We start from the raw sequence: 57671 nt of genomic DNA, 5'->3' as shown, positions 1-57671 counted from the left end.
CGGTCGACGAACGACCGGCCGCGTCCAGCGCGGCACTCAGGTAGGCGGGGGCGTCGGGCCGCACGAGCAGCGACGGGCGCAGCGCGGTCAGCTCCGCCATCGCCTCGTCGTCGCGACCGCCGGCCCGGAACAGGGCCCGGGCCCGCAGCGCCCGCGCGAACCCGGCGCGAGCGTCGTCCCCGGACGGGTACGCCGCCAGGGCCCGCTCCGCGTACCGCAGGGCGGCCTCGGGTCTCGCCCGGATCTCGGCGATCTCGGCGGCCAGGGTCAGGGCGTCGCCGGCGTCGTCCGGATCCTCCAGCCGGCCCTGCTCCGCCGCCTCGGCGAGGTCGGCGGCGACACCGAGCGGGTCGGCCGTCCCGAGCGCCGAGCGGCGTCGTTCGGCGAGGTCAGCCTTGGTGAGTACGTCTCTCGTCGGCACGTCCTCACGGTACGTCGGGGTGCTCGGAGTATGCGGGCAGATCACCCGTTACGCCGCTTGCGGAGCTACGACCACGCGCCGGCCGCCGCGGCCCGAGCGGCGTAGCTGTCGAAGTCGAGGGGGTCACGTCCGAGAACCCGACGCACCCCGTCGGTCGGCTCGGCGAGATGTCCCGCCCGCATCCCGGCGAACAGGGCGTTCAGCGCCGTGGCGGTCTCCGCCGGGTAACCCTCGGCGAGCAGCTCGGCCTGGTACTGCTCCGCCGTGAGTTCCACGTAGCGCATCGAACGCCCGGACGCCGCGGCGATCGTCGCCACCGCTTCGGCGAAGGTGAGCGCGCTCGGACCGGACAGGTCGTACACCTGTTCGTGGTGCCCGGGTGACGTCAGCAGCGTCGCGGCCACGTCGGCGATGTCCTGGGCGTCGACGAACGGCTCCGGGGTCTCACCGATCGGCAGGGCCAGCCGACCGTCGAGCAGTGGTTGGCGAAACAGGTCCTCGCTGAAGTTCTGGTTGAAGTTGTTCGGCCGGATGATCGTCCACTGGATGCCGGACTTCCGCACCGCCTCCTCCGCGGCGACCATGCCCGGGGAGAAGTCACCGACCCGGTCGATCCCACGCCCGGACAGCGCCACGAAGCGGCCGACCCCCGAGTCGACCGCCTGCGCCACGAAGCCGGCGGCCAGCGCGGGGTCCTCCGGGGCCAGCAGGTAGACCGCCGAGGCCCCCGCCAGGGCCGGTCCCCAGGTGGCCTGCCGCGACCAGTCGAACCGCACCTCACCGGAGCGGGAGGCGGCCCGGACCTGCTGACCCGCCGCTCGCAGCGTCCGCACCAGCCGACGACCGGTCTTACCGGTCCCGGCCAGCACGAGGATCGAACCCGCGTCTGTCGTCATGACCACAAGTCAACGCGGCCGGTCGCGCACGGTACATGTGCCGTCGTACGCCGCGCATGTCCGATCGTCCGGGCCCCGTCGTCGGCGATCTATCGTCGATGTCATGGACCCGTTCGACAGTCTGCTGCGGGGCGTGCACGCCGAGGGTGCGGCCTTCGGCCGGTCGGTGCTGACCCCGCCGGGGGCGCTGCGGTTCACCGACGGCGCGCCACTGACGCTCTGTGTCCCCATGCGCGGCGAGGGGTGGATCTCCCACCCCGACAGCGACAAGCCCCGCCTGGTCCGGGTCGGGGAGGCCGCGACCGTACGCGGCCCGGCCCCGTTCGTCTTCTCCGCCGAGCCACGGTCGAGCTTCGCGCCCGGGGAACTCCGCGACGTTCGGCGTGGCCACACCGGCACGCCCGGCACGGATCGCACCGACCGCCTGGTGCTGCTGGTCGGGGTGTACCACGTCCGGGGTCTGGTGCCCCAACGACTGCTGGGCGCGCTGCCGCCGGTGCTTGTCGTCCCGGACGAGCAGGACTGCGCCCCGCTACGCGACTACCTGGACGCGCAGCTCGACGCGGCTCGGCCCGGCCGGCAGGTCGTGCTGGACCGTCTCCTGGACTGGTTGTTGGTGTGCACGCTGCGGGACTGGTTCGACCAGCCGGAGGCCGAGGCTCCCGGCTGGTACCGGGCGTTGAGCGACGACACGGTCGGTCCGGCACTGCGCGCCATGCACGACGCGCCGGGCCGGCCGTGGAGCCTGGCCAGCCTCGCCGCGCAGGCGGGAGTCTCCCGGTCCACACTGGCCACCCGGTTCACCGCGTTGGTTGGCGAACCGCCGCTGACCTACCTGACCGACTGGCGCATGACCCTGGCGGCCGACATGCTTGCCGAATCCACGGCGACGGTCGCCGCCGTGGCGCGGCACCTCGGGTACGCGGACGCCTTCGGCTTCAGCGCTGCCTTCAAACGTGTGCACGGGATGAGCCCGAGCGCGGCGCGGAGCCGGTCGTCGAACGGTCGCAAAACCAACTAACTACTGTCATCTGCCGTCAACCCGCCGTCGGTACCGTCCGGTCGCCAGTTTCTCGACCAGATCGCACAAAAGGCGGAATTATGGGCACGGTGGATCGACGTACCTTCCTCAAGGCGATGGGCGTTCCCGCGATCGGCGCGGCGCTCCCGCTGGACCTCAGCAAGGCGCTCGCCATCCCGGCGAACAACCGGACCGGCTCGATCAAGGACGTCGAGCACGTCATCATCCTGATGCAGGAGAACCGCTCCTTCGACCACTACTTCGGCACCATGCGCGGCGTACGCGGCTTCGGTGACCCCCATCCGGCGACACTGCCGTCCGGCAAGGACGTGTGGCACCAGCCCAACGGCGACGACGAGCTGCTGCCGTTCCGCCCCGAGGTGCAGGATCTCGGCCAGACCTTCCTGCCGGACCCGCCGCACGGCTGGAACGACGGCCACGCCGCCTGGAACGACGGCCGGTTCGACGGGTGGGTGCCGAACAAGGGCGTCCCGGCGATGACCTACCACACCCGCCAGGACCTGCCCTACCACTACGCGCTCGCCGACGCGTTCACCGTCTGCGACAGCTACCACTGCTCGCTGATGGGCCCGACCGACCCGAACCGCTATCACATGTGGAGCGGCTGGGTCGGCAACGACGGCAGGGGCGGCGGCCCGGTCATCACCAACGCGGAGGCCGGCTACGACTGGTCGACCTACCCGGAACGGCTGGAGCGCAACGGCATCTCCTGGAAGATCTACCAGGACGTCGGCACCGGCCTCACCGCCGCCGGCTCCTGGGGGTGGACGAACGACCCGTACATCGGCAACTACGGCGACAACTCGCTGCTCTACTTCCACACGTACCAGAACGCGCAGCCCGGAACACCGCTCGCCGAGAAGGCGAAGACCGGCACGGAGATCAGGACCCAGGGCCGCGACCCGGAGGCGCTGCTCGCCGACTTCCGCGCCGACGTCGAGGCGGGACGCCTGCCGGAGGTCTCCTGGATCACCGCGCCCGAGGCGTACACCGAGCACCCGAACTGGGGGCCGGCGTTCGGCGCCTGGTACATCTCCCAGGTCGTCGACATCCTCGCCGCGAACCCCGAGGTGTGGAGCAAGATGGCGCTCTTCATCACGTACGACGAGGAGGGCGGCTTCTTCGACCACGTGGTCCCGCCGACGCCCCCGCAGACCCGCGAACACGGGCAGTCGACGGTGCCGACCACAAACGAGATCTTCCCCGGCGACGCCGACCACCCGGCCGGGCCGTACGGCCTCGGTATCCGGGTACCCATGGTCATCGTCTCGCCGTGGACGCGCGGCGGCTACGTGAACTCGCAGGTCTTCGACCACACCTCACTGATCAAGTTCCTGGAGGCGCGGTTCGGGCACGGCCGCCCGGATCTGATCGAGCAGAACATCACCCCGTGGCGGCGCGCCGTCGTCGGCGACCTGACCACGGCCTTCGACTTCCGGCACCCGAACCGCTCGCGTGAGGTCAGGTTGCCCGACACCGACGACTTCAAGCCCGAGGAGCTGATCCGGCACCCCGACGAGGTGCTGGTCCCGCCGGCCGACCAGCGGCTACCGAAGCAGGAGCACGGGGTACGCCCGGCGCGCGCGATCCCGTACACCCTGCACGCCGACGCCCGGGTCGACGCCCGTGCGCTCCGGATCGACTTCCGCAACGCGGGCGGGGTCGCCGCGGTCTTCCAGGTCCGCCAGGCCGGCAGCCCGGACGCCCCGCGCAGCTACACCGTCGAGCCGGGCAAGCACCTCACGGACACCTGGCCCGCCACCTCCGGGTACGACCTGTCGGTGCACGGGCCGAACGGGTTCTTCCGGCGGTTCACCGACGGTCGCTCCCATCTCGACGTCACCCCCGAGTACCACGAGCGCGACGACAAGCTCACCCTCACGCTCACGAACCGGGGGTCGAAGCGGGTCGAGGTGACCGTCCGGGACGGGTACCACGCCCGTCCGGTGACGCTGTCGCTGCGCCCCGGCGCGACCGAGCGCGCCACGTGGGCGCTCGCCCGCACCCACGGCTGGTACGACCTGACGGTCCACGTCGCCGGTGACGCCGACTTCGCGTACCGCTGCGCGGGTCATGTGGAGAACGGCAAGGACAGCATCAGCGACCCGGCCCTCGGCGGGCTCGTCTAGGGCGTTCGTCGGCCGGCGTGGGATGACGCTCGCGCCCGCCGGCGGCGGACGTGGTGGTGGCGTTATGACTCAGTGGTAAATCCATACCCCACAGTCATAACGCTCATCACGGCATCCGCCCGCCCGGACGGTCCGTTCCCGGTGTGGCCACGGCGCGGGTGATGCGGTTACCGAGCCGCCGCAGGTGGTCGACCAGCTCCGCTGGCTCGTGGACGATGAAGTCGCACCCGAGCAGCGTGAGTCGGAAGGCGAGCCAGTCGACGGTATCCTCCGGGCTGCGCCAACGGCACGACGTGTCATCGAGCGGCTCCAGCTCTCCGGCATGGTCGCCCAGCCGGGCGACCGCCCGCTCGGCCGGCAACGCGAGCGTCGCCACCGCCCGGAACACCGGTGCCAGGCTGTGCAGTTGGTTGGTCACGAACGCCGACGCGTCGTCGGTGGGCAGCTCGCGGGGCGGCACCCGTACCCCGGTGGTGGTGGTGTGTCCGATGCGGTCGACGCGGAACGTGCGCCAGTCCTCGCGCTCGTTGTCGTAGGAGACGACGTACCAACGACGGCCCACCACGACGAGCCGGTGCGGTTCGACGAGCCGCTGACTCACGCCGCCGTCGCCGTCGCGGTAGTCGAAGCGGACCCGCTCATGGGCCGAGGCCGCCGCCGCGAGGACGACGAGCTGCGCCGGATCGACGAGCGACACCGCCGCCGCGGTCGACGACACGGTGGCCGCGGTGAGGGCGCCGACGTGGCGCCGCAGCCGCGGCGGCAGCACCTGCTGCAGCTTGGCGAGCGCCCGCACCGACGCCTCGGCGATGCCGGTGACCGGTTGCCGGGCCGCGGTGTGCAGACCGACCGCGATGGCCACCGCCTCCTCGTCGTCGAGCAGCAGCGGAGGCATCGCCTTACCCGCGACCAGCCGGTAGCCGCCCAGCGCGCCCAGGCTGGCCTGGACCGGGTAGCCGAGTTCCCGCAGCCTGTCGATGTCGCGGCGCACGGTCCGCGGGGTCACCGCGAGACGCTCGGCGAGTTCGCTGCCGGGCCATTCGCGGGGCGTCTGCAGGAGGGAGAGCAGTCGGAACAAGCGGGCTGGCGTGTCGCGCATGCTCCCATGATGGGTACCGATCTAGGACAATTGCCAGCCTAGATCGGGTCTACCGTCGTCCATCCAGGTGCGCGGACGCCGCACCGGAATGAGGAGACGGACCGATGAGGGTTGTGCCCGACGGCTACCACACCGTGACCCCCTGGATCATCTCGCCGGGGAGGACGGGCGCGCTGATCGATTTCATCGTCGGCGTCTTCGACGCCACCGAACTGGCCCGCATGGAGGTGGACGGGGTGATCGGCCACGCCGAGGTCCGTATCGGGGACTCGGTCGTGATGATGTTCGACAAGCCCCAGTGGCCGGCCACGCCCGCCTTCCTGCGTCTCTACGTCACCGACGACGCCGAGGTGCTCCGCCGAGCCGTCGAACGCGGCGCGAGCGTCGTCACCGAGCCGACCGAACTCTTCTGGGGCGACCGGGTCAGCCGATTCCGCGACCCGCTCGGCAACCTGTGGTGGATCCACCAGCGCGTGGCGGAGCCCACCGAGGAGGAGATGGGCCGACGGCTCGACGACCCGGAGTTCACCAAGGCAATGGAGTACGTCCAGGCTGCCGACTTCTCTCCCCACCGCTGACCATCAGCGGATCGGGTTCGTCAGAACTCCTCGTACACCGCCGGGTCCTGGTCCGCGAGTCGCCCGTCCGGGCGTCCCAGCGCGGTGATGGTCTCGACCTCGCCGTCGGTGAGCGTGATGCCGAAGACGTCCAGGTTCTCGACCTGCCGCTGCGGGGAGGCTGCCTTGGGCAGCGGGATCACCTGACGGGCCACGTGCCAGGCGAGGATCGTCTGCGCCGGGCTGGCGCCGTGCGCGTCCGCGATCTCCCCGATGACCTGGTGCTTCTGAAGGTCGTTGCCGTGGCCGAGCGGGCTCCAGCCCTGCACGAGGATGCCGTGCTCGCGGTGGTAGTCGAGCGCCTCCTGCTGCGGGAAGTACGGGTGCACCTCGATCTGGTTGACCACCGGGGGCACCCCGGTCTCGGCCACCAGCCGGTCGATGTGCTCCGGCAGGAAGTTAGAGAGACCGATGTGCCGGACCAGGCCGCGCTCACGCGCCTCGATCAGCGCCCGCCACGCCTGCACGTACCTGTCGACACTGGGGTTCGGCCAGTGGATCAGGTAGAGGTCGACCCGGTCGAGGCCGGTGCGGAAGACGCTCTCCTCGATGGTGGTCAACGCCTCGTCGTAGCTGTGGTGCCGCCCCGGCAGCTTCGAGGTGACGATCAGCTCGTCCCGCACGTCACCGGCCGACCGGGCGGCCCGACCGACGGCGCCCTCGTTCTCGTAGTTGACCGCCGAGTCGATCAACCGGTAGCCCGCCCGGATCGCCCGACCGATCGCGTCGACACCCGCCGAGCCGTTCAGCCGGTACGTGCCGAGCCCGATCGCCGGCAGGGTGGTGCCGTCGGCTGCCGCAAGATGGGGAATCGTCATGATTGGGACCCTACCCGCACACACTTCTCGGCCCGGTCGGAGTCAGCCAGCCGACGCGCCGAGCGGGTTCAGCCGGCGCGGCACGCACTGATTCTCCAGGGCCTCCGCGCTGAGTGACGGGAACTGCGCGGCGCACCAGGTCGCGACACCCTCCTTCGACGAATCCGGCACGAGCGCGAACGTGACCCAGAGGGGTTGGCCACCGAGTAGCTGCTGTCGTCCGTAGTCCGTGCTGAGCAGCAGGACCAGCCGGGCCTCGCCGGTGAACATCTGCCGCAGGCGGTTGTGCTCGGCCAGGATGTCCTGTGCGTAGAAGGTGTGTGAGCCGTTCTCCGCGACCTGGTTCGGATCCACGATGCCCACGGTCTTCGACGCGAGCTGTGCCGCGTACCGGCCTTCCAGCGACACAGTGGGCAGGTCCTGACCGTTCAGCTCGTGCAGTGCCGACAGGGCCTCGTCCTCCGGATCCAGGATCGTCGTGGCGGAGGGGATCGGCTCCTCCGAAGGGTCGTGACCACCCGGATCCCCGTCGACGGGAGTTTCGCGGGGTTCCGTCGGGACCGCACCGACGGAAGACGATCCTGGCTGGGCGCCACCGTCCTGCCCCACCGCCACCGCGACGGCCACCACGAGCACCGCCACAAGTGCGATCCCCGCCCACATGGTGAGGGTCCGCATCGAGGTCCCGCTCGTGTTCGCGGGCATCACCTCGGGGCCGAGCAGCTCGCCTCGCCACGGCGGTTCGGCCGCTCTCGCGGCGGGCGCCTCGGCGGCGATGTCAACCGGGCGCCCAGCGGAGGCGTCGCCGACGTCGCGGGCGCGAGCGGAGGACGAGTCGCCGGTCGCCGGAAGCTGATGAGCCGACGTCCGCGGAGCAGCCGCCGGTGGATGCGGAGGCACCTCGTCGGCCAGGTCTCCGACGAGGTCACGGACGTTCCAGATCGCCCCACGGTCGGGCTGGTTGTCGCTGCTCATCTCATCCTCCGAGTTACGCGTCGCCAGGAACGATCACTCGACGGCGGGCGCCAGGACCGGCCGCGCCGGGAGTTCCGGCCGCGCCGGCGGGCACCGCCCGATCGCGGCCCCAGGCCCGGATCTCCGCGATCTCCTCCGGGTGCGTGCGGCTGAGCGGATTGGTGTTGACGAAGGTGTCGACGACGAAGTCCGCCCGGACGGTGCCCTTGCCCTCCAGCAGCATCACTTCGTACCCGACCTCGACGAGTGCGGACTCGATGTCGGAGCCGGCGAATCCGTCGGAGAGGGCCACCAACCTCTCCAGCAGGTCCGGGGGTACCTCCTCGTGGACGTACCGACGGTGATAGAGCTGGATGATCTCCGCCCGATCCGTGTCGTCGGGGAGGTCGACGAAGAAGAGCTCGTCGAATCGCCCCTTGCGCAGCAACTCCGGCGGTAGCGACCGGATGTCGTTCGAGGTGGCCACGACGAACACACGGGAGGGCGACTCCTGCAGCCAGAACAGGAACTGCCCCACCAGGCGGCGGCCGACACCTGTCGAGTCGTTCTGCCCGGCCAGCCCCTTCTCGATCTCGTCGATCCAGAGGACGCAGGGGGCCGTGCGGTCGGCCAGGTCAAGCGCCTCGCGCAGCCGAGCCTCGGACTGCCCCACGTACATGCCGAGGATGGCGGCGAAGTCGAGGCGGTAGAGAGGTAACCGCCACTGGGACGCCACCGCCTTGGCGGACAGCGACTTCCCACATCCGGGTACGCCGACCAGGAGCACACCCCTGGGGGGACGCAGCCCGGCGCCACGCAGATCGGAGAGCATGAGTTGGTGACGGCGGTCCAACCAGGTGCGCAGGGAGCTCAGTCCACCGATCTTGTGATCGTTCTGGCCGAGCGGGACGCGTTCGAGGCCCGCGAGGTCGGAGAAGTGCTTGTCCTTGATCTCGGCGAGGCGGTCCACGTCCTCCCGCCGTAGCCGCCCCGCGGCGGCCATGGTCGCCAGGATGTTGATGGCGGTACCTTCCGGCACTCCGACGAGGAACTCGGCCGCGCGCCGGGCTTCCGCCTCGGCCCAGTCGATGGTGACGGCGCCCTGCTGTTCCTTGAGGAACTCGACGACGATGCCGTACATCTCGGCGGCGTTGGGCGGATCGAGCGAGATGCTCATTCCGAGGCGTTGCAGACCGCTCCAGATCGGCGTGTCCGTGATCAGCACGATGCTGCCGGACTGGGTGTCCGCGAGGCGGGCCAGTTCCGCGATGTGCCGGGTGACGGGAGAGTCCCCGCTGAGGTCGTCCGGTTCGACGAACACGATCGTGGCCTGCGCCCGCCGGGTCACCTGAGCCGCGGCGAACTCCATGGCGGCGACAAGCGACCGGTCCTCCTGGACCGGGCTGTTGGTCCGCAGGTCCCGCAGGCCGGTGGCCCGGGTGTAGATCCAGAAGGGAAAGCTTGCTCTGCGCGGGGCCGCGGCGGCTTCCCGCAGGAGGCGGGTCGCGCGCGACTGCTCGGCGCTGCGGATGCCGATGAGCGGGACCCGGGCGGCGATGTAACTGTCGAGATCCCGGCGGGCCTCGTCGTAATGGGACACGCTACTCCTCGGGACGCAGAGGCGGGGGATCGATGAGGATCTGCCGGCGTGGTGGCCGGGACGGGTCGCACGACCAGGCGTCGGTTCGCCGTGGAGCCGTTGCGGTGTGCACGGTGATCGGGTTGTCGCGAAGGGTGCGGAGCCGGGCCTGGACGATCCGGTCGTCCACGCCGGCACGGCGGGCCGATTCGATGTTGTCCAGTAGTGCCTGCTGGGCAGCGCTGATCGCCTCGTTCACCGCGTCGAGGAGTTGGCGCGACAGCTGTGGTGGCAGACCTGGATGAGCCGCGACCGCCCGAATGACGGCGAGGCCCTGCCGGGACTGCGTCAGCGCACGTGCCACCTCGAACTCGTCCCTGGCGTCGGCCATGGCACGAAGGAGCCCGTCGGCCCAGGCGCGCAGACGGGACGCCAACACCTCCGTCATCCGTCGGATCAGCCGAGCCCAGCTGTCGGCCGGGTAATCCTGTTCGGCGAGGAGCGGAAGCTCTCGCGCATCGTCTGCCTGGCCGGCTCGCCACCGGTCCAGGAACGTTACCCAGGCCTGGTAGCCGCTGCCGGTGACTGCCACGCGTCAGTCCTGCCGGGGCCGGCGGACGACCACACCCGGCGGCATCGGCTCCCAGTCGGGAAGCGTTTCGACGATCTGTCGGGCGCGACTCGTCGTTCGGTGCCTCGCCGGGTTCGGCTGACGCGCCCACGGGACGCCCTGCGCCCCGGCCTCCTCTGGCGCGTCGGACGCGGGATCGGTCGTTGGATCCTGAGCTGTCATGTCATGCCTCCTCAAGGCGGCCGACCACGCGCCGCTCGTACGGGCTGCTCGGGGCGCCGACCGTGGCGAGATCGGCGATGAGGGTCTTCACGTCCGCCTCCTTGGCGTCCGCCGCGCTGAACCGACTCGTCCAGTCGCTCAGCTCCGCACCGGCGGCTCGCAGCTCCACCAGCGACCTCTTCGTGGCCTGCGCCACGCGCTCGCGGGCCTTCCGCTGCTCCTCGGCCGCGTCGTCGGCCTGCGACTTGAGCACCATGCCCCAGATCACGCCAGCTCCGAGCGTCACGAGAATGCCCAGCCACAGAGCGCCGACGACGGACACGACCAGCAGGACGAGGAGGAGCACCACCGCCGGCGCGACGACACGCTTGTGCCACTCGAACGTGAGGCCACTCAGGAACCGCTCGGCGTGTCGGTTCCAGTGCGCGCTCAGGGACTGCTCCAGGACCTTCACCGGCTGATCGAAGGAGCCGGTCCACCGCGGTAGCCGCAGCCCGGGCAGGCCGAGGTTGTCGGTGAGGTCGAAGGTCACCGAGACCACGCCGGGCAGCGCGACGCGGTAGTCGCGGGTGAACGCCGCGTGGGACGTACCCATCCAGTCATGGCAGAAGGCCACCGCCAGTCGCTGGGTCTGCGTCGACACGCCGATCTCGTCCGGATTGAGGGCCGACTCCGTCTGGATGGTGAGGTAGTCCCGTGTGTCGTTCAGCGCGGTGGACTCACGCTCAACCGCCCGCGCCTCGGTAAGGCTGCCGCGGGCCGCGACGATCGCCTCGTTGACCACGAGTTCCCGGCGTAGCGGCAGTTCCTCGAAGTCGTACTCCTCGACCAACTGATCGAGGATGTCGTCGATGGCATCCTCGATGCCGCTGCTCGGCGGCACGTCCGCGTTCATCAACTCGCGGTAGCGGTCGACGATCGACTGGTGGGCCTCGGCGCAGGCCAGGGCACGGTGCAACTCGGGCCATTCCGGCGAGGCGTGGGCCAGACGTGGGAAGTCGTTCGCGACCGCGTCGGGCTGGACGTGTGTCTCCATCTCCCGTCGCCAGCGGTTGACCTGGGCGAGCGTGACGGCCTCGTCGTCCAGCAGGAGGCGGTGCCAGCCGTCGACCCGGCCTCGGACGACCTCCAGGCCACCGGGGCCGAAGGCGCCCTGGGCGACCGCCTCCAGAACGACCGCGAACTCGCGGTTGAGTGCCGCCGGGTCCTGCGCCTCGAGGTAGTGCTCGAGCCATCGCACGGCGCTGGATCGTCGTCCCTGCCGTCGAAGCACCAACGTCAGAAACAGCGACGTGTGGCCCGGCGACCGGCGGTACGCCTCCTCCACCGCTCGGACGCACCGGTCCGGGTCGTCTCCCGACCACGCCGCGAGCGCCACCAGCACCGGGGCGAGCCAGTACCGCGGGGTTTGCACCATCAGCTGTTCACCGATGGCGCGGACCGTCTCCTCGCGCACCAGCCCGAGGTCGAACGCCTGCAGCATGCCCACCGCTGTGCGACGAACCACGTCGTGGTGACCGAACTGGTGCTCCAGTTCGCCCTTGAGCTTGAGAATCTTCAGGTTGGCGTCGCTGACACGTGCGTCTCGTTTGGCCTGCTCCACGAACTCCGCGAAATCCGCCCGTAGCTGGAGCAGATCGCTCCGGGCGGCCTCCTGTTTCTGCCCGAGGACGCCGACCCGGGTGTCGACCTGGCCGATGGCCTGCCCCAGGGAGGCGACCAGCTCGTGGGTGCGGTGCATCTGCCGGTGCAGGCTGCTCAGATCAGTCATTGTCTCCGGTCCACGTGACGAGTAGGGGAGGGACCGAGGATCGGTCAGTGGCGACGTTCTCTTCCCGGCCGATCCCGTGCACGGTACTGGGATGTGCGGCATGGAGAAGGCATGAATAGGGAGAGGTTCGTGGTGCTCAATGTGACGTTATGAATGTTTGCCGCGGTGCAGCGGTCGTCGCGTCGACCAAAGGTGTCAAAGGCTCGACCGAACGGATATCGAAAGCGGGGTCGGTCCAGCACCGATCATGCGACCCGGACGAACGTTCGGCTACGAAATCCGGTCGGGAGGCTCGTGGGCCATCCGCCGCAGGGCGGCCGGATCCAGAATCGCAATGCGGCGATAACCGGAGCGGATCAGGTCCGCCTTCCGCAGCGCTCGCAACGCCTTGTGGACGGTAGCCTCCGCCGCGCCGACCATTGTCGCCAACTCCGGCTGACTCAACGGCACGTCGATGACCACGCTGCCGTCGTCAGCCTGCCGCCCGTGCGTTCGGGTGATCTCGGCCAGGACCCGGGCCACCCGCATCTCCACCGGGTAGGCGACGAAGTCGGCGCGGCGCTGGTTGGCCCAGCGCAGTCGCTCGGCCACGGTCGTGGTGACCAGCCGGGCGGCCTCGGGATGCCGATTGAGGACGTGGCGGAAGGCCTCGGCGGTGACCAGGCACCCGGTCACCACGCCGCAGGCGGTGACGCTGGCCATGCGGGGCAGATCGGCGAGGGCCGCCGACTCTCCGACGATGTCGCCCGCGCCGCGAATGGCGACCAACGCCTCCACGCCCTCCACGTTGTTCGTCACCTTCACGAAACCACTGATCAGGAAAATCACGTACGTGTCGGTGCCACCCTCGAGGAGCAGGAGGTCGCCCGGCTCGTAGCGGCAGGCGTGGCCGCGGCCGAGTAGCTCCTCGCGGATGGCGCTCGGCAGTCGGGCGAGGAATCCTCGCGCGGGTGGCGGGTCCGAGCGTCGTACGACACCGTCCACCGCCACCTCGCCTGGCCCGCCGACACCCCCGATGATCCGCCAAGTCTGGGGCACCGGGCCGCGGCCTGCAACGGCTCGATGGTGGACGGTCGCCTCGCCGACCAACGATCGTGGTGGGGCTGTTGACGTTCGTGCTCCCACTGGCTCCCCCTCGCGTACGCCGACGCGTCCGACTCTCGCACCTGCGGCGCCGCGCGATCCCGGATTAGTACGGGATTTCCGCCCGCGACCCGGGGGATTATGAAGATGTGTACGAAAGGGCGAGGGATCGCCCACCCGACCGAATGCTTCGCCTGTCGGCTGGCTGACACAGGTGTTCGGCCGCGCAGTCGGTCGGTAATGATCGGGCTCCTCGCCAATTGGTATGGACGTGCTCGGTCGTAACGGGCGCGGAACGGTGGCCGGGATATCGGTCGTATCGCCGGCGTGACAGGCGTGGCATGGACGACTCGGTCCGTCGCTACTGATCCGATCTCGCCGGATAGTGATCGACCAACTGAGCTGGAGGACAGATGAACGGGGACGACTGGGCGTTGCCCGAGGACGAGCCGCTGCGGGCGTCCGACGTTCTGGCTCGCTCGTTACTGCGACCGAGCCAGAACCGGGATCCCGACGAACCGGATTCGCCGTTCGGGCCGGCGGGGGTCACCTGCGGTCGTCCGCTGCTCTTTCCGGTGGCGGGGGAGGATCTGCCGAAGCCGCTGCGGCTGCGGGCCGAGGTGTCCGGACGTCGATACTTCGGCCTGTTGGCCGCGTTCGACCTGGACGAGTTGGCGGACGGCCGGCGCTACACGTCGGTCCGCTTCGAGATCGCCTTCGACACCGAGGACGCGGTCGCTGTGCGGCTGGACAGCGACGGCGGGGCGCTCGGGCTGACCTACGGTCAGGGCCCGCCGCGCCCGGTCACCGTCGCGGCTGACCGTGCGGTCCTGGCTGGTGTCGCCCGGCCGGGCTGGTTGGCGCGGATGGCCCCGCGAGCCGGTCGCCCCCGGGCCTGGTCCTTCGGCATGCACCGGAACCGATTCGGCTGGACCTATGCCGACCCGTCCGGGCGGATGTTCCTTCCGCTGACGTACGGCATGCACGCGCTCGTCGAGGTGCCGGCGTCGGTGGCGGTCCTGTCCGGGCGCATCGGACTGCGTGTCGAGACACTGGGGACCTGGCGCGACCGGTCCATCCGACGGCAGGCGACCCTCCAGGACGCCGTGGTGTTTCACGAGGCCCTACCGGGGCACGTCGAAGCGAGCACCGCCGCCGTGCGCCTCTGCATGGCAGCCGATGTGGCGAGCTACAGCCAGCGACCGAACCATCTGGCCGAGCGCACCCAGTCCTGGCTCGTGCAAGCGCTCGCCGACGCGCGTCGTGCCGCCGGTCTCGACGAATCGGCGGTGGCGGTGCAGGCCCAGGGCGACGGGCAGTTCGCCGTCCTGCCCGTCGGCATCGACGAGTCCACGGTGATCCCGCGGTTGGTGGGTGGCCTGGCCGACGCCCTGCGCCGAACGAACATCGGTCTCGGTCCGGCGGAGCGGGTGCGGCTGCGCGTCGCCCTGCACCGGGGGTTGATGAAGCCGGCCGACAGTGGCTGGGTCGGTGCCGCGGCGATCGCTGTGCACCGGATCCTCGACAGCCCCCCACTGCGCGCGGCGCTGCGGGACAACCCTGGCGTCGACTACGTCCTCGGTCTCCCCGACGTGCTGTACCGGGACGTCATCCGACACTCCGCGTTGCCGCCGTTGCCCGACGCGTTCACCGAGGTCACCGTCGACCTGCCCGAGAAGCAGTTCGTCGAGCACAGTTGGCTGCACGTTCCGACGGGGAACGAGACATGACCAGGCGGGTCTTCGCGCTGTTGGTCGGGATCGATCGCTATCTGGCCGCCTCACCGCTGCAGGGGTGCGGCAACGACGTGCGGGTGGTGGAGGAGTTCCTGCGCGTCCGTGTCCGGGGCCACGGGCGACCGGACCTCCGCGTCCTGAAGAACGAGCAGGCCACCCGGGACGCGGTCATCGCCGGGCTGCGCGACCACCTGGGCCAGGCGGGGCCCGGCGACACCGCGCTGTTCTGGTTCAGCGGCCACGGGTCGCGGGCGAAGGTCCCCGACGGGCTGTGGCACCTGGAGCCGAGCGGGACGATGCAGACGCTGATCTGCCACGACAGCCGCCACGGCGACGTGGCAGATCTCTGGGACAAGGAACTGTCCCTGTTGCTCAGCGCTATCGCCGTGACCGGGTGTCACGTGGTCGTCGTGGCCGACAGTTGTCACTCGTTCGGTGTCACCCGCGACACGATTCGGGCCGTGCCGCCGCTGACGACCGCCCCGAAGATCGATTCGCTGCTGCCGGAGCTACGCCGCCTCGCGGCCCTGCCTCCGGTCGAGCATGTGGAGCTGGCCGCGTGCGCGTCGGGTGAGTCGGCCGTCGAGACGTGGGCCGACGGAGAAGAGCACGGCTTGTTCAGTTGGTCCCTGGTGAGCGCCATGCGACGGCTCGGCCCGTCGGCGACCTACCGCGAGTTGTTGACGGCCGCGCGGTGCGACGTGGAACGGCATGCCTACCAGCAGGTCCCACAGTTGGAGCCGGTCACTCCCGGCATCGCGGACCAGCCGTTTCTGGGCGGTCGGATCAGCCCGTCGGCGACCGGCATGCGGATGCGGCGAGTCCGGGGCGACTGGGAGATCGATGCCGGCTCCTGCCACGGGCTGTCGATAGGTCCCGACAACGACGACGTCCGGGTGGCCGTACCCGGTCCGGAGTTGCGTGAGGCGCGCGTGGTGCGGGTCCACCCGGAGCGCAGCGTCGTCCGACCGCTCGGCTGGGAGCCCGACGAGGATCTCCAGTATCCGGTCGTCGTCAGCCGGGTGCCCACCCCGGCGGTCACAGTCGTTGTCGAGGGCGAACACGCGTCAACGGGGGATCAGGTGCTGGCGGCGCTGGCGACGATGGGACCGGGTGGCGGCCCGTCTCCTCATCTGCGCACGGTGAGCAGTCCCGAGAGGCAGACGCCGGAGCTGGTCATCGACGTCCTCAAGCCGGGCCGTGTGCGGATCCGCGACGGGGAGGGCGCCGCGCTCTGCGACGAGATGACCGACATTCAGCGTGACGGTGGCCGTCGGGTCGCGGCGGCGCTCGAGCACCTGGCCCGAGTTCGTCGGGTCAAAGCTCTGGTGAATCCGTTCTCCGCGCTTGTCGACGCGGTGTCCGTGGAGCTTGTCGACGCGTTCGCGGGCGAGCTCACCGCACCCTTGGACAGACCTGCGCTGCGTCCGAGCGAGGACGGCGCCGTGCACCTGCGGTACCGGCAGGAGCACGGGCGCTGGGTACCGCCGACGATCTTCGTGCGCCTCCGCAACGACAGTGACCGCCCCCTGTACTACGTACTGTTGAACATCACGGAGAAACACCGCGTCCACGCCGGGCTCTTCCCCGGCGCCCAGGTCGCGCCCGGGCGCGTCGGCGCGGCGCTGTACGGGCGGCCCGTCGAGCTGCGGCTCCCGGTCGGCACGCCGGTCGAAGAGGGCGCCACCACCCAGGACTGGCTGGTGTTGCTTGCCGCGGAGAAGGAGTTCAGCTCGTCGCCGTTCGAGTTGCCCGCGGTCGACGAGGCCTGGCCCGGCCGGACGCGGGCGCCGCTCGCCGTGTCCGGCCTGCTGGGTCGACTGGGTCTGGCCGCCGTGCACCGCGACGCCGGGGGCACCGCGGACAGCGCCTGCGACTGGGTCACCCTCGCGGTGCCGGTGGTGACGCGGGTGCCGGCGGCGCGGGACGAGAAGGTGAGCGCGAGCGGGTGACCACCGTGGACAGCACGAACAGTGTGCCCCTCGACGAGTGGGTCGCCCACCTGATCGCGCTCATCGCGGACCCGCCGCCAGACCTGGACCTCGCCGAGCTGACCGGGATGCTCGGGCAGGCGTACCTGGAATGGTACGAGGCGGAACCGGACGAGGGTCTCCTCACCGTCGCGATCGCGCACCTCGACCGGGCGATCGACGGCGCACCACACCACGATCAGGCGGTGCTCTGGCACGCGGGGCTTGGTCTGGCCCATGCCGAACGGGCACGCCTCGGTGCGGGTTCGACCGACCACGACCAGGCCATCGGTCATCTGACCGCCGCCTATCAGGGCTGGCCGGCGGATGATCCCGAGCGTGACCTCGTGGCCGTGGACCTGCTCGAGGCGACCTGGGACCGGTTCCTGGGGCGGTGCCTGGACGACAGGCGACCTCCCCAGGCCGCCGCGGCGGACGCGGACGAGGTGGTGGCCGCGATCGAGGCCATTCGCGTGAGTTCCACGGCCACCGACCTCGCCGCGTACGTGCAGATGTTTCGCGGGATGGCGCTCCTGGCCCGCTACGACTGCGGCGGCGAGCGGGAGCAGGATCTGGAGCACGGCATCGACGTCCTCTCGGCCGCCCTCGCGCAGCTGCCAGCGGACATCACTGCGGGGTACGCCACCGCCTCTGCCGACCTGGCGGCGGCCCATCTGGACATGGCCGGACTGCGGGAGGACCCCGGCAGTGTGGAGCTGGCCGCCACCGTGGCAGACCGTGGCATCGACGCCAGCGGACCCGGGCAGCCTGGCTGGCTCAGCCTGCACCGCTGCCGGGCCACGGCGTGCGAGGTCCTGTGGGACCTCGGCGAGGATCCGGGCGACCTCGGCAAGGCGATCGGGAGCTGGCGAACTGTTGCCGAGGATGACGCTGACCCGACCGTGGCGGTCACCCTCGCCGAGCTGCTGCGCGGCGGTGCGGAACACGCCAGCGACCCGAGCGGTCTCGCGGAGGCCGTCACCCTGTTGGAGCAGGCCCTACCCTCGATCGGGCAGCAGGCGCCCGGGTGGCGGCAGCTCGCCGAGACCCACCGGCTGAACTGGCAGCTCACCCGCGGCCGGGCCAGCCTCGACGCCGCCGCCCGCGCTGTCGAACACGCCCTCGCCGCCGCGGACACCGACGACGACGTCCTGGCGGCGCACACCACGCGTCTGGTCCTCGCCACAGAAGCGCTCGAGTACGACGCCGCCCAGGAGGCAGCCGCAGCGCAGACAAGCCTCGACCACCTGGTAGCCGCGCTTGACGAAGCAGACCAGGTGCTGGACAACCGCGGGTCCGCGACGACCCGCGCACGTGTCCATCTCGCCACGGTGCTGGTCTACGCGGACTTCGCTCGCTTCAGCGAGGCAGAAGACGCGCTCGACCTGCCGAGACTGCGCCACCTGATCACGCTGGGTCGAGCGCTTGGCGCCGACGCTCCGCCGCGCCTCGCGGGGTTTCTCGACATGGCGGAGGGGATAGTGGAGCAGGCCGCCAACGCCAGCTCCGCGACGGGGGACTCGAACACGGCCGTGGAGGCGTTGCTGCGGGCTGGGCGGGACGAGAGCTTCAGCAAGGTCAGCGGCGACCGGATACCGGCGCTGCTCTCCTTCGCCCTGCAAACTCGTGCGTCCCGGTTGGGAGATCTGCGCGGGTCTCGTGCCGCCGGCAACCTGACGACGGACGGGGTCGCTGACGGTCGGCCGCAGGACCCGTTCACCGCTGAGTGGCGGGTGTGGGCAGCCGCCATGGTGGCGTTCCAGCGGGCGCGGCAGGGTGATGTCGTCGGTCTGCGGAGGGCGATCGCACACGCCGGGGCGCTGGCACGTCGACTCGGATCCTCGTTCGAGAACGACACGTCGTATCGACTGGCCATGCGCGTCCTTGACGACATGGTGACGGTAGGAACAGGAAGGGGAGAGGTGCGGCCACGCTCACCCGTGCCACTGCCGGCCAGGCAGCTGACGCATCGGGAACTGGGTGTGACGGTACTTGTCGGCGCAACCCAGGTAGCCGCGGCGCTACGACGTGGGGACCTGCCGCTGCTGCGCAGGTGGGCCGACCACCTCGCCGCCCTGGCGCACCGGTTGGAGCCCGGACACACCGCTCGTTTCGTGAGTCTGGCCGTCGCTGCCCAGGCCGAACTCGGCGCGGCGAGCAGGCTTGGCGACCGGGCGGCCGCAGCCCGCGCCGTCCCACACTTCGAAGCGGCGACGGCCGAGTCCGGCGGCCCGGCGAACGCGCTCTGGACCGATCTGACCCGCGACCACGCCGAGGCGCTGCGCAGGTCCGGCGACCCGGATCGGGCCCGAACCCGGCGCCTTGGACTCGCCGCGCTGCACGGCCACGCCCGGCGGGTCCTGTTGCAGGCCGGCACCGATCACGCGATGGACATCGCCCGAGTGGCCGCCGCCGACGCCACGACAGTTGTCCGGTGGTGCCTGCAGGACCGGGCCGACGACGACCTGATCACCGCCCTGGACGCCGGACGGGGGCTCGTCCTGCACGCCGCCACCGCGTCCCGCACGATCGCCGACTCGCTTCGGGAGGCCGGCCACCCGGACCTGGCTGAGGAGTGGCGGCAGACCGCGGGCCTGGGACGCGATCAGGCCACCGGTGACCCGCTCGGCGCGCTTCTCACGGCCGGCGAGGTGCCCGACGACCTACGGCCGCGCGTCCTGCGTGCCCTGGAGAACGCCGGTACGAGCGCGCAGGGCCTGCTGGCCCAGGTGCCCGTCGCGGAGATCCGCGCCGCGCTCACCGAGCTCGACCTGGATGCGCTCGTCTACCTGGTGCCGGCCGCGCGTCCGGTGCCGGGGTTCGCGGCCATCGTCCCCGCGACCGGGAAGATCGAGGTGATCGAACTGCCCGCTCTCGTGGTCGGCGACGGATCGCCGATGCAGAAGCTCCTCCAGGCGGCGCTGGGTCCGGCCGTGACGGGACGCGAAGCGGACACCCGGAAAAGCCGGCCACGAGACGCCGGCCCGGTCGGCGCGCCGGTGCCGCCGTCGGTGGGGGCCCGAATGGATGATCTCTGTCGCTGGGCGTGGCGGGCGGCGATGGCCCGGCTCGTCGCCGAGACCCGGTCAATGCGCCAGTCGGCGCCCCCGCGGCTGGTGCTCATCCCGATGGGCGCCCTCGGGCTCGTACCCTGGCACGCCGCATACCAGAACACCCCAACAGGCCGGCGGTACGCGGTGCACGACCTCGTCCTGTCCTACAGCCCGTCGGCCCGCATGCTCTGTACGGCAGCGGCTCGGCCGCCACGCCCGATCCAGTCGACACTCGTCGTCGGGGACCCGCTCGGCGACCTGCCCTTCGCCGGCATCGAGGCGCGAGCGATCCACAAGCGGTTCCACCAGGAGGGCCAGTACCTCGGCGGCCCCGAGGAGGGGCCGGACCGGATCGCCCACCCCGACAGTGTCCTGGAGTGGATCAGAGCCGTCGGTGGACTGGGGGCGTCCCTGTTGCATCTGGCCTGTCACGGACGCGTCGATCCGGTTCGGCCCGCGGACTCCTATCTCGTGCTCGCGGGGGGTCAGCTGCCCGCGCGCCAACTGCTGGAGGTGTCCCGACTCGCCGCCCTCGAACTCGGCCACGTGTTCCTGGCCGCCTGCACCACGAACCTGGTGGGGGCCGACTACGACGAAGCCTTCAGCCTCGCCACCGCGTTCCTCGCCGCCGGCGCTCACACGGTCTTCGGGTCGTTGTGGTCGGTGCCCGACGTGGGCACGTCCCTGCTGATGTATCTCGTGCACCACTTCCTGTACGAGGAGGGCCACAAACCTGCCGACGCCCTGCACCGCGCCCAGTTGTGGATGCTGGACCCGGCCCGGCAGCCGCCCGACGGCATGCCGGCCGAGTTGGCCGCCCAGTGTGATCGCCCGGACAACGCCGCGCCGCTGAGCTGGGCCGCCTTCACGCATCTCGGGCGATGACCTGCGACCTCGTGACCGACGCCGCCGCCGGGGTCGCGCTGCCGGAGAACCCCTTCCACGTACGCCGTTGAGCAAACCGTCACGCGATGCCCCAACCGGAGTGGCCTCTGGTTCGTCCAAGATACTGAGGACAACACCGAGGGGACCCGTTGTGGCCGGTTGGGAGCAGGTGCTGACGGACCTCGTCAGCACCAGAGGCGCGGCGCTGAAGCGCTACGCCTACCTGCTGTGCGGCAACAGCAGCGACGCCGAAGACCTGGTGCAGGACGCGTTGGTCCGGGCGTTCACCCGGCCGCGACGCGACGCGATTGACAACCCCGAGCAGTACGTCCGCAAGGCCGTACTCAACCTCTACCTCGACCGGGTCCGCCGGCGCGGCGTGTGGCAGCGGGTAATGCCGTTCGCGGTGGCACCGGACCGGATCGAGGACGACTCGCCTGCCGTCGATGCCCGACACGACCTACGGGCGGCGCTCCTGGCCCTCACCCCACGACAACGGGCGTGTGTGGTCCTCTACTACCACGTTGATCTACCCATTCCGGAAATCGCCCTACAACTCGGCTGCGCCGCCGGCACGGTGAAACGCTACCTGCACGACGGGAGACGTCGCCTGGCCGGGCTGCTGGATGACGACGCCAGGGAGGACGACTGTGCCGTCCGATGATCGTCTGTGGCGGGAGCGCCTGGCAAGCTTGGCAGACCAGGCCGCTCCGCCGTCGCTTGCCACCGATCGCCTGCGTGCACGCATCCGGCGACGGCGCGGTCTGTTGGCGGCGAGCACCGGCGCCGCGTCGATCATGGTGGTCTCGCTGGTGACGGTCGCCGCGGCCGGGATCGTCGGTGGCGGTGATCCGATCGGCACGGGCGCCACGCCCGGACCGTCGACTTCCGCCGGGCCCACCGCCACCACCGAAAAGGAGCCTGGGGTGTACGTCTGCGGCGACCGCTACGACCACCCCGGCTCAACTTCGGAAGGCATCCTCACGGCAGAGGTGTCCTCGGTCGCCAAGGTGAATGGCCACTCGGGTCCCGCGGTAACGGTGACATTCGTCGCCACGCGGGCGGTCCAGGTGATCTCCAGTCCGCCGTCACTCCTTCAGGTGCTCTACCTGAAGGACGGCGTCATTGTCGGTGGAGGGCCGATGGTCAACAATCCGGGCGACACCAGGGCCCAGAGCGTCGACGCGATCGGATATGGGTTCGTTCTCGCTCCCGGCAAACCTCACCAACAGCAGCTCGGTCCGCGAGAGCTGCTGTGCCCATCCCTGACCTGGTCCGAGATCTGGGCCGAGCCCGATCGCTACGAGGTCGCCGTGGTGCTCGGCCTGCTCGAAGACCGCGGGGAGGACCTCGTTCTCAATGTTCCGCTCCCGCACGCTGTCGGCTCGCTGGTGGTGAAAGCGGCACTGCCGGGCTGAAACAACGCGCTCCCCGCGCAGCCCCGACTACAGGGCCCCGCAGGGAGTGCGTCGATGTCAGAGTCAGGGCGCGAGTGACATTCCGAAGATGTTGAAGATGGCCGGCGCCTCCGTCCACCTCATCATCGTGCCGTTGCCCGCGCTCGCGATTCCGCGAGCCTGACGAACGTTGGCACTGACGTTGAACACAAGTCCTCCGCTGTCACCGCCTCGAACCGCCTGGAGGCCGTCACGTTGCTGGCCCTCGACGCCGCCGTGAGTGATGCCATTGGACCCCACCCAGGTGAGCCAGCTCTTGGTCACCTGGATGCCGCACACGACACCGGAGACATAGCCCGTGTGGCAGACCCAGTCTCCGGCGTAGGAGAGAGCAGAACTGGTCACGTCGTTGACCGTGTAGTTGCCCGGCTTTCCGTCCCACGTCCGGCTTGCTGTCGTGCCCGTGGAGGAGGTGTCGATTGCCACCGCGTCGTAGTAGTCGGATCGGGTGGTGGTAACTCCGATCTTGTTGCGTCCACCGCCCTCCCACCCGGTGTAGACCGTCACGCTGTTGGCGAAACAGTGCGCAGCCGTGATGAGGAAGGACCGCCCGTCGGAGTTCCGGCGGGCAGGCAGCCCGGACGAGCAGTCGTATCCCTGGCTCTGCGTTGTTCCGGGCCTGGTCAGGGCTGCGCCGGAGATCCACTGAGGGGTGTCCCGCCGTCGCGACACGTCGGCTGTCGCGGGAGCCGGCTCGACGACGGTAGGAACGCCGACGAGTTCGGCGACGGGCCGCCGGGCGACGGCGGACGGTGTCAACGCCTCCGCAGCGCGTACGACATCCCGGGCACGAACCGTCAGACCACTGCCGTCGGCGGGGACCGCCACGCTCTCGATCGACAGGTCCGCACGCTGCTGCTCGTTGATGAGGCGTTCACTCGCCGCCTTCAACTCGCGGAGAGTGTGACGGCCCTGCTTCAGCTCGATGCGGTCGGCTTTGACCGCTGGGTCGGTCTTCCGCACTGCGGCTAGGAACCCCTTCGCAGCGGCGAGATCGGTCAGATAGATCTTGACCTTTCCGGTCGTTCCGTCCAGTTCGAGACCAGAGAAGGCGCCGCTGTGAGACGCAGTCCCGACCGTAGTGGCTGCATCGGCGATCTGCCGCAGCGGTTGGAGGAGAAGACCCTGCTCGGCGGGCGACATGGCAGCGATTTGCTGGTTCGTCAACTGAGGCGGATCAGCCGCCGCCGGATTGCTCAACATCGCAGTCGTTGCCAGCAAGGTCACCGTTATGACGGCAGCCCCCCGCATTCTGGGCATCCAAGTCTCCTTGTGTCGAGTGGAAACCGGAGCCTATTGGTCCACGATGAGCCTCGATGCCCCGGCGGGCTAACCTGCACAAATGGCGATCTGCCCCACATCAGGTGGGCGGCACGCGATTGGAACGGGGATCCTTTCTGCCATTCCGGTAGCTCGTCGTCGCGGCTCACCTCTCACGACCAGGGTCGGATCGTCGTACGGCCGGGGCCCTCTCCTACGGTCGGCGGACCGCTAGGCTGGCTCTCCACGGTCTCCCCACCTGGAGAAACGCCCATGTCCGACAGCGTTTTCGCGCAGTTCACCGTCGACGACGACCAGCTCGACGTCGGGCTGATCGTGCAGCCGGCGATCAACGCCGCCCTGGTGCACAACCGGGTGCCGCTGGTCCGTCACCTCACGCTCGTCAACCGAGGTGCGGTGCCGCTGACCGATGTCACGGTGACCCTGGAACTGCGCGGCCCGGACGGCGCCCTGACCGAGCCGTGGGTACGGACGCTGACCCAGCCGTTGCGGCCCGGTGCCAGCACGAGCTGGGACGACTTCCGCGACTTCACCCCCGACCGGGTGCTGCTGTACCGCACCGACGAGGCATTCCCGGTCGACTACCGCCTCACCGTCGAAACAGCCGAAACAGCCGAGCCAGCCGACAACGCAGCCGAAACCGCCGACAACGCGGCCGAGGCGGCCGACGCCCCGTTGACGCTTGTCGCCCCGTCCCGGGTGTTGGCGCACAACGAGTGGTTCAACAGCCCCGTCCTGTACGACAGCCTGGCGGCCTTCGTGCAGCCGAACACTCGGGCCGTGGAGGCGGTCCTGCGGTCGGCCGCCCAGCTCCTGCTCGCGCGCACCGGCTCCGGCTCGCTGCAGGGCTACCAGGAGGGCTCGGAACGGGCGGCGCTGATCGCCGGCGCGGTCTACGAGGCGCTGCGCCAACTCGAGATCACCTACCAGACCCTGCCGGCGTCCTTCGAGCACACCGGCCAGAAGGTGCGCACGACGGCGGCGGTGCTCGACGGGCGGCTCGGCAACTGCCTCGACCTGGCCGTCACGTACGCCGCGTGTCTGGAAGCGGCGGGGCTGCACCCGCTCGTCTTCATCAGCGCGGGACACGCCTTCGGCGGCTTCCTGCTGGAGGAGGAACGGCTGGGCTCGGCCGCGGTGACCGAGACCAACCTGCTGATCTCCATGGTGGACTCCGGCCGGGCCGTCCCGGTCGAGCTGACCCGCATCGGGCCGGGCGCGCAGTCGGCGACCTTCACCGAGGCGGTACGCGTCGGGCTCGGCCACTTCCGCGGCGACGGCGACCGCATGCAGGGCGTCGTCGACGTGCACCTGGCCCATCGCTCGGGGATCCGCCCGCTGCCGTCAGCCGACGAGTTGGTCACCACGCCGCTACTCAAGGAAACGACAGCCGAGGCGACGCCACAGACAACAGCGTCCATCGACCTGCCGCCCGGTGTCGCCGCCGCGAAGCTACGCCAGTTCGCCGACGAGGGCGAGGAGGTGCCGCACCAGCCCGACGGGTCGCCTGCGCGCGTCCAGCAGTGGAAGAAGTCGCTGCTCGACCTGAGCCTGCGCAACCCGCTGCTCAACCTGCCCAAGCGCGGCCGTGGCCTGGACCTGCACGTGCCCGCCGGTGCGCTGGCCCTGCTCGACGACCTCATCCACGACGGCCGCCAGGTGCAGGTCATCCCGCAGGACGACATCAGTCACGTCCACGAGCTGGCCGGGACGCGCCGGGCGCAGGACCTCGACGCCGAGATCCTCACCCGGGAGCTGCGTACCGACCGGCGGGTCTACGGCGCGGTCACCGACGCCCGCTACAAGACCGCGATGCGGGCGCTGCAACGCGAGGCGCGCACGATGGAGCAGGAGACCGGCAGCAACTACCTCTACCTGACCATCGGCACACTGGTGCACACGAAGACGACCGGGGGAGAGGCGTACGCGCCGCTGTTCCTCCTGCCGGTGCGCATCGAGGGCGGTAACGGCCGTCGCCCGTACGCGATGGTCATCGACGGCACCGAGGTCGCCAGCCCGAACTACTGCCTGATCGAGTGGTTGCGGGTCAAGCACGGCGTGCGGATCCCGGAGCTGGAGCGACCGGTCCTCGACGAGCACGGCATCGACATCGCCAAGACCCTGGCCGCGATCAACACCGGGCTGCTCGACAACCGGCTCAACTACCGTATCGACGAGACCGCAAGCCTTCGACTTGTGCAGTTCTCCACCTTCCAGATGTGGCGGGACCTCACCGACCACTGGCCCCGGTTCATGGAGAACCCGGTCGTCCGGCACCTTGTCGAGTCCTCCGGCGCCACGTTCGACGATCCCGCCCGCCCGGAGCACGACGTCGAGATCGCCGTCGACGAGGCCGACCTGCACCTGCCCATCCCCGCCGACGGGTCGCAGATGCAGGCCATCGTGCGCGCCGAGCGCGGCCACTCGTTCGTCCTGGAGGGCCCGCCGGGCACCGGCAAGTCCCAGACCATCACCAACATGATCGCCCGGGCGGTCAGCGCGGGCCGGTCGGTGTTGTTCGTCGCCGAGAAGCAGGCCGCGCTGGAGGTGGTGAAGCGCCGCCTCAGGCAGGTCGGCCTCGGGCCGTTCGCGCTCGACCTGCACGGGCGCAAGCAGTCCCTCAACGCGATCCGCCAGCAGCTGCGCGACGCCCTCGACCAGTACGACCAGGGCGGCGACGGCTCGTGGACGGCCGTCGAGACGGCCTACCGGACGCGGCTCGCTCCGCTGGCCGAGTATCCGGCCCAGGTGCACACCGCAAACCCCGTCGGGATGTCGCTCTGGTCGGCCTACGAGCAGACCCTGGCGTACGGGGACGGGCCGGTCGCCCCGATCCCGGTGGCCTACCTGCACGCGCCCGCCCCGGCACGCGCGCAGGTCGAGACGACCCTGCGGGAGTTCCCGGCGGCCGCGCGATCGGCCCGACTCCGGGCCGCGCACCCGTGGGCGCTCAGCGGTTGCCGCACCCTCGACGGGCTGCACGCCGCCGCGGTCACCGAGATCGCCGGTGAGCTCGAACGCCTCCGGGCCGACCTCGCCACCCACCCGCACCTGGTCGAGTTGCTGCGGACGCTGTCCGCCCCGGAGACCGTGAGCGAGTTGCAGGCGGGCGCGTGGCTCGCCGTACGCGGACTGCTGCCGGACCGGCAGACCACCCTGCACGCCAGCGACCGACGGTGGGACGAGGCGGTGGCCCGGCTCCAGGCGGACCTGGCGGCCTTCCGGCAGGGCTTCGCCGGTGAGCTGGCCGACTTCCGGCCGGACGTGTTCGCCCGGCCGGAGTTGACCGCCTGGCACGCCGAGGCGCAGGGGGTGGCCAAGAGGTTGTTCGGCAAGCGCAAGCGTTGGCAGGCCATCGTGGATCGGTTGGCGGTGCACCTGGTCGCCGGTGCGACGCTCGACGTCGATCGGGTGGAGGTCACCAGCGGTCGGCTGGTGGCGGCCCAGGCGCAGGCGGCGGCCCTCGATCAGCAGTGGGTGGCGGTGGGCGGGCTGCGGCTGTCGCAGTGGCGGCCCACGGACCCCGACGCGCAGGAGCGGCTGGCCGAGGCGATCGAGGCGACCCAGGTCGGTCGGACGCTCCTGGCCCGGCATCCGCAGGCCTGGGAGCTGTTCGACGGCGGGTTCACCGATGTCGACGCGGTGTTGCTCGACCGGATCGCCTCGCGGTGGCGGGCCTGGCGCGGGGTGTTGCGCTCCGGCGGGTCGGAGCTGAGCCGGTGGGCCGCCGGTTCGCACTGGGTCGACGCCTGGCAGCGCGACGGCGTGGCCTGGCTGCACGAGTTGCGGAGCGAGGAGTTGTTCCCGCTGCGCCGGTGGGCGACCGTCCTGACCCACGCCGACGTGCTCGCCGCGGCCGGTCTCACCGACTACCAGGACCAGCTACTGCGCGCCGAGGTGGCCGGGCATCTCGCCGAGGAGGTCTACCGGCGTGGAGTCGCCACGGCGTCCCTCGCCGAGCGGATGCGGGCCGGCGGCCTGCAGTACTTCGACCCGGAGCTGCACGACGACGAGATCAGCCAGTTCGAGGCGGCCGCCGGTGAGCTGCGGTCCGCGCTGCCGACGCAGCTGCCGTCGGTGCTGGTCCGCCGCCGCCCCTTCAGCCCGGCCGACAGGCGTGGCCGCTTCGCCGACTTCGCGGCGGAACTCCGCCGCAAGCGGGGCGGGCGGTCCTTCCGGGAGCTGTTCGAGCAGTACCCGGACGCGGTGCTCGCACTGACTCCGTGCGTGCTCGTCAGTCCCGCGTCGGCGGCGAACTTCCTGGCGCCGGCGAGCCAACGGTTCGACCTGGTCATCTTCGACGAGGCCTCGCAGATCCGGGTAGCCGAGGCGATCGGCGCGATGGGCCGGGGCAGCGCCGCGGTGGTGGTCGGTGACTCCCGGCAGATGCCGCCGAGCAGCATCATGCAGGCCAGCCACAGTGTGGACGAGGTCGACGTGGGCAACGGCCCGGTGCCGGAGGACCTGGAGAGCATCCTCAGCGAGGCCGTCGAGTCGGGGCTGCCGCAGCGGTGGCTCTCCTGGCACTACCGCAGTCACGACGAGTCACTCATCGCCTTCTCCAACCGCTACTACTACGACAACAAGCTCTCCAGCCTCCCGTCGCCCGGTGCCGCCAGCTCGGCGGGCGTCAGCTGGCGGCGGGTGGACGGCCAGTACGACCGGGGCGGATCCCGCACCAACGAGGTCGAGGCGAGGGCGATCCTCGCGGACATCAACCGGCGGCTGCACGAGCCGGCGACCACCACCCAGTCCGTCGGCGTGGTCACCTTCAACATCCAGCAGCGGGACCTCATCCTCAACCTGCTGGAGGAGAGCGCCGATCCGATCATCCGCGAGCACCTTTCCGGCGCGGTCGCGGAGCCGATCTTCGTGAAGAACCTGGAGAACGTCCAGGGCGACGAGCGGGACGTCGTCCTGTTCTCCCTGGCCTTCTCCACCAACCCGGAGACCGGTCAGCTTCCGCTGAACTTCGGTCCGCTCAGCCAGGCCGGCGGCGAGCGGCGGCTCAACGTCGCCATCACCCGCGCCCGCCGCCAGGTCGTCCTCTACTCGTCCTTCGACCCGTCGGACATCGACCTGTCCCGTACGTCCGCCTTGGGCACGCAGCACCTGCGGGCGTACTGCGAGATGGCCGCCGCCGGCGCGGAACGCCTGGGTGACCTCACCACCGACCGCACCGAGCGGCGCAGCCGGATCCGCGCGGAGGTGGCCGCGGCGCTGCGCGACCGCGGCCACGAGGTCCGTACGTCGCACGGTCTCTCCGACTTCACCGTGGACATCGCGGTACGCAGACCAGGCGCACCGCTGTGGCAGGTGGCCGTCATGCTCGACGGTCCGGAGTGGGGCGCACGCCCGACGGTGGCCGACCGGGACTCGGCGCCCGCGCTCCTCCGCTCGATCATGGGTTGGCCGGAGGTCGTGCGGTTCTGGCTGCCGGCGTGGATCCACGACCGGTCGGCGCTGCTCGACCGGGTCGACGAAGCGGTCACCCGGGCCGACGCCCCCACGACCGCCGAACCGGAGCCCGACCCGCTGGCGGTCGCCGCGCCGCCCGGGGCCATCGCGCTGCCGCAGCCGCGCTCCGGGACGGGCGTGGAGCCGCCAGGCGCGACCGCTCCCGCCGAGGTGCCACAGCCGCGCCTCGCGGTGGACGAAGAGCCCTTCCTGGACGTCTCGGCGCCACCGGTCACCGCGCTCGCCGCCGCGACCACCGCAGGGGACACCATCACGGTGAGCCCGTTCGTTCCGTACGTCCCGACCCCGCTCGGAGACCAGGCCGACCTCGACCTGCTGGCCACCGATCGGCGGGTACGTGATCTGATGCGGACCGCGCTCCACGAGATCATCGAGGCCGAGGGACCCATCGAACAGCACCGGCTCGCACGCCTCGCCCTCGCCCGGTTCGGTTTCCTCCGGACCCGGGAGGACCGGCGTACCGCCGTGCTGTCGCTCGTCGACTCCCGCCGTCTGTACCCGCACCCGAGCGTGAGCCGGTACGCCTGGCCCGAGGACGCCGACCCGCAGACCTACCGCGCGTACCGGGTCACGCAGGCGAGCAACGACCGCGCGTTCGAGGAGGTGCCACCCGAGGAGGTGGCCAACGCGCTCGTGCACGTGCTGCGGGGCGTACCGAGCATGGACGAGGAACGGCTGCTGCGCGCCGGCCTGGAACGGCTCGGCTACCGCCGCCGCACCGAAAAGATCGACAAACTACTCCGGTACGGGCTGCACGTCGCCGTGACAAGCGGTCGCCTCCGCTTCGACCAGGACGGCCGCCTCACCCAGGGTTGACGAAAGCCCTCACTCGTATCGGTATCAGACCGTGTTTCCGCCCGCGGCGGGTAGCGGCCGTTCGTAACGGCTGACAATGGTGACGGGGCCCTGTTGTTCTCGCTGGCCGGGTGCACCACCCACGGCCACGTCACCGCGGTGGACGAACCCGGAGGCTTCGTAGTAGGCGCGTAGCCGACGATTGGATGCCACGCAGTCCAGTCGGAGGGCATCCCGGCCATCATGACGGGCGGTGTCCGCAGCCCAGGCCAGGATGACGGCGCCGAGACCGCCTGCCCACCGGCACACGGCCATCCTGTGCACGTACGCCGCCTGCCCACTGATGTCGGCCCAGACGGGATCCGCCCAGTCCAGCGTGACGGTCCCGGCGATCCTGTCGCTGATCTCGATCAGCCAGGTCTCACCACGTCGACACGCGTCGTCGATCCAGCCCGCCTCGAAACGCGCGGGCCACTGACTGATCCCGCGTTCGCGCAGCCATGCCGCCGCCTCGTCGAGGACGCGGAGCACGTCGGGTATGTCGTCGACTCCGGCGCGCCGAAAGGTGACCTTGTCGTCGCTGCCACCGCCAACCATCCGGACATGATCGCAGAGACTGCCGAGTGACGGGGCAGGGTGGCACCCACCGAGGACGGTGTTCGACGGCGTGTCGACGCCCGGCAGGTGGCGAGGTCTGGGCCGCCTCAGCCGAGGTCGTGCTCGTCCGGCCGCGTATTGAGGACCCAGGCGAGCGGCATGGTCGCCCGGGTGACGTACTGATCGCCATCCAGGCGGTACATGGTGACGGTCTGCCCTGAATCCTGATCGACCACCCAGTACTGAGGAATGCCGGCAGTGGCGTACTCGCTGCGCTTGGTCACCGTGTCGACACCCTCGGAGCCGGGGGAGACGATCTCGACCACGAGGAGTACGTCGGCGACCGGCAGCCACACACCGTCTGCTTGAGCTTTGCTCCAGATGACCAGGTCTGGGATCCGGCCGCCAATACCGCCGTCACGGCCCGGTATGCGTAACCCGACCGCCTGGGCGATGTGTTCCGCCGGGACACCGCCCTGGGCCAGCCACACCATGAGCCGCGTCGCGATGATCGCGTGGTTGTAGCCCGGCGGCGGCATGATCGAGACGACTCCCTCGGGACTGATTTCGTACCGGTGGTTCTCGTCCGCGGCCATCATCGCCGTCAGGTCGTCGAGCGTCACGACCGTGGGCATGTACCTGCCAACCGCCTCTGAGCTCATGGGCGCATCCTACCGGTTCGCAGCCCACCGCCTGCGGTGATGGACCGCGCGGTGCGCCAGCAACTAGAGCAGGATTGCTCGATCCGTGGGTCTCGGATGCGTAGGTGCGGCCACCCGTTCCTGGTAGGTGGCGGACACCATCGACTTTTTTGGTGCTGCACAGGAGCCGGGCCGGGGAAACCGCCGTCTCCGAAGAGGAGCAGCACATCTTCCGGCAGCGGAGCCTCTGCGACCTACGGCTGCTGGGCGGCCGGCGCTGCCTGCTCCAGGCGGCCATGACGGCGCCTTTCCCGCCACCCACGCCGGTGACCGGGTCCTACGTCACGAGGCGGTAGTCGGGGATGTCACGGTTGCGTTCCTCGGTCGGCTCGTCTGTCGATCGTGCGGTGACGCCGACCGGAATAGGCGCCCGGGACACGTAAATGCCCTCCAGGCAGGTGTCGCACCAGAACGAGACATACCCATACTCGGTCGCGGGCCGCGCCGTGAAGATGATCCGTAGGGTCCGGTGACCGCAGTTCGGGCAGGGAAGTTCCGACGTCGTCGGCAGCGCGCGGTAAACGACGTCATATGCCGCCAACCACTCATCGAACGTGGCCATCAGTGCGCTCCTTCCGGCCTGACCGAGTGGTTGGTCCACCACTCTTCCTCATGGGCGTAGGCCCGATCCTCGAATGCGTCTATCTCATGACGGGTGGCCGGGTACGGGCGACCCTGGCGGAGCTCGGCGACGTGGAACCGCTCATGTTCGAGCGTACGGGCCAGGTCCTCCTCACTGCGGAAGGCTTCTCGACAGAGCATGACCGACTCGTCAGGCTTCGTCAGTCCGCACACACCAGAAACCCGATTGTTGATGGTGAGCCGGATGTCGGAGATATCAATCCCGTACTTGGCGGCGAGGGTCGTCACCGCCTCCATCCTCATCGGCATTCGAGGACCAGCTCCGCGACCGCGAACCCGACTGAGGTCGCCTGGGTCTGCCCCGGCACGTTGGAGTCGACCCAGCGCCTGCTTGAGCTTTTCGATCAGGTCGCCGAGGCGGCGTACCTCCGGGATCAACCGCCGCAGGCTGGCCAGCAGCCCGCGCAGCAGCCGTGCGATCCGCGCACCCCACGACGCCACCAGTGTCGTCACCTGCTCCACCACCAGCGGCGCGGCCAGTCCGCCGGTGATGACGAGTTCGCCCGCGTACACGATGAGACGGGACACGCAGGTGGCGATGGCATCGCGGACCAGGAGCCGGACGGCGGCCACCAGGCCGGCGGCGCCTTCCGTGATCGCGGCCAAGGTGTCGGCGCCCTGGGCGAGGCCGCTGATGGCCTGCTGCTGTTCGCCGGCCCAGGCGCGGTAGGCGGGGCCGGCACTACCGCCCCAGCCGGCGACGTCGTTGCGGACGGCGCGGGTCAGCGCGCCGGCCTCCTCGCGGAGCGAGGCGGCGACGTTGCGCCAGGTCTGGGCGTGTGCGGTGATCTGCGCCGGGTCACCGGCGAGCCAGTCCAGCGCCTCGCTGAGCGGCTTGACGTGCTCGATGAGCCAAGCGATCCCGTACTGGAGCAGGGCGCCGACCGGATCGGAGACGAAGGCGAGGGCGTCCAGGCCGGCGCTCACCACGCCGAGGCTGCCGTCGATCCAACTGCCGTTGCGGACCCCGTGGGCGATGAGTTCGATGTCCTCGCAGATCCACACGCCCGCCCAGGCGCTGGGCGGGGTGTCCGCAGCGGCGGCGACGAGTGGATTGGACGTCACCGCTGCTGCCGCACCCCGTCGAGCAGTTGCCTGGCGTGGGCGTCCGAGTGTCGGTAGCGGTCCGCGCTGGTCCGCAGCCTCCCGGTGGTGTCCCGCACGGACCCGGCTGCAGAGCCGATGCCGTCGACAAGGGTTCGCTGCAGGCCGTCGAGCAGCATCGGCATCATCGCGCAGAGCTGCCCGTAGGCGTCGGTGCCCAACCGGACGTGCTGGCCGGCCTGCTGGGCGGTGTTGAGGCTGTCGGCACAGCGATCGAGACGTGCGGCGTGGGCGGTGAGGTCGTCCGGGTCGACCTCGATGCCGTCACCGGCGGGCATCGTCTGATCCCTGGTCGGGGGGAAGCCGGCTGCGGTACGAGTCGATGATCGCCCGGGTGCTCGCGTCGTCGCCCGATGACTCCGTGGCCGCGTCGCTGACCTGTCGGAGCAGGTCGGCGCGGGCGGCGGTGGTGGTCTCCAGGATCTGCCGAGCGGTGTGCGCCGCGGGTTGTTGCCGGATGAGCTCGTCGAGCCGCAGGTCGACGAGCAGCCCAGCCGAGTCGACGGTGACGTGGACAGTCCGAGCGGCGTTGCGGGCGGTGCCGGTCAGCTCCCGCATCGTCGCCGACAGAGTCCTGGCTCGTTCCGCCCGCTCGGCGAGCGATGATTCCCACTCGTCAAGTCGGCCTTCGGCCGCGTCGAGCGCGGCGTCGTCCACCCACATGTCGACCCTCCCCAGGAACCGGCGACATCACCGGCACGCTACCAACCAGTCGCACTCCGTGCGTGCCCCCAGGGTGGTCGCCGGCCCTCGGCGCGATCTTGCACTTCCTGTCGCGACAAAATGACGCAGAGTCCCGCATCTCGGCGACAGAAAGTGCAAGATCGGCGCAACAGGCACGGTGCGCCGGATCCGCGCCGGCCCATCACGAGGTGTCCGATTCCGAACCACGTGCCGATCGGCTCGACAAGGATTGTTCCCGTGACGAGCAGCAATCCACTGCGGGGATGGAGCAGTCGGACCGCCTGGGAGGGGCGGTTCAACGCTCCGCTGCGCGCGTTCCTGCGCACCGAGACCGGCGGTGCCCGGGTGGTGCTGGTCGCCGCGGTGGTGGCCCTCGGCTGGGCCAATCTGCACGTCTCGTCGTACGAGTCGGTGTGGGGCACCTCGCTCTCGGTTCGGCTCGGCGACTGGTCCGTGTCACACGACCTGCGTACCTGGGTGAACAGCGGCCTCATGACCTTCTTCTTCCTGGTGGCCGGGCTGGAGTTGCGCCGCGAGTTCGACATCGGCGAGCTGCGGGAGCGGCGTCGGCTGGCCTTGCCGATGCTCGCCGGGTTCGGCGGCATGCTGCTGCCGATCGCGATCTATCTCGTGATCAACGCCGGGCACACCACGGCCGGGGGCTGGGGTGTGGTGATGGCCACGGACACGGCGCTCGCGCTCGGTGCGCTGGCCGTCTTCGGGCCGCGCTTCTCGGATCGGCTGCGGGGTTTCCTGCTGACCGTCTCCGTCGTCGACGACGTGCTCGCGATCGCGGTGCTGGCCATCGCGTACCCGCATCATCCCTCGCTGTCGGCGCTGCTCGTCGCGGTGGTGATCTTCGGTGTGGTCCTGGTCGTCCGGGCCCTGGGTGTGCGGTTCGGGCCGGTGTACGCGGTGCTGGGGGTGGCCGCCTGGGTGGCGGTTTCGAAGTCCGGTGTCGATCCGGTGGTGGTGGGTCTGGTGATGGGGTTGCTGACCTACGCCTACGCCCCCGACCGGGGCGATCTGCGACGGGCGAGCGACCAGTTCCGTCTCTTCCGGGAGCAGCCCACCCCGCAGCTCGCCCGGATGGCCCGGGCCGGGCTCATCTCGGCGGTGTCGCCCAACGAGCGGCTCCAGAGCATCTACCATCCGTGGGCGAGCTACCTGGTCGTGCCGCTCTTCGCGCTGGCCAACGCGGGGATCGTGATCGACGGCGACCTGCTCGCCAGGGCCGTGGTCTCGCCGGTGGCCCTCGGCGTCGTGGTCGCGTACGTCGTCGGTAAGCCGGCCGGGATCGTGGCCACCTCGTGGCTGGTGGCCCGGCTGAGCGGTAACCGGTTCCGGCCACCAGTCGGCTGGGTGGCCGTCGTGGGGGTCGGCACGGTTTCCGGCATCGGGTTCACCGTCGCGCTGCTCATCGCCACCCATGCCCTGAGCGGCCCGGCCCTGGACGAGGCGAAGCTCGGCATCCTCGTCGCCACAGCCGGCGCGTCCCTCGTCACCTGGTTGGTGTTCCGCGCTGTCCGGCGACTGTCACCGGCACGGCGTGCGCGGGCGTTGTTGGGCGTCACCGAGGGGATCGTCGACCTGATGCTGCCGGTCGACCCGGAGCGTGACCACATGCGCGGGCCGGTCGAGGCGCCGGTGACGGTCGTGGAGTACGGCGACTTCGAGTGCCCCTACTGCGGGCAGGCCGAGCCGGTGGTCCGGGAACTGCTGGCCGACTTCGCGAACGTCAGGTACGTCTGGCGGCACCTGCCGCTCACCGACGTCCATTCGCACGCCCAACTCGCCGCCGAGGCCGCCGAGGCGGCGGGGGAGCAGGGCGCGTTCTGGGAGATGCACGATCTGCTGCTCGCGCACCAGGACGCCCTCGACCCCACCGAGGTGCTCGGCTACGCCGAACAGCTCGGTCTGGACCTCGACCGGTTCCGGGAGCACATGGTGAAACGGATGGGCGTCGACCGGGTCGCCGAGGACGTCGACTCCGCAGACCTCAGCGGTGTCACCGGCACCCCGACCTTCTTCATCAATGGTCGGCGGCACCACGGCGCGTACGACATGACGGCGCTCTCGGCGGCGGTGCGGGGGGCGTTCGCCAGCGCGAGGCTCCGCCCGGAGTACCACCCTCGGCCTCCCGGACGGCGCGAGGGCGGGCCGTCGTACCCGGCGTGATCGGTCGTGGGGCGCGAGCCCGCCACCTGATGAGGGGCGTTTCGGGCCGTTGTCGCACCTGCGTGGCGGGCCAGGACCCATGCTGCACGGGGGAAAGGAGCCGCGATGGCCCGCAGCAGGGGCATCCGAGCCCGAAGGGACCGATCATGTCCAACGCCAGCCGTGCCGATGGCGCAACGACACGGTCGGGTTCCACGTCCGGCGCGGTGCGGGTCACGTTCGCCTTCTGGATCACGCTCGTGGGCACCACCGTGCCGACACCGCTCTACCCGCTCTACGAGATGGAGTTCGGCTTCTCGTCGTTGACGGTGACAGTGGTCTACGCGCTGTACGCGTTGGGCGTGGTCGTCGGGCTGCTGGTGTTCGGTCGGCTCTCCGACCAGATCGGCCGCCGCCCGGTGATCCTCGTCGCGCTGCTGCTCTCGGTCGCCGCGGACGCCGTGTTCCTGGCCGCCGTGGACCTGGCGATGATCATCGTGGGTCGGGTCCTCGCCGGTCTCTCCGCCGCGCTGATCATCGGCGCGGCGACCGCGGCGCTGGCCGAGTTGATCAGCCCGCGGCACCCGAAGCGGGCCGCCACCGTGTCGATCTTCGCGAACCTGGGTGGCCTCGCCACCGGCACCCTGCTGTCCGGGATCGTGTCGGACGTGGCGCCCGACCCGCTCCGGCTGCCCTGGGTGATCGTGCTGGTCCTGGCGGTGGTCGCGATCATCGCGTTGCGCGGCGTACCGGAGACGGTACGGGAGCGCTCGCCGGTGACGCTGCGGGTGCAACGGCTGCACGTGCCGGCGACCATTCGCGGCGCCTTCGTCCGCTCGGCGATCACCGCCGGCGCGGGGTTCGCCGCGCTCGGGGTGCTCACGTCGGTGAGCGGGCTGTTCCTCGGCATGGTCCTGCACGAGACCTCGCACACCCTGGCCGCGCTCGTGGTCTTCGTGGCGTTCGCCGGTGCCGCGTTCGGGCAGCTGCTGACCCGCGTCCTGTCCTCGCGTGCCGCGCTGGCCAGCGCCTGCGTCGGTCTGATCGTGGGGGCGGGACTGCTCGCGTTCAGCATGTGGATGGCGCTGCTGGCGACGCTCGTCCTCAGCGCGGCGATCATGGGAGTCGCGTCCGGGGTGGCGGTCGGCGACGGCATCGCGACGATCACGATGAAGACCGAACCGCAGCATCGGGCCGAGGCGGTGTCGACCTTCTTCGCGATCCTGTTCGCCATGCTCGGCGTGCCCGCCGTCGGGGTGGGCCTGCTGATCCAGAGCGCCGGCCTGCGTCCCGCCGGTGAGATCTTCAGCGCGGTGGTGGCGGTGCTCGCCCTTGTCGTCCTGCTCAGCCTCGTCCGCGGCGACCGCACGCGCCCCGCGCACTGAACGCCGACCGGACCCGGCCCGCGCGCGGCGCACCGGCCGGGCCGGTGTGCGTGCGGATCCGGAGGTCTTGCGTTCGCACCGCGGAGCCGAGTGAGGTGTGGTCATGACGTTCACCACCCGGCCCACGCTGCGGGGCACCTTCGGCATGGTCTCCTCGACGCACTGGCTCGCCAGCCAGTCGGCGATGGGCATCCTGGAACGCGGCGGCAACGCCTTCGACGCGGCGGTCGCCGCCGGGTTCGTCCTGCACGTGGTCGAACCGCACCTCAACGGGCCGGGCGGCGAGGTGCCGGCCATCGTGGCCACCGCGCGGGGCCCCAGGCCGAAGGTGCTGTGCGGGCAGGGCCCCGCGCCGGCCGGTGCCACAGTCGCGCACTTCCGGTCCCTCGGGATGGACCTCGTCCCCGGCGCCGGACCGCTCGCGGCGGCCGTACCCGGCGCCGTGGACGCCTGGCTCCTGCTGCTGCGTGACCACGGCACGCGCACCCTCGCCGAGGTGTTGGAGCCGGCCATCGGCTACGCGGGCGCCGGCCACCCGCTCGTGGGCCAGGTCGGCGCCACAGTGGCGGCCGTCCGGTCGCTGTTCGAGGAGCACTGGCCCACCTCCGCCGCGCTCTGGCTGCGTGGCGGCCGCCCACCGGCGGCGGGGGAGGTGTTCGCCAACCCGGCGTACGCGGACACCCTGCGCCGGCTGGTCGAGGCGGGACAGGCGGCCGGCGCGGACCGGGAGACGCAGATCGAGGCCGCGCGCCGGGCCTGGAGCACGGGTTTCGTGGCCGAGGCGATCGACGCGTTCAGCCGCCAGCCGTTCCGGGACTCCACCGGACGGCCGCACGCCGGGCTGGTCACCGGCGACGACCTGGCCGCGTACTCGGCGACCTGGGAGGCGCCCACCACCCTCGACTGGCACGGCTACTCGGTGGCGAAGACCGGCTTCTGGGGTCAGGGCCCGGTGCTGCTGGAGGCGCTTGCCACCCTGGACGCGCTCGACGACCCCGGCGCGTACGACCCGGCGACGGCGGCCGGCGTGCACGCCCAGGTCGAGGCGCTCAAGCTCGCCTTCGCCGACCGGGAGGCCTGGTACGGCGACGGCGTCGACGTGCCCGCCACGGCACTGCTCTCCCGGGAGTACGCGCGCGAGCGGGCGGCCCTGATCGGCGATCGCGCGTCGGCGGAGTTGCGGCCGGGGCATCCCGACGGGGCGCGGCCACGCCTGCCAACCCACGTCCGAAGCGCTGCCGCGCGGCGTGGGCACGCGACGGACCCGACGACGGGGGAGCCGACCGTGCGGTCGGACGGGGTGACCCGGGGCGACACCTGCCACGTGGACGTGGTCGACCGCTGGGGCAACATGATCTCCGCGACGCCCAGTGGTGGCTGGTTGCAGAGTTCGCCGACCATTCCGGAACTCGGCTTCCCGCTGGGCAGCCGGTTGCAGATGTGCTGGCTGGAGGAGGGGCTCGCCTCCTCGTTGGTCCCGGGCCGTCGACCGCGTACGACGTTGAGCCCGACGATCGTGTACCGCGACGGCGAGCCGGTGCTGGCCTGCGGCACCCCCGGCGGGGACCAGCAGGACCAGTGGCAGTTGGCGTTCCTGGTGCGGCATCTCGTCGGCGGCCAGCCGCTCCAGGAGGCGATCGACGCGCCGGCGTGGCACACGCTCAGCCTGCCGGGGTCGTTCTATCCCCGCGACGTCGAGCCCGGCGTCCTGGTGGTGGAGGACCGGCTCGACGAGGGCGTGCGGGCGGCCCTGCGGGCGTACGGGCACCGGGTGCGGGTCACCGACGGGTGGAGCCTGGGTCGGCTCTGCGCGGTGACCCGTGATCCGGCGACGGGCGTGCTGTCCGCCGGTGCGAACCCCCGGGGAATGCAGGGCTACGCGTGCGGCCGTTAGGACGTGTCAGACGCCGCGCGCGAACAGGGCGAGGCGGACCCGGTTGGGGCTGTCGGTCTTGGTCATCAGGCTGGTGATGTGGGTCTTGACCGTGGTGACGCCGATGTGCAGCCGGTCGCCGATCTCGGTGTTGGACAGGCCCTCGGCGACCAGGTCCAGCACGTCCCGTTCGCGGGCGGTCAGACCCTGCACCAGCCGTGGCGACTCGGGTCGGGCGTGCACCGCGCGCTGGACGAGCCGCCGCAGCACCTCCGGGCTGAACGGGCTGTCACCGACGGCGGCCCGCCGGATGCCGTCGAGCAACTCGGTCGGGGGCGCGTCCTTGAGCAGGAACCCGCAGGCGCCGGCGGTCAGGGCGGGGTAGAGGTGGTCGTCGTCGCCGAACGTGGTCAGCACCAGGACGCGGGTGGCGGGGCGGTCGGCGAGGATCCGGCTGGTCGCGGTGATCCCGTCGACACCTGGCATCCGCAGGTCCATGACGACGACGTCGGGCAGGAGCTGCCCGGCCAGCGGGATCGCGTCACGACCGTTGTCGGCCTCACCGACGACCTCGATGTCGGGTTGGGCGTCGCAGAGCATGCGCAGCCCGGCGCGGATCAGGTGCTGGTCGTCGACCAGCAGCACCCGGATCACGCCGGCTCCGGCGCGGGCGAGCCGGCGGGGGCCGTGCGTTCCCGGGGCACCGGGTGGCCGGGCGGCTCGGCGGCGGAGGCCGGGAGCACGGTACGCACCCGCCACCCCGTCGGGGTCGGGCCGGCCTCGAGCCGACCGCCGAGGACCTCGACGCGCTCGCGCATGCCGGTGATGCCGTGCCCGCCGCCGGTCGGCACGCCCGCCGGCACCCCGCCGTGCCCGGTGTCGGCGACCTCCCAGTGCACGGCACCGTCGCGGACGGCGACCACGAGGTGCGCGCGCGCGGACGTGCCCGCGTGTTTGGCCACGTTTGTCAGTGCCTCCTGGGTCAGTCGCAGCACCGCCATGCCGCGGACCGCGTCGAGGGAGCCGATCGCCGGGTCCAGGTCGGCCTCCACTGTGACACCGGCCTGGCGGGCCCGGTCGATGGACGCGCCGATCGCCGCCGGCAGCGCGGAGGGTTCGATCGCGGTCAGCGCCGCGTCACCGCGTACCCCGTCGGGGTTGCGCAGCACCGCGACCAGCCGGCGCAGCTCCGCCAGGGCCGCGGTGCCGGTGCCGTGCACGTCGTCGAACACCTCGCCCACCCGGGGGTCCAGGTCGGTGAGCACGTGCCGGGCCACACCGACCCGCAGGACCATCGACGCCACGTGATGCGCGACGACGTCGTGCAGCTCGCGGGCGATGGCGGCGCGTTCGTCGGCGCGTGCCGCGCGGTTCTCCGACGCGTGCTGGCGCTGCTCGGCCACGGCCCGCTCGACGGCCTGTCGACTCAACTCCCGGTTGGTGCGGATGACGAGGCCGAGCAGCACCGGCACGCCAACCTCCAGGGCCAGCCCGACGACGCCGGAGCCGACCTGGTTGCGCGGGGCGCCGATCGTGTCGGCCAGGTCGACCACCACCAGCAGCGCGCTGGACAGCCAGATGACCCGGGGGCGGTGTGCCCGCATGGTGACCTCGAGCAGCGCCCAACTGGCACCGACCTGGTTGATCGTGAAGTCCTCGACCAGGCCGAGCGCGACCGCCAGCAGGGCGGTCTGGATCACCAGGTTGACCACCGGTCGACGGTGTGCCGCCAGCGCCACCGCGAACGCGAGCACCGCGAGGATCCACTGTGTCGTGCTGGTGGTGTGACCGTGGGGGACGAGGAGCAGGAAACCCAGCCCGCTGAGGTCGAGCAGCACCATCCGTACGAGCGTGTCCCGCAGATCGAACAGTCGCCCCGGCCATCCCACGGTGGTCAGCCTAGGTGCTGCGCGCCGGTCGCGGCAGCCGACGGTCGCCGCCACCCGGTCCGGACCGCGAGGTACGCGGCCAGGCCCAGCGGTCCGAGCAGGATGGTCAGCAGCAGCACCGGGGCCATCACCAGCGCCGGCACCCCCCGTTCCCTGCTGTCCAACCACGCCCAGCGCCCGACGAACAGATCGAACGCGATCATGTGAGCCCAGCCCGCCGCCGCCCCGGTGGAGGTGCCGAGCAGGTCACGCACCCCGTCCACGGTCGGCGACCGCACGGCCGTCAGCACGTCGCCGAACGCCGGGATCACCAGCAGGGCGTAGATCACCACGACCGGCAGCACGATCAGCGGCGAGGAGATGATCCGGGCGGTCCACGACCAGCGCGGCAGCAGGATCATCAGCGCCCAGAACGGCGCGGCCACCGTGAACGTCAGGGAGAACAGCGTCTCGGTCACGCGGCCAACGCCAGTTCCGGGCGGCGTCGGCGGGCCAGCACCAGCCCGCTGGCGGCCGCCGTCGCGACCACCAGGGCCGCGACCGCGGCCAGCGTGCCGGCGTCCGGGCGCAGCAGCGGCTGTCCGCGCAGCGCCTGCCAGGTCAACAACACGGTGAGTACGCCGTACGCGCCGCCCGCGACGATCAGCAGGCGGACGCGGGTGCGTGCGTCCAGCCGCGTGGCGAACCGGGTCAGCAGGATCGCCAGGAGCGGCAGCGCCTGGAGGGCGTGCAGCCCCACGAAGTGCCCGATCCGCAGGTCACCACCCGTGGTGCTCCAGCCGACGATCGGCAACCCCGGCCCGCCGTCGAGCACACCGACGCTGTGCGCCCCACTGATCCCCTCGATCCCAGGGTCCTGCGTCGGCAGCACCATCGGCACCGCCGCGAGCATGCCCAGCAGGGACAGGCCGAGGCCCCACCCAACGGCGGTCGCGGCGACCCGGTCGGGGATCCGCTGGATCAGGACCACGATCCCGATGACGAGGTGCGCGACGAACAGAATCATGATCGCCAGGCCCGTCGAGGCGGTCAACACGATGTTCAGGGGGGTGGAGATGTTGTAGTGGCTGGTCTCGCCGCGGAGCATCTGGCCGACGATCCACGCGTTCTCGACGACCGCCACCGCCACGATGACGACGGCCGCCCTCTCGACGGCCCGGCTGCGTCGGGGCAGCAGGGAGAGCATCCAGGCGAGCGTCGCGCCGTACAGCACGAAGGACACCCCGAACTTGAACGGCTTGAGCCAGATCGGCGCCCCGGTGAGGACGCGCGAGTCGGCGAAGACGCCGACCGCGGCGATGACGGTGAGCACCGCCATCACGGAGACCAGGACCATCAGTGGGCGGTTCCAGTGCGTCGCCCGACGCAGCACGGTAGTCATGCCTGTAGATGCTCGCGGACCCTCCCGTGGAAAGCGTCCGACCGCGAGCCCCGGTTGCGGCCGGCGGTCGGAGCGGGCCTCCTCCCTGGGTAGGAGATGAAGGCCGTCGACTTTCAGCCCGGTCGCGCCAGGCGTCCGCTTTGCGATATGCCATCGGAGCGCGTACGTCTTGTCATTCCACGGAACGGCACTAAATTACCCCTTTAGGGTAAGGGTGCCTATCACGACTACATCCTCCGATAGCTTTCGAAGCAGAGGAAAACTCGTATTCCTCCCTTCGTGTGCGTAAAGGAGTCAGTGATGAAGCGCAGCGTTGCGCTCGCGGCAGCCCTCCTGGCGGGTCTGACCAGCGTCGGATCAACCCCCGGGACCGCTCTCGCCGACGGTGGCGGCCCCGGATACCACGACGACCGCAAGGGGGGTGACTCCCACCACGGCGACGAGGGTGCGCTCTTCGTCCAGACCAACAAGGCCGAGGGCAACACCATCAAGGTGTACGACCGCGACGGGGACGGCCGTCTCACCAAGGCGGGTGAGTACGAGACCGGCGGGCTGGGCGGCTTCACCATCGGCGCTCCGCTCGACGCGCTGGCCTCGCAGGGCTCCCTGATCTACCACAAGGGGTTGCTCTTCGCCGTGAACGCCGGCAGCAACACCGTGACCGTCTTCGGTGTCGAGGGCACCAAGCTGCACAAGCTCCAGGTCATCTGGTCCGGGGGCCTGCTGCCGGTCAGCATCGCGGCCCGCGGCGACCTCGTCTACGTCGTCAACGCCGGCGGTGAGGGTTCGGTGCAGGGCTTCGAGCTGAAGAAGGGCCACCTCTCGCGGATCGAGGGCGCCAACCGCTCGCTCGGGCTGCACAACGGCAACCCGCCCGCGTTCGCCACCGCCCCGGCCCAGATCAAGATCGACCCGGACAGCGAGTTCGTCCTGGTGTCGACGAAGGGCAACAACGTCATGTTCAGCTACGAGATCGGCCGCCACGGCGAGCTGGCCTCGAACCCCGTCATCAGCGACGCCGGGAACACCCCGTTCGGCTTCACCTTCGACAGCGAGGACTCGCTGCTGGTCACCGAGTCGGGCGCGAACGCGGTCAGCCGGTTCGAGTTGGACGACGACGGCACACTCGACCAGGTCGGTGAGTCGGTGCCCAACGGGCAGCAGGCGCCGTGCTGGATCCAACGCGTCGGCGACTACTTCTTCGTCGCCAACGCCGGCAGCTCCACCATCAGCTCCTACCGGGTCGACGACGACGGCAAGCTCGAAATCGTCAAGAACGTCGCCGCCGACACCAACGGCGGGTCGATCGACATGACCACGAGCGACGGCTTCCTGTACGTACAGAACGCCACCGCCGGCAACGTGCAGGGCTACGAGGTGAACGAGGACGGCTCGCTGAGGCTCGTCACCACCGTGGAGGGCCTGCCGAAGTTCGAGAACGGGATCGGCATGGAGGGCATCGCCGCCTCCTGAGACGCGTCACCCGCTGGTCCCGGTCGCTCGCCGACCGGGACCAGCTCCGTGTGCGGCCCCCGGACCAGCGATCCGCGCGACGCCGGTGGCGGCGTGCGTTTCAGAATGAACCGATCGGTCATATTTTCCGTGTTCCCGGTGAGTCACCCCCCAGAGTCGCGGAGGCACGATGTCAACGGTTCGAACTGGTCCGGTCATCGGACTGCTCGTGCAGATCGCGCTGCTGGCGGTGCTTGCCGGGACTGTCGGTCTGGGCGCCGCGGGGTGGGTGGCCGGCCTGGCGTACGGGGTGGGCCTGTGCGTCCTGCTCGGTCGGGGGTTGTCCCGGTCGGGTGCGCGGGGCCTGAGCCCGGCCGACCGGGTGACCCTGAGCCGGGCGATCCTCGTCGGCGGCGTGACGGCCCTGGCCGCGGACGCGCTCACCCGGCCGGCGCCGATCGCGGTGCTTGTCGCCCTGACGGCCGTGGCGTTGGCCCTCGACGCGGTGGACGGGTACACGGCCCGACGCACCGGGACCACAAGTGAGCTGGGCGCCCGCTTCGACATGGAGATCGACTCCTTCCTGGTGCTGGTGCTCTGCCTCCACGTCGCTCCGGCGGTGGGCGGCTGGGTGCTCGCGATCGGCGCGATGCGCTACGTCTTCGTCGCCGCGAGCTGGGTGCTGGGCTGGATGCGCGGGTCCCTGCCGCCGCGCTACTGGCGCAAGGTGGTCGCGGCGATCCAGGGCGTGGTGCTGCTGGTGGCCACGGGAGACGCGCTGCCCGGCCCGCTGACGACAGTCGTGCTGATGGCGTCGCTGGCGCTGCTGATCGAGTCGTTCGGCCGCGACGTGGCGTGGCTGTGGGTGACCAGACAGCGTCGCCGCACCCCACTCCACACCATCCCGGGCGTACCGGCCACGATGGTCCACGTGAGCGGCCACCGCCCGACGGTCGCCGTGGCTCGCGGCGACATCGCCCGCGTCTGAGTCGCCCGTACGCCGCACTCCGCAGGACCATGGAAGGATGCCCGGGTTGTCGCTCTTGACGCGAGTACGTGAGCTGCCGAGCCAACGGCGAAAGGCGATGAGGGACGGACTCCCGGGTGGTACCGCCGAGGGCGGCACCGCGGGCGCGGGGCGAGCGGCGCGTTCCGTCGTCGCCCGGCTGACGACAGTCCTGGCCGCGCTGCTCGTGGTGTTCGTCCTCACCGTGCCGTACGACTTCGGCCGCCTCACCCCGGCGGCGTTCGTCCGGATCCCCCTGGAGGCGCTGCTGGTCGTGGCCCTCCTGCTCGCCCTGCCGCGGCGGGGCAGCCGACTGGTCGCCACCCTCGCCGGCGTGGCCCTCGGCCTGCTCGGCCTGCTGAAGCTGCTCGACCTGGGGTTCACGGCCGCGCTGAGCAGGGCGTTCGACCCGGTGCTCGACTGGGCGTTGCTCGACGAGGGGTTCGCCTTCCTCGGCGAGTCCTACGGCCGGCCCGCCGCCATCGGCGTCGCGGCCGTCCTGGCGGTGGTGCTCGTGGGACTGCCCGTCCTGGTGACGTTGTCGATGCGGCGACTGCGGCGGCTGGTGGTCGGGCACCGCACCGGGACCACCCGGGTGGTGGCCGCGCTCGTGGTCGTCTGGGTGGCCTGCGCCGCCTTCGACGTGCGGGTGGGGCCGGCCGTACCGGTCGCCGACACGTCCGCGACGACCCTGGCCAACGGCCACGGCTTCCAGGTGCGTCTGCGCCTCGACGACCGGAAGACGTTCTCCACCCTGATCGAGGCCGACAGGTTCCGCGACACCCCGGGCGACCAACTGTTGACCGCGCTGCGGGGCAAGAACGTGGTTGTCGCCTTCGTGGAGAGCTACGGACGGGACGCCGTCGAGGACCCGGAGTTCGCGCCGCAGGTCGGTGCCGTCCTCGACGGCGGCACCAGCCGGCTGGGCGCGGCCGGTTTCGCCGCGCGCAGCGGTTTCCTCACCTCACCGACGTTCGGTGGCGGCAGTTGGCTCGCGCACGACACGTTGCTCTCCGGCCTCTGGATCGACAACGACCAGCGGCACCGCACCCTGCTGGCGAGTGACAGGTTGACCCTCAACGGTGCCTTCCGGCGGGCGAACTGGCAGACCGTGGGTGTGATGCCCGCGGTCAGCAGGGCGTGGCCGGAGGGGTCCTTCTTCGGTTACCAGCGGTTCTACGACGCCAAGGCGCTCGCGTACCGTGGCCCGAAGTTCAGTTTCGGCACCATGCCCGACCAGTACACCCTGGCCCGCTGGCAGCGCCTGGAGCAGGCGAGGCCGGCCGGCAACGTGATGACGGAGCTGGCGCTGGTGTCCAGTCACGCGCCCTGGACGCCCGTTCCGCCGATGCTCGACTGGGCGTCCCTCGGCGACGGCGCGGTCTACCGCTCCGCCGGGGCGGGCGAGTCGGACGACGACCGGCGCCGGAGCGCCACCCAGATCCGGGCGGACTACCGCACGTCCATCGAGTACACGCTGAGCACGCTCATCTCCTACGTGCAGACCTACGGAGACGACGACCTCGTGTTCGTCTTCCTCGGCGACCATCAGCCCGCCGCGGTCGTCACCGGCGAGAACGCCAGCCACGACGTCCCGATCTCGATCATCACGAAGGACCGGGCGGTCCTGGACCGGATCTCCGGGTGGGGCTGGCAGGACGGGCTGAAGCCGGGACCGTCGGCACCGGTCTGGCGGATGGACAGCTTCCGGGACCGGTTCCTGACCGCCTTCGGACCGTGATCCGGCCCTACCCCTCTCACGGACTGGACCCAGACGCATGACGGCTACCACCGACACCAGGATCGCCGCGCTCCGCAGCGATCCGGTGATGTCCCCGCTGCACCTGTCGCTCGACGTCTACTACGGCGATCCCGCACGGGACGCGCGGATGGACGCCTTCTACTCCCGGTTCGTCACCAGCGGGGATCTCGTCTTCGACGTCGGCTCCCACGTGGGCGACCACATCGGCAGCTTCCGTCGCCTCGGCGCCCGCGTCGTCGCCGTGGAGCCGCAGCCGCTGTGTCTGCGCGCCCTGCGGGCGATCTACGCCGGCGACGACCAGGTGACGCTCGTCGGAGCCGCGTGTGGCGCGGGCGCCGGCCGCACCCGGTTGCACGTGAACTCCACCAACCCCACCGTGTCGACCGCCTCGCCCGACTTCGTGCGGGCGGCCCGGGGCGCGGGCGGGTGGGAGGGCCAGGTGTGGGACTCGGTCATCGAGGTCCCGGTGGTCACCCTGGACGCGCTGATCGACGAGTACGGCACACCACGCTTCACCAAGATCGACGTGGAGGGTTTCGAGGACGAGGTGCTGGCCGGCCTGAGCGGGCCGCTGCCGGCGCTCTCGTTCGAGTTCACCACTATCGCGCGCGCGGTTGCCGGGCGGTGTCTCGATCGCCTGACCGTGCTCGGCTTCGACGGCTTCGACGTCGCGCTGGGCGACGACAAGTCGATGACCTTCGAGCGGTGGGTGTCCGCGAGCGACATGGCGGCACACCTGCGCGACCTGCCACACGTGGCGAATTCCGGCGACGTGTACTGCGTGTCCGGTGGGCGCCAGACGGGAGCCGTGGCGACCGCCGCCGCCGTCTGAGCATCCAACCCGGCGAGATCCGACAAGGATCTGCCCGCACCCCGACCACGGGGCCACCAGCGCCTTCGGCGCAACGGATCGCGTACCCTCCGTGGATGGCGCTCGATGATCTTCTGCTGGCCGAGTTCGCGTTTCCGGGGCCGTTGCGCGACAGCCTCGTCGCCGCGATCCTGTCCGGGGCGAAGACGTCGACGACCGGCCTGCTGATCGGGTACGAGCGCGCGAACGAACCGCTGCCCGAGGTGGGGCAGCGGTCCGCCGTGGTGGACTCCGCCGGCCGTCGGGTCGCGGTCATCGAGCTGACCGACGTACGAGTGCTCCGGCTCGCCGACGTCGACCTGCGGCACGCCGTGGCCGAGGGCGAGGGGGACGAGTCGGTGGCGCAGTGGCGGGCGGGGCACGAGATGTTCTGGCACAGCCCGGAGGTACGCGCCGAGCTGGACGACCCCGGGTTCACCGTCGACGACCACACCCCGGTGGTCACCCAACGCTTCCGACTGGTGCACGTCGTCTGAACCGCGGTCGGTCCACCGTGGACCGACGGGTCACCTATGCTCGGCGCGTGATCACCCCAGCACTGGAGATTCGCGGCCTGGTGAAATCCTTCGGGGCGCATCGCGCGGTGAACGGCATCGACCTGACGGTCCACTCGGGCACGTTCCACGGCATCGTCGGTCCCAACGGTGCGGGCAAGTCCACCACCATCGGGATGGCCGTCGGACTCGTCACCCCGGACGCCGGTGAGATCCGGATCCTCGGGCACGACGCGCTGCGCGACCGCGCCCTGACCCGCGCGCTGACCGGGGTGTTGCCCGACGGCCTCGACTTCCCGGAGCGCCTCACCGGCGCCGAACTGCTGCGCTACAGCGCCGGCCTGCGTGGGCTGCACCGGGTCGCGGCAACCGAACGGGCCGCCGAGCTGGTCGAGGTGCTCGGCCTGGCCAAGGGCGCCGGCACACCGCTCGCCGACTGCTCGACCGGCACCCGCAAGAAGCTCGGCCTCGCCCAGGCGCTGCTGCACGCGCCACGGCTGCTCGTGCTCGACGAACCGTTCGAGGCGGTCGACCCGGTCTCCGCGGCCACCATCCGCCGGGTGCTGCGCCGGTTCGTGGCCGGCGGCGGCACCTGCGTGCTGTCCACCCACTCGATGCTGCTTGTCGAGCAAATGTGCGACGAGGTCACAGTCGTCCATCAGGGCCGGGTCGCCGCCGCTGGGCCGGTCACCGAGGTCGCCGCCGGCAGCAGCCTGGAGGAACGGTTCGTCGAGTTGGTCGGCGCCGACGCCGCCGGCAGCGCCGGCCTGGACTGGCTGACCGACGCACGATGAGCGCCCACCCTGACGCCGCGCTGGCCGGCGCCCTGCGCACGATCGCGGTGCCGGCCCGGATGCGCACGGCCATGCTGCGTCGCTCACTGCGCGAGCATCCGGGACCCACGGTGGCCGGCCTGGCCGGCCTGCTCGCCGCCGGCTGGCTGATCCGGTACGCGCTGCGCGGTGACCAGCACACTCTCGCCCTGCTCGTCGGGGCGTGGGTGCTCGGCTGGATCGTGTTACCGCTGCTGCTCGGCGGCGGGCGTGGCCGGGTCCGTCCAGCCCACCTACGGTTGGAGCCGATCGGCGGCGTCCCGGCCGCGACAGGTCTGCTCGCCGCGGCGGCGATCGGCATCGGCCCGGCCGTCTCGCTCGTGGCGCTCGCCGCGCTGCCGGTGCACGCCGCTCGGCACGGCTTTGTGGCGGTCCTCGTCGCCGCCGTCGGCGCGGTGCTGCTCTGGCTCTGCGGACTGATCGGCTCGGCGATCGCACTGGAGATCGTCGGCCACGCCGGCGGTCCGGCCGGGGCGCTGCTCACCGGCGTCTTCACCGGCACGGCGATGGGCGTCGCCGGGTCGCTCTGGGCGGTCTTCCCGTGGGTGTCGGTCCTGCTCGTGGCAGCGCCGGAGGAGGTCGTCCAGGCCATGGGGTACGTGCCGAGCGCCTGGCCGGTCGCCGCCGCGTCCGGACCGACCGGGCAGGGGGTGCGCCTGATGGCGGCCCTGGTGGGCATCGTGGCGCTCGGCGCGGCCGCGTACCTCATGCTGGTGCGGAGGGTGATCACCACGGGCGTGCCGTTCCGGCCGCGCGGGACCACCGCGCTCCCGCTCGTCCGGCGCGGCGGCGACCAGCCGGCAGCGCGGCGCGGGACCACGGCGGCGGCAGCGGCCGGGGACCGGCGTCCGGAGCGCGGCTGGCGGGCGTGGGTGCCGGCGGCGACGCGGGCGGTCGCCGGCCGTGAGCTGCGGGCCTGGATGCGGCATCCGCTGCGGGTGCAGTACCTGGCGTTCGCGGTGGTCTACGGTGCGCTGCTCGCCGGGCTGCCGCTGCTGTCCGACGTCGACCTGCTGCTGCCGTGGGCCGGTTCGTTCGCCGTGCTCGGCGCGGCGGCGATGTCGGCCGGGCTGGTCGGGCTGGACGGCACCGCGTTGTGGCTGCCGCTCACCACGCCGGGCGGCGAACGGGCCGAGGTGCGGGGTCGGGCCCTGGCCTGGCTGGTGCTTGTCACCCCGATCGGGGTGCTGCTCGCCGTCGCCGGTGTCCTCCTCGCCCCCGACGTCGACCCGCTGGCCGCGCTGGCCACCCTGCCGGCGCTGCTCGGGGCGGGCGCGGCGGTGCCGGTGTGGGTGTCGCTGCTGCGGGTGCGGCCGGTAGCCGACCCACGGCACCCCACCTCGGCCGACAACCCCACCGACATCGTCAGCGTGCTGGTCGCCACCGGGTCGGGGCTGGTGGCCGCCGCGCCGGTGCTCGCGCTGGTGATCTGGGGTCCGTCGGAGGTGGCGCCGCTGCTGCCGCTGGTCGGGTTGGTCGGTGGCGCCGCCGCCTGGTGGGGCGGCATCTGGTTGGCCGACGAACGCCTCGCCCGACGAGCGACCGACGTGCTCGCCGCAGCCGGCCAGCGGAGTCGGCCCCCGGAGACGGTGCTCCCGCTGACCTGGGACGCCGCGTGGTACCGGGAGAACAAGCCGACCGCCTGGGCACTCGGACTGCTCACGGTGGGGTGGATCCCGGTGATCCCCCAGGGGGTGCTGCCGTTGGCGTTCGGGATCGACAGCGGATGGATCGTGGCCGGTCACCTGAACGGGAGCGCGCACACGGCGGTGGGGTTGGCCATGGTCGGGCTGGGCGTCGCGATGCTGCTCTCCGGCCTGGTGCTGTGGGACCGCCGACCGCGGCCTGGCGGCTCTTGATCGCCAACGTATCTTCTAGTCATGAGAATGGATGGCGCTTCGGCGTATGTGGTTCGGCGGAGCCGGACCCGGACCGGGCTCACGTTGGCGCTGTACAGCCTGTTGCCGGTGACGGCGATCGTGATCGGCCTGCAGGACCTGTCCGTCCGCTTCCTGTTCGTCATCCTCGGGGTGCTGTTCGAGGTCATCTTCCTCGCCACGTCACGTCGTCGCGTGAGCAGCGCGATGCGACGGGAACTGCTCTTCGCCATTGACGAGCAGGGCGTCTACCTGGGCCCGGACGACTTTGGCCGGCCGGCGACGCGCGAGAAGTGGTCCAACATCGACGCCATCGTCTACTTCCACGGTCGGGTGTGGACGACGAAGAATCTGCCACCCACGACCCGTCACGTGGGCATCGTCCAAGGCGGCAGAATTGTCATGTCCCGGGGGAGGGGCGGTTGGTGGTTCAATGTCAGGCGAGCCTCCGCAGCCGCCGCCCGGTTCGGCGGGGGAACGCCGGTGCTCAAGGCGCCTTTCTACGGCCACATCTCGCGGGAGTGGTTCCACACCATCCCCCTGCCGCCAAACTGGCTCGCCACCCATGCCGGATCTCGTGCCAGATGACTCCCTCCCGGAGTCTTCGGGACGTAACACTGATCAGACGGCGATGCTCCGTGCTGGTCGCGACACGGGCACCGCTAGGGCGTGTGTCAAAGTCCTCGGTCGAGCCGAGGCGGAGTCCAGACGACGACCGGCCGCGTTGGAGATTGGTCCGGATACAACACCGGTATCCGGACCAATCTCCGCCTTGCCGGACCGCCGCCTGGACTCCGCCTCGGCTCGACCGAGGACTTTGACACACGCCCTAACCCGATTGCTTGGGCTCGGCCACATAGACACCTTTGCCGGGATAACCCTCGACCAGTTCACGGTCCTTGAGGATCGTCATGACCCGGTTGATTGTGGAGATGTGCACGCTGTGCTGCGCGGCAAGCTCGCGCGTGGACGGTAGCTTCTCTCCCGGCGCGAGCTCTCCGGACTTGATCTTTTCGGCGATCTCGGTTGCGATGCGCCGGTAGTCCACTCTCTCGGTCGGCATGAGTCGATCTCCGTAGGTTCCCTGGTTTCGGCACCCCAATTCGATCACGCGCGAACCTGTTCCAACAAGTTCCATGCTCTCACTTGACCTACTCCTACAAGTTGGAATAGGTTGGTCGCGCAGTCGGGTTCCCTGGTTTCGGCAAACTCCTGGGTTCCCGGCGGAAACCCACCTGGGGAGTAGGACGCACGGACTCTGCCCCCAGGTGGGGCTAATCATGATGGCGGGGAGAGTGCCGACCATGCCGATCGACGAGCCGATCTCCACAGCAACCGAGCTGTTCACCGCCAAGAGAGTTCTGGACACGCATTGGACGCGTGCGCTCGACCGCCCATGGCGGGTGGGTGGGTGCCTGGAGTGCCAAGCTCGCGACGACTGTCCGCAGCTCGATTGGGCAATCAAGCTGATTGTGGAGGTGGCGGCGTTGATGTTCCAGAAGCGCTGACTGCGGGCACCCAAGAGCCACGTCGGTTGCTGGCGCCGGAGGGAGAGCCGGCTCTGCGTAGGCGCTACAGCATCGCCAGCGGGGCCAGGGTCACGCCGTCAACGCCGTCGAGCCCGATCAGCTCGCCCACTCCGGACCCTTCTCTGTTCAGGGGCATCTCGAACCGCCACGACTCGTGCGTCATCTGCGGTTGGAGCTGCGTGGACAGGTCACCTTTGCCCTTGCACCGCTCGCGCAGGCGCTCGTACGCGGCATCGCGGTCCTCGAATTCGATCGACTTCGCGGTCGGCAGCGCCCGGACGGTCTTCTCCACGGCGGCCCGTTGTTCGGTGGTCGCCGACGGCTCCAGCCGAACGATGACGCCGATCCGCGATGGCTGAGGGTCGACGCTCGCGATCCTGAGCGTCGCGTCCTCCACGCCGTCGACCTCCGCGATCACCGCCTCGACCGCCTCGGCGATCGACGCGTCGGTGACGGTGGCGTGCAGAAGCTCGCGTACGTACTCCGGCTTGAGGGCCGCCCGCAGGTCGGGCTTGTCCTTCAGATCCGCCTTCTGGCGCTCGTACGCCTGCTCGCGGGTTTCGAAGGACACCTCCGTGACGCTAGGCATCGATCGAAGTCGCTGCTCCACGATGCCCTTCTGCGCCACCGTCGCGTCGTTGGCGAGGAAGACGGCCACCTCGACCTCGGCGGTCTCCGCGGGCTTGGACGTGCAGGCGGACAGGGCCAGCAGGGCGGCGAGTGCCAGTGACGGTCCCATGCGACGCATGAGCGGAGATCGTAGTTGTCGTTCACGGCCTTCGCCGCCCGCGCCGGAGTCGCCCGGATCTCGGGGCTGTGACTAGTGTTCGTAACCTCGATCCGCCAGACTGCGCGGTATGGCTGATCGTTGGCGCCGGTGGGCGTGGGTCGGAGTGCTCGTCGTCGGGCTGATCCTTTACATGGCGGTGCTGCGGACCCTCGTCAGCACCAAGAATCCGAACTTCGTCCCGGCGTTGATCCTGCTCGGGGCGACGCTCGTGCCGTTGACGTTCCTGACGTTCGCGCAGGCGCGTACCGGGCGGTGGCAGGTGCCGGCGTCGGTCCTCGTGATCTCGGCGTTCTTCGGCGGGGTGATCGGCACGGTGGTCGCCGGCACGCTGGAGTACGACACCCTGCGCGGTCTCGGCGCCCTGCCCATGCTGTTCGTGGCACTTATCGAGGAGTCGGCGAAGCTGATCGTCCCGGTGGTGCTGCTGTTCACTGTGGTGGCCCAGCATCGCCGTCGGGTGCCGTCCGACGGGTTGGTCATCGGTGTCGCCGCCGGCATGGGTTTCGCCGCGCTGGAGACGATGGGTTACGCCTTCAGCGCGCTGCTGAGTTCGCAGGGCAACATCGGCGCGGTGGAGCAGACCCTGTTCATCCGGGGTCTGACCGCGCCCGCCGGTCACACCGCGTGGACCGGGCTCACCGCCGGCGCGCTGTGGGCGCTGTTGGCCAGCCCGAGCGTCGGCCGGCTCCTCGGCTTCCTCGGCACGTTCCTGGGTGTCGTCGTCCTGCACACCCTGTGGGACACGTTCTCCGGTTCACTTGTCTTCGTGGTGCTGGCGATCGTCAGCATCGGCTGGCTGTTCTGGGAGCTGCGTCGCTACCGCGCCTTCGGTGAGCACCGGCTCGGTCAGCTCCAGCCGAACTGACCCCCGCCGTACACCATGCCTTTCCCGGCCTGCTCGATTAGGCCGGGGAAGGCATGACTCTTTGTGATCTCGCTGCGACCCGGTCGGGGCCTCGTCTACTGTCAGGCTGTTCACATTTGGTGTGATTGGTCGGGAAGGTGCGGCGATGGGGGTGCGGAGCTGGATCGAGGGCTGGCCGGTCTACCGCCAGCTCACCGGCACCGACCCGCTCGGACGGGGTACGGCTGCCGAATCCGACGGGTCCCGGGCGCTCACCGCCCGCACCGAAACCGCCGACTCGATGGCCCGGTCCGTCTGCCCGTACTGCGCCGTCGGCTGCGGTCAGCGGGTGTACGTCAAGGACGGCCAGGTCACCCAGATCGAGGGCGACCCGGACAGCCCGATCTCGCGGGGTCGGCTGTGCCCGAAGGGTTCGGCCAGCAAGAGTCTGGTGACCAGCCCGCTGCGGCAGACCACGGTCCGCTACCGCCGGCCGTACGGCACCGAGTGGGAGGATCTCGACCTCGACACGGCGATGAACATGATCGCCGATCGGGTCCTGGCCGCCCGGGACGAGACCTGGGAGGACGTCGACGCCGAGGGCCGCCCGCTGAACCGGACGCTCGGCATCTCCAGCCTCGGTGGGGCGACGCTGGACAACGAGGAGAACTACCTCATCAAGAAGTTGTTCACCGCGATGGGGGCGCTCCAGATCGAGAACCAGGCCCGTATTTGACACTCCGCCACCGTCCCCGGTCTGGGGACCAGCTTCGGTCGCGGCGGCGCCACCCAGTTCCAGCAGGACCTGTCGAACTCCGACGTGATCGTCATCCAGGGCTCGAACATGGCTGAGGCGCACCCGGTGGGCTTCCAGTGGGTCATGGAGGCCAAGCGCAAGGGCGCGAAGGTGTTCCACGTCGACCCCCGGTTCACCCGCACCAGCGCGCTGGCCGACTCGTACCTGCCGATCCGGGCCGGCACCGACATCGCCCTGCTCGGTGGGGTGATCCGCTACATCCTGGACAACGAGCTGGACTTCCGGGAGTACGTCGTCGCCTACACCAACGCCGCGACGCTCGTGACCGACGAGTTCGTCGACACCGAGGACATGCACGGGCTCTTCTCCGGCTTCAACGACGACAACGCCACCTACGACCAGGCCAGTTGGCGCTACGAGGGGCACAGCCAGACCCAGACGACCCGCGACAGCGAGACGCAGCGGGAAACCGCGGCCGGGTTGGAGAACGAGTCGCACGGCGCGCCTGTCGGCGGGCAGACCGAACGCGACGAGACGTTGCGGCACCCGCGCTGCGTCTACCAGATCCTCAAGCGCCACTACGCCCGCTACACCCCGGAGATGGTGGAACGGGTCTGCGGCATCTCGCAGGAGAAGTTCCTCGAACTGGCCCAGGCGTGGACGGAGAACTCCGGCCGGGACCGCACCGGCATGCTCGTCTACTCGGTGGGCTGGACGCAGCACAGCGTCGGCGTGCAGTACATCCGTACCGGGGCGATCATCCAACTGCTGCTCGGCAACATGGGTCGCCCGGGCGGCGGGGTCATGGCCCTGCGCGGGCACGCCAGCATCCAGGGCTCCACCGACATCCCGACGCTGTTCAACCTGCTGCCCGGCTATCTGCCGATGCCGCACCACGCCAACCACCCGACGCTCGAAAAATGGGTGGACAGCATCGCGCACCCCGGGCAGAAGGGTTTCTGGGGCAACGCGCGCACCTACGGCGTCAACCTGCTCAAGGCGTACTGGGGTGACGCCGCCACCGCCGACAACGACTACTGCTACGGCTACCTGCCGCGGATGACCGGTGACCACGGCACCTACCAGCAGGTGCTCGACATGATCGACGGGAAGATCAAGGGGTACTTCCTGCTCGGTCAGAACCCGGCGGTCGGCTCGGCGCACGGCCGGGCGCAGCGTCTCGGCCTGGCCAACCTGGACTGGCTTGTGGTCCGGGACCTGTTCGAGATCGAGAGCGCCACGTTCTGGAAGAACGCTCCGGAGATCGAGACCGGCGAGATCATGACGGGGGAGTGCCGTACCGAGGTGTTCTTCCTGCCCGCCGCCTCGCACGTGGAGAAGGAGGGCACGTTCACCCAGACGCAGCGGCTGTTGCAGTGGCGGGAGAAGGCCGTCGAGCCGCCGGGCGACGCCCGCTCCGAGCTGTGGTTCTTCTACCACCTCGGGCGGATCATCCGGGAACGGCTGGCGTCGTCGACCCGGCCACGCGACCGCGCGCTGCTCGATCTCAACTGGAACTACCCCACGCACGGTCCGCACGCCGAGCCGAGCGCCGAGTCGGTGCTCTACGAGATCAACGGGTACGACGTGGCGACCGGCCGGCCGCTGTCGTCGTTCACCGAGATGAAGGCCGACGGCTCCACCGCCGGCGGTTGCTGGATCTACACCGGTGTGTACGCCGACGGCGTCAACCAGGCCGCCCGCCGCAAGCCCGGCGCGGAGCAGTCCCTGGTGGCCCCGGAGTGGGGCTGGGCGTGGCCGGCGAACCGGCGCATCCTCTACAACCGCGCCTCCGCCGACCCGGACGGCAACCCGTGGAGTGAGCGCAAACGCTACGTCTGGTGGGACGCGGAGAAGTCCGAATGGACCGGCTACGACGTGCCGGACTTCGAGAAGACCAAACCGCCGTCGTACCGGCCGGAGCGCGACGCCTCGGGTGTGGCGGGCATCGCCGGCGACGACCCGTTCATCCTGCAGGGCGACGGCAAGGGCTGGCTGTACGCGCCCACCGGCGTGCTCGACGGACCGATGCCGACGCACTACGAGCCGGTGGAGTCGCCGGTGCGTAACCCGCTCTACCGGCAGCAGGCCAACCCGACCCGCAAGGTCTACACCCACCCGATCAACACACTCAACCCGAGCCCGCCGGAACCGCACAGTCAGGTGTTCCCGTTCGTGTTCACGGTCAGCCGGCTCACCGAGCACCACACCGCCGGTGGGATGAGCCGTACCGTCCGGACGCTTGCCGAGCTGCAACCGGAGATGTTCGTCGAGGTGTCGCCGGAGCTGGCGGGCGAGCGCGGGCTCACCCACCTGGGGTGGGCGCACGTGGTGACCGCCCGGGCCGCCATCGAGGCCAAGGTGCTGGTGACCGACCGGCTCACCCCGTTGCGGGTGGACGGTCGGATCATCCACCAGGTGTGGTTGCCGTACCACTTCGGTTTCGAGGGTCTGGTGACCGGCGACTCGGCCAACGACCTGTTCGGCATCAGCCTGGACCCGAACGTCCTGATCCAGGAGAGCAAGGTCGGCACCTGCGACATCCAGCCGGGGCGACGCCCCCGGGGACTCCAACTCCAGGAACTCGTCGTCGACTACCGCCGGCGGTCCGGGGACCTCAGCCCGCACTACCCACCGCAGGTCACGACCGACTCCGCCGACGGCGGCCCGGATCAGGAGGTCTGACCCATGCCCCACGCCAACGCCCTGTACGGCCCGTTGGATCCGGCGCCGGACGCTGGCTACGAGGACGCGCCGCCGCGGATGGGGTTCTTCACCGACACCAGCGTCTGCATCGGCTGCAAGGCCTGCGAGGTGGCCTGCAAGGAGTGGAACGGTGTTCCGGAGAGCGGCCTGGACCTGCTCGGCATGTCGTACGACAACACCGGCGCGTTGACCGCGAACTCGTGGCGACACGTCGCGTTCGTCGAGCAGCCCCGCCGGGCCGGCCTGGCGACCCCGGCGTTCGCGCAGAACCCGGACGGGCCGGCGGTCAGCCCGGCGACGGCGGCGCTCGGCGCGCTGACGAGCGTCGACACCGGGACCAACCCGGGGTTGCCTACCGGATCGCCCGCCGCGGCGGCGCGCATGTCGGCCGGCCCGCAGCCGGAGTTCCTGGGGATGCCGGGGGCGCAGCCGCCGGGCCGGGGCACGGGTGTCGAGGAGCGTTCGGATTTTCGGTGGTTG

At 70.7% G+C, this 57671-nt stretch carries 45 protein-coding genes and 2 pseudogenes (1 of these 47 running past the window's edge); 25 read left to right on the top strand and 22 right to left on the bottom strand.

From position 1 onward, the window contains the following. Together ACLQ29_RS33455 and ACLQ29_RS33450 are read right to left on the bottom strand one after the other, a co-directional pair. A protein-coding gene (locus tag ACLQ29_RS33455; RefSeq protein ID WP_425775370.1) for an SEC-C metal-binding domain-containing protein crosses the window boundary here: on the bottom strand, nucleotides 1-421 show its 5' end (the start). The gene continues 626 nt to the left of window position 1, outside the view; the window shows 421 of its 1047 coding nt (coding positions 1-421); it begins with the start codon at nucleotides 419-421; the stop codon falls past the left edge of the window. Nucleotides 422-486: 65 nt separating this feature from the next. Further along, nucleotides 487-1317, bottom strand: coding sequence for an NAD(P)H-binding protein (locus tag ACLQ29_RS33450; RefSeq protein ID WP_425775369.1), 831 nt, complete (start codon nucleotides 1315-1317; stop codon nucleotides 487-489). 103 nt (nucleotides 1318-1420) lie between these two features. Here ACLQ29_RS33450 and ACLQ29_RS33445 point away from each other — a divergent pair, with 103 nt between their 5' ends. Both ACLQ29_RS33445 and ACLQ29_RS33440 read left to right on the top strand, forming a co-directional pair. Further along, nucleotides 1421-2338 carry an AraC family transcriptional regulator gene (locus ACLQ29_RS33445; protein ID WP_425775368.1) on the top strand — a complete coding sequence of 306 codons (918 nt, stop codon included), beginning with the start codon at nucleotides 1421-1423 and terminating at the stop codon, nucleotides 2336-2338. A gap of 80 nt (nucleotides 2339-2418) precedes the next feature. Next, complete coding sequence (locus tag ACLQ29_RS33440; protein ID WP_425775367.1) at nucleotides 2419-4488, top strand: phosphocholine-specific phospholipase C; 2070 nt, start codon at nucleotides 2419-2421, stop codon at nucleotides 4486-4488. A 106-nt stretch (nucleotides 4489-4594) separates the two neighbouring features. Here ACLQ29_RS33440 and ACLQ29_RS33435 read toward each other — a convergent pair whose 3' ends face one another. Continuing rightward, complete coding sequence (locus ACLQ29_RS33435; protein ID WP_425775366.1) at nucleotides 4595-5587, bottom strand: helix-turn-helix transcriptional regulator; 993 nt, start codon at nucleotides 5585-5587, stop codon at nucleotides 4595-4597. Between the two features lie 104 nt (nucleotides 5588-5691). Here ACLQ29_RS33435 and ACLQ29_RS33430 point away from each other — a divergent pair, with 104 nt between their 5' ends. Then, nucleotides 5692-6165: a VOC family protein gene (locus ACLQ29_RS33430; RefSeq protein WP_425775365.1), complete on the top strand. Its 474-nt coding sequence runs from the start codon at nucleotides 5692-5694 to the stop codon at nucleotides 6163-6165. Between the two features lie 20 nt (nucleotides 6166-6185). Here ACLQ29_RS33430 and ACLQ29_RS33425 read toward each other — a convergent pair whose 3' ends face one another. The 6 genes from ACLQ29_RS33425 to ACLQ29_RS33400 form a co-directional block, all read right to left on the bottom strand. Further along, nucleotides 6186-7022, bottom strand: coding sequence for an aldo/keto reductase (locus ACLQ29_RS33425; RefSeq protein WP_425775364.1), 837 nt, complete (start codon nucleotides 7020-7022; stop codon nucleotides 6186-6188). A gap of 42 nt (nucleotides 7023-7064) precedes the next feature. Further along, on the bottom strand, nucleotides 7065-7997 hold the full coding sequence (locus ACLQ29_RS33420) for a hypothetical protein (protein WP_425775363.1): 933 nt from the start codon (nucleotides 7995-7997) through the stop codon (nucleotides 7065-7067). A 13-nt stretch (nucleotides 7998-8010) separates the two neighbouring features. Then, the gene (locus ACLQ29_RS33415; RefSeq protein ID WP_425775362.1) at nucleotides 8011-9576 is read right to left on the bottom strand and encodes an AAA family ATPase; all 1566 of its coding nucleotides are present in this window, start codon (nucleotides 9574-9576) and stop codon (nucleotides 8011-8013) included. A 1-nt stretch (nucleotide 9577) separates the two neighbouring features. Further along, nucleotides 9578-10147 carry a hypothetical protein gene (locus ACLQ29_RS33410; protein WP_425775361.1) on the bottom strand — a complete coding sequence of 190 codons (570 nt, stop codon included), beginning with the start codon at nucleotides 10145-10147 and terminating at the stop codon, nucleotides 9578-9580. 202 nt (nucleotides 10148-10349) lie between these two features. Beyond that, nucleotides 10350-12119, bottom strand: a complete 1770-nt coding sequence (locus ACLQ29_RS33405; protein WP_425775360.1) for a hypothetical protein — start codon at nucleotides 12117-12119, stop codon at nucleotides 10350-10352. Between the two features lie 270 nt (nucleotides 12120-12389). Beyond that, the gene (locus ACLQ29_RS33400) at nucleotides 12390-13157 is read right to left on the bottom strand and encodes a Crp/Fnr family transcriptional regulator (RefSeq protein WP_425775359.1); all 768 of its coding nucleotides are present in this window, start codon (nucleotides 13155-13157) and stop codon (nucleotides 12390-12392) included. 458 nt (nucleotides 13158-13615) lie between these two features. On the opposite strand from ACLQ29_RS33400, the gene ACLQ29_RS33395 reads away from it, so the two are divergent. From ACLQ29_RS33395 to ACLQ29_RS33375, 5 genes are all read left to right on the top strand, one after another. Further along, nucleotides 13616-14932 carry a hypothetical protein gene (locus ACLQ29_RS33395; protein ID WP_425775358.1) on the top strand — a complete coding sequence of 439 codons (1317 nt, stop codon included), beginning with the start codon at nucleotides 13616-13618 and terminating at the stop codon, nucleotides 14930-14932. Further along, entirely contained in the window at nucleotides 14929-16890 is a 1962-nt protein-coding gene (locus ACLQ29_RS33390) for a caspase family protein (protein WP_425775357.1), read from the top strand. The genes ACLQ29_RS33395 and ACLQ29_RS33390 overlap by 4 nt, the downstream gene beginning before the upstream one ends. After that, the gene (locus ACLQ29_RS33385; protein WP_425775356.1) at nucleotides 16887-20846 is read left to right on the top strand and encodes a CHAT domain-containing protein; all 3960 of its coding nucleotides are present in this window, start codon (nucleotides 16887-16889) and stop codon (nucleotides 20844-20846) included. The genes ACLQ29_RS33390 and ACLQ29_RS33385 overlap by 4 nt, the downstream gene beginning before the upstream one ends. Nucleotides 20847-20997: 151 nt before the next feature. Next, nucleotides 20998-21510, top strand: coding sequence for a SigE family RNA polymerase sigma factor (locus ACLQ29_RS33380; RefSeq protein ID WP_425775355.1), 513 nt, complete (start codon nucleotides 20998-21000; stop codon nucleotides 21508-21510). Further along, nucleotides 21497-22264 (top strand): hypothetical protein, encoded by a 768-nt coding sequence (locus tag ACLQ29_RS33375; RefSeq protein WP_425775354.1) that lies wholly within the window; start codon nucleotides 21497-21499, stop codon nucleotides 22262-22264. The genes ACLQ29_RS33380 and ACLQ29_RS33375 overlap by 14 nt, the downstream gene beginning before the upstream one ends. Before the next feature lie 63 nt (nucleotides 22265-22327). Here ACLQ29_RS33375 and ACLQ29_RS33370 read toward each other — a convergent pair whose 3' ends face one another. Then, nucleotides 22328-23563: a hypothetical protein gene (locus tag ACLQ29_RS33370; protein ID WP_425775353.1), complete on the bottom strand. Its 1236-nt coding sequence runs from the start codon at nucleotides 23561-23563 to the stop codon at nucleotides 22328-22330. Between the two features lie 273 nt (nucleotides 23564-23836). Here ACLQ29_RS33370 and ACLQ29_RS33365 point away from each other — a divergent pair, with 273 nt between their 5' ends. After that, a complete protein-coding gene (locus ACLQ29_RS33365; RefSeq protein ID WP_425775352.1) occupies nucleotides 23837-29878 on the top strand; it encodes a DUF4011 domain-containing protein in 6042 nt (2013 codons plus the stop codon). 24 nt (nucleotides 29879-29902) lie between these two features. Here ACLQ29_RS33365 and ACLQ29_RS33360 read toward each other — a convergent pair whose 3' ends face one another. Both ACLQ29_RS33360 and ACLQ29_RS33355 read right to left on the bottom strand, forming a co-directional pair. After that, nucleotides 29903-30454 carry a GNAT family N-acetyltransferase gene (locus tag ACLQ29_RS33360; protein WP_425775351.1) on the bottom strand — a complete coding sequence of 184 codons (552 nt, stop codon included), beginning with the start codon at nucleotides 30452-30454 and terminating at the stop codon, nucleotides 29903-29905. Nucleotides 30455-30561: 107 nt separating this feature from the next. Further along, the gene (locus tag ACLQ29_RS33355) at nucleotides 30562-31116 is read right to left on the bottom strand and encodes a Uma2 family endonuclease (protein WP_425775350.1); all 555 of its coding nucleotides are present in this window, start codon (nucleotides 31114-31116) and stop codon (nucleotides 30562-30564) included. 152 nt (nucleotides 31117-31268) lie between these two features. Here ACLQ29_RS33355 and ACLQ29_RS33350 point away from each other — a divergent pair, with 152 nt between their 5' ends. After that, complete coding sequence (locus tag ACLQ29_RS33350) at nucleotides 31269-31451, top strand: hypothetical protein (RefSeq protein ID WP_425775349.1); 183 nt, start codon at nucleotides 31269-31271, stop codon at nucleotides 31449-31451. Here the strand turns inward: ACLQ29_RS33350 and ACLQ29_RS33345 are convergent. From ACLQ29_RS33345 to ACLQ29_RS33330, 4 genes are read right to left on the bottom strand one after another with little or no spacing between them, the layout of a single operon-like run. Then, nucleotides 31433-31717, bottom strand: coding sequence for a hypothetical protein (locus ACLQ29_RS33345; RefSeq protein WP_425775348.1), 285 nt, complete (start codon nucleotides 31715-31717; stop codon nucleotides 31433-31435). The genes ACLQ29_RS33350 and ACLQ29_RS33345 overlap by 19 nt on opposite strands. Beyond that, entirely contained in the window at nucleotides 31717-32862 is a 1146-nt protein-coding gene (locus ACLQ29_RS33340; protein WP_425775347.1) for a WXG100 family type VII secretion target, read from the bottom strand. Before ACLQ29_RS33340 ends, ACLQ29_RS33345 begins: the two co-directional genes overlap by 1 nt. Then, nucleotides 32859-33179, bottom strand: a complete 321-nt coding sequence (locus ACLQ29_RS33335; protein ID WP_425775346.1) for a type VII secretion target — start codon at nucleotides 33177-33179, stop codon at nucleotides 32859-32861. The genes ACLQ29_RS33340 and ACLQ29_RS33335 overlap by 4 nt, the downstream gene beginning before the upstream one ends. Continuing rightward, nucleotides 33166-33564, bottom strand: a complete 399-nt coding sequence (locus tag ACLQ29_RS33330) for a YbaB/EbfC family DNA-binding protein (protein ID WP_425775345.1) — start codon at nucleotides 33562-33564, stop codon at nucleotides 33166-33168. The genes ACLQ29_RS33335 and ACLQ29_RS33330 overlap by 14 nt, the downstream gene beginning before the upstream one ends. A gap of 258 nt (nucleotides 33565-33822) precedes the next feature. On the opposite strand from ACLQ29_RS33330, the gene ACLQ29_RS33325 reads away from it, so the two are divergent. From ACLQ29_RS33325 to ACLQ29_RS33315, 3 genes are all read left to right on the top strand, one after another. Further along, nucleotides 33823-35763, top strand: a complete 1941-nt coding sequence (locus ACLQ29_RS33325) for a Na+/H+ antiporter NhaA (RefSeq protein ID WP_425775344.1) — start codon at nucleotides 33823-33825, stop codon at nucleotides 35761-35763. 146 nt (nucleotides 35764-35909) lie between these two features. After that, on the top strand, nucleotides 35910-37127 hold the full coding sequence (locus ACLQ29_RS33320; RefSeq protein ID WP_425775343.1) for an MFS transporter: 1218 nt from the start codon (nucleotides 35910-35912) through the stop codon (nucleotides 37125-37127). A gap of 103 nt (nucleotides 37128-37230) precedes the next feature. Beyond that, a complete protein-coding gene (locus ACLQ29_RS33315; RefSeq protein WP_425775342.1) occupies nucleotides 37231-39021 on the top strand; it encodes a gamma-glutamyltransferase family protein in 1791 nt (596 codons plus the stop codon). A gap of 6 nt (nucleotides 39022-39027) precedes the next feature. Here ACLQ29_RS33315 and ACLQ29_RS33310 read toward each other — a convergent pair whose 3' ends face one another. From ACLQ29_RS33310 to ACLQ29_RS33295, 4 genes are read right to left on the bottom strand one after another with little or no spacing between them, the layout of a single operon-like run. Beyond that, nucleotides 39028-39654, bottom strand: a complete 627-nt coding sequence (locus tag ACLQ29_RS33310; protein WP_425775341.1) for a response regulator transcription factor — start codon at nucleotides 39652-39654, stop codon at nucleotides 39028-39030. Then, complete coding sequence (locus ACLQ29_RS33305) at nucleotides 39651-40889, bottom strand: sensor histidine kinase (RefSeq protein WP_425775340.1); 1239 nt, start codon at nucleotides 40887-40889, stop codon at nucleotides 39651-39653. The genes ACLQ29_RS33310 and ACLQ29_RS33305 overlap by 4 nt, the downstream gene beginning before the upstream one ends. Before the next feature lie 5 nt (nucleotides 40890-40894). After that, on the bottom strand, nucleotides 40895-41347 hold the full coding sequence (locus ACLQ29_RS33300) for an ABA4-like family protein (protein ID WP_393371626.1): 453 nt from the start codon (nucleotides 41345-41347) through the stop codon (nucleotides 40895-40897). Beyond that, nucleotides 41344-42270, bottom strand: a complete 927-nt coding sequence (locus tag ACLQ29_RS33295) for a hypothetical protein (RefSeq protein ID WP_425775339.1) — start codon at nucleotides 42268-42270, stop codon at nucleotides 41344-41346. The genes ACLQ29_RS33300 and ACLQ29_RS33295 overlap by 4 nt, the downstream gene beginning before the upstream one ends. Before the next feature lie 300 nt (nucleotides 42271-42570). Here ACLQ29_RS33295 and ACLQ29_RS33290 point away from each other — a divergent pair, with 300 nt between their 5' ends. The 8 genes and pseudogenes from ACLQ29_RS33290 (at nucleotide 42571) to ACLQ29_RS33255 (ending at nucleotide 51153) form a co-directional block, all read left to right on the top strand. Then, on the top strand, nucleotides 42571-43743 hold the full coding sequence (locus ACLQ29_RS33290; RefSeq protein WP_425775338.1) for a lactonase family protein: 1173 nt from the start codon (nucleotides 42571-42573) through the stop codon (nucleotides 43741-43743). A gap of 169 nt (nucleotides 43744-43912) precedes the next feature. Then, nucleotides 43913-44730: pseudogene (locus ACLQ29_RS33285) on the top strand (CDP-alcohol phosphatidyltransferase family protein); the annotation flags it as partial. A 77-nt stretch (nucleotides 44731-44807) separates the two neighbouring features. Continuing rightward, entirely contained in the window at nucleotides 44808-46469 is a 1662-nt protein-coding gene (locus ACLQ29_RS33280) for a sulfatase-like hydrolase/transferase (RefSeq protein ID WP_425775337.1), read from the top strand. Between the two features lie 37 nt (nucleotides 46470-46506). Next, entirely contained in the window at nucleotides 46507-47322 is an 816-nt protein-coding gene (locus ACLQ29_RS33275) for an FkbM family methyltransferase (protein ID WP_425775336.1), read from the top strand. 95 nt (nucleotides 47323-47417) lie between these two features. Beyond that, nucleotides 47418-47837, top strand: coding sequence for an ASCH domain-containing protein (locus tag ACLQ29_RS33270; RefSeq protein WP_425775335.1), 420 nt, complete (start codon nucleotides 47418-47420; stop codon nucleotides 47835-47837). Nucleotides 47838-47884: 47 nt separating this feature from the next. Further along, entirely contained in the window at nucleotides 47885-48649 is a 765-nt protein-coding gene (locus tag ACLQ29_RS33265; protein WP_425775334.1) for an ABC transporter ATP-binding protein, read from the top strand. Next, nucleotides 48646-50547, top strand: coding sequence for a hypothetical protein (locus ACLQ29_RS33260; RefSeq protein ID WP_425775333.1), 1902 nt, complete (start codon nucleotides 48646-48648; stop codon nucleotides 50545-50547). Before ACLQ29_RS33265 ends, ACLQ29_RS33260 begins: the two co-directional genes overlap by 4 nt. Before the next feature lie 108 nt (nucleotides 50548-50655). Beyond that, complete coding sequence (locus tag ACLQ29_RS33255; RefSeq protein ID WP_425775332.1) at nucleotides 50656-51153, top strand: hypothetical protein; 498 nt, start codon at nucleotides 50656-50658, stop codon at nucleotides 51151-51153. Between the two features lie 241 nt (nucleotides 51154-51394). Here ACLQ29_RS33255 and ACLQ29_RS33250 read toward each other — a convergent pair whose 3' ends face one another. Further along, nucleotides 51395-51628, bottom strand: coding sequence for a GntR family transcriptional regulator (locus ACLQ29_RS33250; protein WP_425775331.1), 234 nt, complete (start codon nucleotides 51626-51628; stop codon nucleotides 51395-51397). A gap of 241 nt (nucleotides 51629-51869) precedes the next feature. Between ACLQ29_RS33250 and ACLQ29_RS33245 the strand changes: the two genes are divergently transcribed. After that, on the top strand, nucleotides 51870-52073 hold the full coding sequence (locus ACLQ29_RS33245) for a hypothetical protein (protein WP_425775330.1): 204 nt from the start codon (nucleotides 51870-51872) through the stop codon (nucleotides 52071-52073). A 64-nt stretch (nucleotides 52074-52137) separates the two neighbouring features. Here ACLQ29_RS33245 and ACLQ29_RS33240 read toward each other — a convergent pair whose 3' ends face one another. Further along, entirely contained in the window at nucleotides 52138-52842 is a 705-nt protein-coding gene (locus tag ACLQ29_RS33240) for a permease-like cell division protein FtsX (RefSeq protein ID WP_425775329.1), read from the bottom strand. A 109-nt stretch (nucleotides 52843-52951) separates the two neighbouring features. On the opposite strand from ACLQ29_RS33240, the gene ACLQ29_RS33235 reads away from it, so the two are divergent. The 3 genes and pseudogenes from ACLQ29_RS33235 to ACLQ29_RS33225 all read left to right on the top strand — a co-directional run. After that, nucleotides 52952-53749: a PrsW family intramembrane metalloprotease gene (locus ACLQ29_RS33235; RefSeq protein WP_425775328.1), complete on the top strand. Its 798-nt coding sequence runs from the start codon at nucleotides 52952-52954 to the stop codon at nucleotides 53747-53749. Nucleotides 53750-53894: 145 nt separating this feature from the next. Beyond that, complete coding sequence (gene fdh / locus ACLQ29_RS33230; protein ID WP_425775327.1) at nucleotides 53895-57170, top strand: formate dehydrogenase; 3276 nt, start codon at nucleotides 53895-53897, stop codon at nucleotides 57168-57170. Between the two features lie 3 nt (nucleotides 57171-57173). Continuing rightward, nucleotides 57174-57671, top strand: a pseudogene (locus tag ACLQ29_RS33225) (4Fe-4S dicluster domain-containing protein); the annotation flags it as partial.

The organism is Micromonospora sp. DT228 (assembly GCF_049841595.1).
Taxonomy (GTDB): Bacteria; Actinomycetota; Actinomycetes; order Mycobacteriales; family Micromonosporaceae; genus Micromonospora.
This window is presented reverse-complemented; position numbering and strand designations above follow the sequence as displayed.

Coding starts and splice junctions, on each gene's coding strand:
- ACLQ29_RS33355 (WP_425775350.1), bottom strand. CDS start 31,116: ATGAGCTCAGAGGCGGTTGGCAGGTACATGCCCACGGTCGTGACGCTC.
- ACLQ29_RS33425 (WP_425775364.1), bottom strand. CDS start 7,022: ATGACGATTCCCCATCTTGCGGCAGCCGACGGCACCACCCTGCCGGCG.
- ACLQ29_RS33390 (WP_425775357.1), top strand. CDS start 14,929: ATGACCAGGCGGGTCTTCGCGCTGTTGGTCGGGATCGATCGCTATCTG.
- ACLQ29_RS33430 (WP_425775365.1), top strand. CDS start 5,692: ATGAGGGTTGTGCCCGACGGCTACCACACCGTGACCCCCTGGATCATC.
- ACLQ29_RS33445 (WP_425775368.1), top strand. CDS start 1,421: ATGGACCCGTTCGACAGTCTGCTGCGGGGCGTGCACGCCGAGGGTGCG.
- ACLQ29_RS33365 (WP_425775352.1), top strand. CDS start 23,837: ATGTCCGACAGCGTTTTCGCGCAGTTCACCGTCGACGACGACCAGCTC.
- ACLQ29_RS33275 (WP_425775336.1), top strand. CDS start 46,507: ATGACGGCTACCACCGACACCAGGATCGCCGCGCTCCGCAGCGATCCG.
- ACLQ29_RS33270 (WP_425775335.1), top strand. CDS start 47,418: ATGGCGCTCGATGATCTTCTGCTGGCCGAGTTCGCGTTTCCGGGGCCG.
- ACLQ29_RS33360 (WP_425775351.1), bottom strand. CDS start 30,454: ATGGTTGGCGGTGGCAGCGACGACAAGGTCACCTTTCGGCGCGCCGGA.
- ACLQ29_RS33345 (WP_425775348.1), bottom strand. CDS start 31,717: ATGGCCACGTTCGATGAGTGGTTGGCGGCATATGACGTCGTTTACCGC.
- ACLQ29_RS33260 (WP_425775333.1), top strand. CDS start 48,646: ATGAGCGCCCACCCTGACGCCGCGCTGGCCGGCGCCCTGCGCACGATC.
- ACLQ29_RS33315 (WP_425775342.1), top strand. CDS start 37,231: ATGACGTTCACCACCCGGCCCACGCTGCGGGGCACCTTCGGCATGGTC.
- ACLQ29_RS33395 (WP_425775358.1), top strand. CDS start 13,616: ATGAACGGGGACGACTGGGCGTTGCCCGAGGACGAGCCGCTGCGGGCG.
- ACLQ29_RS33330 (WP_425775345.1), bottom strand. CDS start 33,564: ATGTGGGTGGACGACGCCGCGCTCGACGCGGCCGAAGGCCGACTTGAC.
- ACLQ29_RS33370 (WP_425775353.1), bottom strand. CDS start 23,563: ATGCCCAGAATGCGGGGGGCTGCCGTCATAACGGTGACCTTGCTGGCA.
- ACLQ29_RS33250 (WP_425775331.1), bottom strand. CDS start 51,628: ATGCCGACCGAGAGAGTGGACTACCGGCGCATCGCAACCGAGATCGCC.
- ACLQ29_RS33440 (WP_425775367.1), top strand. CDS start 2,419: ATGGGCACGGTGGATCGACGTACCTTCCTCAAGGCGATGGGCGTTCCC.
- ACLQ29_RS33290 (WP_425775338.1), top strand. CDS start 42,571: ATGAAGCGCAGCGTTGCGCTCGCGGCAGCCCTCCTGGCGGGTCTGACC.
- ACLQ29_RS33295 (WP_425775339.1), bottom strand. CDS start 42,270: ATGACTACCGTGCTGCGTCGGGCGACGCACTGGAACCGCCCACTGATG.
- ACLQ29_RS33335 (WP_425775346.1), bottom strand. CDS start 33,179: ATGCCCGCCGGTGACGGCATCGAGGTCGACCCGGACGACCTCACCGCC.
- ACLQ29_RS33245 (WP_425775330.1), top strand. CDS start 51,870: ATGCCGATCGACGAGCCGATCTCCACAGCAACCGAGCTGTTCACCGCC.
- ACLQ29_RS33235 (WP_425775328.1), top strand. CDS start 52,952: ATGGCTGATCGTTGGCGCCGGTGGGCGTGGGTCGGAGTGCTCGTCGTC.
- ACLQ29_RS33420 (WP_425775363.1), bottom strand. CDS start 7,997: ATGAGCAGCGACAACCAGCCCGACCGTGGGGCGATCTGGAACGTCCGT.
- ACLQ29_RS33450 (WP_425775369.1), bottom strand. CDS start 1,317: ATGACGACAGACGCGGGTTCGATCCTCGTGCTGGCCGGGACCGGTAAG.
- ACLQ29_RS33320 (WP_425775343.1), top strand. CDS start 35,910: ATGTCCAACGCCAGCCGTGCCGATGGCGCAACGACACGGTCGGGTTCC.
- ACLQ29_RS33405 (WP_425775360.1), bottom strand. CDS start 12,119: ATGACTGATCTGAGCAGCCTGCACCGGCAGATGCACCGCACCCACGAG.
- ACLQ29_RS33435 (WP_425775366.1), bottom strand. CDS start 5,587: ATGCGCGACACGCCAGCCCGCTTGTTCCGACTGCTCTCCCTCCTGCAG.
- ACLQ29_RS33240 (WP_425775329.1), bottom strand. CDS start 52,842: ATGCGTCGCATGGGACCGTCACTGGCACTCGCCGCCCTGCTGGCCCTG.
- ACLQ29_RS33280 (WP_425775337.1), top strand. CDS start 44,808: ATGAGGGACGGACTCCCGGGTGGTACCGCCGAGGGCGGCACCGCGGGC.